A 57671-nucleotide genomic window follows, 5' to 3' on the forward strand; every position below is an offset into this window, starting at 1 on the left:
CGCCTTCGAGCAGGCGGGCGACCATGGTGGCGAGCATTTCGACGTGGCCGATTTCTTCGGTCGCGGTGTCCATGATCAGGTCTTTGTACTTGCCTTCGATGCGGCAGTTCCAGCCTTGGAACAGGTACTGCATGGTGACGGTCATTTCGCCGTAGGCGCCGCCGATGAGTTCCTGGAGCTTGTGGGCGTACACGGGGTCGGGCTTTTCGGGCTTGGCTTCGAACTGAAGCAGCTTCGTGTGACGGAACACATCGTCTCCCTTCCGAGCCCGCGGAGTTCCCCCGATCGGCCGCGCCAACCGGCGAATCGCGGGGTTTGACGGGTTCCGGACGGGTTATTCGAACGGGTGATCGTCGTGGAGGAGGTGGTCGCCAGTGCTCGCTCGGCACAATGCCGTGTGGCTGGTACCCCGGTACGGCGCACCGGCGAAAGCTTCGGTCGTCGGCGTGCTCGACCGCGCGACGTACCCGCAGCTGCGCGACCGGCTGCTCGAGTTCGCCGCGGACGCCGAGGACGGCGTGCTGATCGACGTCGAGCGCCTGGACCTGCGCGACCGGACGTTGATCAGGGTGTTCGCCCTGGTGGCGCTGCGCGTCGGCGAATGGCCGGCGATCCCGTTCGCCCTGGTGACGGGCCGCCCGGAACAGCGGGCCGCGCTCGCCGGCTGCGGCGTGCCGGTGTACCCGGACGCCGCCACCGCGGAGGCGGCGCTGATCAGCCCGGCCCGGCGCCGGGCCGGCCGGCTGCTCGACCGCTCGCCGCGCACGTCGGCGCGCGCTCGCGGGTTCGTCCGCGGGGTCTGCGCGGAGTGGATGGTGCCGGAGCTGGCCGAGGACGCCGAGCTGATCGCGACCGAGCTGGTCGAGAACACGTTGCGCCACACCGATTCGGCGCCCCGGCTGCGGCTCGAGCTGCGCCGGCGGACGCTGTCGGTGGAGGTCTCGGACGAGAGCCGGCGGCCGGCGGTGCTGCGGGAAGGGCTGGACCTGGCGGCCGCGGGGCTGGGCCTGCGGATGATCACCAAGGTCGCGAAGCGGTGGGGGAGCAGTCGGTCGCGTTCCGGCGGGAAGACGGTGTGGGCGCTGCTGGCCCGCTGAAGCCGGAACGGCGGCTGCCGGGGGCGAACACCCCCGGCAGCGGCCGTCACCCGAGACGCGTCAGGAGCCCGGGCCGGAGTAGATCTCCGCGGCCGGCGGCTCGGAGACGGTGGTCGGCTTGTTCCAGTCGCTGAACTCCATGGCGCCGTTCTTCGGGTCCGACATGCGCAGCAGGTAGTGCGGTGCCGTCGCCGCGACCGTGGCCGTCCCGTCCGAGCTGGTGAAGGTCAGCGCCGGCGCGCCCGCGAGGGTCGTCTGCTCGCCCGGCTTGAACGTCGTCTTCTCCAGCTCGCCCAGCGTGCCCTGGGTGAACGACTTGTAGTCGAGGAACGTCTTGAACGCCGCGCCGATGCCCTGGCCGATCTTGGCCGTCGAGGACACCCACTTGCCGGTGAGCTGCTTGGCCGCCGCGGCGGGGGCACCGGCCTGCTTCACCAGGGACTCGGTGAACTTGAAGTAGTACTTGTCGCCGATCCGCAGCACCGGGATCTCGAGACCGTCCTTCACGACCGTGCCGCTCGCGCTGTCCGGGTTGAGCTGCAGGTCCAGGTTGAGCGCGCTGCCTTCCTGGGTCATCGTGCCCTTGACGTGCACGGCGGACGCCTGCTTGGCGGCGTCGGAGATCGCCGTGCCCACTTCGGCGGCGTCGAGGGCCGGGGCCGCCGGAGCCGAGGAGGCCGGGGACGTCGTCGCGGCGGCCGCGGCCGGGACGGGCGTGTCCTGGGTGCCGGAGCAGCCGGCGAGGGCGAGGGATCCGGCCGCGACGAGCGCGACCAGGCGGAGGCGAGACATGCAGAGTCCGTTCGTGAAGGCCGGGGCGTCCCCGGACACGAACGGGCTATCGTCCGAACGGGTGTTCCGTTACCGCCGGTGTGACGGAGGTCATCGGGCCGTGCCGCGAGGCCGGAAGTCGCGCTCGGTCTCGACCTCGCCCTCCGGCGTGTGGACGAAGTGCCCGACCCGGCGCTTCCGCGCGATCTGCCGCCCCGCCAGCACCGCGTCGACGCGGCGGGGGGAGGTGTTGGACGCCCGGCGGCCGCCTTCGACGCGGTTCTTCCACAGCCCGTCTTCGTAGTAGGTGTGTACGTCACCCTCCGCCACGACGCCGCCTCCCATCGTGAGACCTGGAAGGTGGCGGATGCCCGGGGACGTAGCGGACAAACGTCAACCGGCGGTCAAGCCAGTCCGAGTACGCCGATGGCGTTGTCCTTGAGGATCAGCGGACGCACCTCGTCCTTGATCTCCAGTTCGGCGAAGTCGGCGAGCCAGCGGTCCGGGGTGATCACCGGGAAGTCCGAACCGAACAGGACTTTCCGCTTCAGCAACGTGTTCGCCGCGCGCACCAGCTGCGGCGGGAAGTACTTCGGCGACCAGCCCGACAGGTCGATGAACACGTTCGCCTTGTGCGTCGCGACCGAGATCGCTTCGTCCTGCCACGGCACCGACGGGTGCGCCAGGATCACCGTGAGGTCCGGGAAGTCGGCGGCGACGTCGTCGAGCAGCATCGGGTTCGAGTAGCGCAGCTTGATGCCGTGCCCGCCCGGCAGGCCGGCGCCGATGCCGGTCTGCCCGGTGTGGAACAGCGCCGGGACGCCCAGCTCCGCGATCGCTTCGTAGAGCGGGTAGTACCGGACGTCGTTGGGCTCGAACGCCTGCAGGCTCGGGTGGAACTTGAACCCGCGCACGCCGTGCTCGCCCACCAGCCGCCGCGCGCGCAGCACGGCCGCCTTGCCGGCGTGCGGGTCGACCGAGCCGAACGGGATCAGCACGTCGGCGTGCTCGGCCGCGGCGTCGGCGATCTCCTCGCTCGACAGCGCCGGGTGCCCGGTCGCCGCGGGCGCGTCGACGGTGAACACGACGGCGGCCATCTTCCGGGCGCGGTAGTGCTCGGCGATCGAGGCCACCGTCGGCGTGCGGTCCTGGCCGGCGCGGAAGTACTTCTCGGACGCGTCGAGCAGTTCCTGGTCGAGGGCGAAACAGCCGTGACCGTCCTGCTCGACGTGCGTGTGGACGTCGATGGCGGTCAGGGAGGAAAGATCCACGAAGAGCTCCAGGTCAGGGCAGGTCGGGCTGCGCGGCCTTGGCGGCCAGCAGGCGGTCGAGGACGGCGTCGCGGGCGGCGACGAGCCGGTCGTGGTCGGTGCCGGCCAGTTCCGCGTCGACTCCGGCGACGAGGGTCTCGGCGAGTTCCGGGGTCAGGTGGACGCGGCCGAGGTCACGCCACCACTCTTCGGTGGGCGGGCCGAGGTGGCGCAGGACGTGCGCGAGCCCGCCCGCGCCGCCGGAGAGGTGCTGGTTGACGAACGGGCCGAGCACGGCCCAGCGCAGGCCGGGCCCGTAGGCGATGGCGGCGTCGATGTCGGCGACGGTCGCGACCCCGCGTTCGACGAGGGAGTACGCCTCCTGCCACAGCGCGGCCTGCAGCCGGTTCGCGACGTGGCCGGGCACCTCCCGGGCGAGCCGGATCGGCCGCTTCCCGACCGAGGTGTAGAACGCCATGGCCCGGTCGACGACCTCGGGCGCGGTCTCGCGGCCCGGTACCACCTCGACGAGCGGGATCAGGTGCGGCGGGTTGAACGGGTGCCCGACGACCACGCGCTCGGGGTGCTTCGGGCAGCCCCGCGCGATGACGCTGGGCAGCAGCCCGGACGAGCTGCTCGCCAGGATCACGTCCGGCCGCGCGGCTTCGTCGAGGACCGCGAACACCGCGTGCTTGACGTCCTCGCGCTCCGGCCCGTTCTCCTGGACGAAATCGGCTTCCGCCGCGGCGGCGCCGGCGTCGCCGACGAACCGGAGCCGGTCCGTCGGCGTGCCCTCGAGCGCACTCCGCAGCCGCTCCTCGGCGCCGGGCGCCGGATCGGTGGCGACGACGTCGAAACCGTGGTCCAGGAAGAGGGCGGCCCAGCTCGCGCCGATCACGCCGGTGCCGACGACCGCGACGGTGCTCATGCCGGCGCCCCGAAGTGGTCCAGCGCGGTCGGATTGGCCAGCACGTCCCGGCCGACGACCTCGTCGATCGCGGCGCCGAGCAGGAGTTTCTTCACCGGCAGCTCCAGTTTCTTCCCGGTGCGGTTGCGGGGGATCGACGGCACGGCGGTGATCGCGTCCGGCACGTGCCGCGGGGAGAGCGCGCTGCGCAACGCCGAGGTGATCCGGCCGCGCAGGGCGTCGTCGAGTTCGGCGCCGGACCGCAGCGCCACGAACAGCCGGAGGTCGCCGTTGCCGCCCGCGGGATCTTCCAGGTGCACGACCAGGGAGTCGTCGATCTCCGGGAGTTCCTCCACGACGGCGTAGAACTCGGCGGTGCCCAGCCGGACGCCGCCGCGGTTGAGGGTGGCGTCCGAGCGGCCGGCGATGACACAGCTGCCCTCGGGGGTGAACCGGATCCAGTCGCCGTGCCGCCAGATCCCGGGGTAGGTCGAGAAGTACGTCTCGCGGTAGCGCTCGCCGGAGTCGTCACCCCAGAACCTGACCGGCATCGACGGCATCGGCGCGGTGATCACCAGCTCGCCCAGTTCCCCGACCACCGCGGCGCCGTGCTCGTCGAACGCCTGCGCGTCGACCCCGAGGCAGGGGCCGGAGATCTCGCCCGCGCGGACCGGCTGCAGCGGGCTGCCCTGGACGATCCCGCTGCAGACGTCGGTGCCGCCGCTGCCGACGTTGAGCAGGACGCCCGGGAACTTCTCGTGCACCCAGTGGAAGCCTTCGGCGGGCAGCGGGCTGCCGGCCGCGCCGAGCTGCCGCAGCGCGGACAGGTCGTGCTCGGCGGCCGGGTCGAGGCCCGCTTTCCGGCACGCCATCAGGAATCCCGGGCTCGCGCCCATCAGCGTCGCCCGGGTTTCCGCCGCCAGCCGCCACTGCCAGGCCAGGTCCGGGTGCAGCGGATTGCCGTCGACCAGCACGATCGACGCACCGGTGAGCAGCCCCGACACCAGCGCGTTCCACATCATCCAGGCGGTGGTGGAGAACCACAGGATCCGGTCGCCCGGGCGCAGGTCCCAGCTGAGGCCGTGGTTCTTGAGGTGCTCCAGCAGGATGCCGCCGTGGCCGTGCACGATCGCCTTCGGCTTGCCGGTGGTGCCGGAGGAGAACAGTACGCACAGCGGGTGCGCGAAGCCGACCGGCTCGAATCCGGGGGAACTTCCGGTCAGCAGGTCGGCCCAGGCGAGCGTGCCGGGCAGGTCGTGCTCGCCGTAGGGCACGTGCACGACGTGCTCGGCGGTCGGCAGGCCCGCGCGGATTTCGGCGACCTCGGCGCGGCGGTCGACATTCTTGGCGCCGTAGCGGTAGCCGGACACCGTCAGCAGCACCCGCGGCTCGATCTGGCCGAACCGGTCGACCACCGACCGGGCGCCGAACTCGGGGGCGCAGGAGGCCCAGACCGCGCCCAGGCTCGCGACGGCGAGGTAGGCGACCACGGCTTCCGGGATGTTCGGCAGGTACGCGGCGACGCGGTCGCCGCGGCCCACCCCGAGCCGGGCCAGCCCCGCGCGGGCGCGCGCGACCTGGTCGCGCAGCTGGTCCCAGGAGAGCTCGGTGCGGTCCCGCGTCTGCGAGTAGGCGATGATCGCGGCCGCGTCGCCGGGCCCGTGGCCGAGGGCGTGCTCGGCGTAGTTCAGGGTCGCGCCGGGGAACCACTCCGTGCCGGGCATGGTCCGGTCGGGCACCACCGCGGTGGCTGGCGAGGGGAAGCGGACGCCGAAGAAGTCCTTGATCGAGGACCAGAAGCCGTCGAGGTCGGTCACCGACCACCGGTGCAGGGCCGCGTAGTCGTCGAAGAAGTGCCCGCGGGCCTCCAGCCAGCGCAGGTACCGGCCGATCTCGGTGGTCTCGCGGACGTCGGGGGCGACCGGGCGCAGGATCATCGGCCCACCTTCCCGGCGCGCTTGTCGAGGAACGCCTGCATGCGCTCCTTCGCCTCGGCGCTGCCACCGGCGATCGCGGCCATCAGCGCCTCCATCAGGTAGCCCTCGGCCGGGTTCGCCTCGGCGATGCGGGGGAGGGCCTGCAGCACGGCGAAGTTCGTGATCGGCGAGTTGTCCGCGATCTTGCGGGCCAGGCCGAGCGCGTGCTCCAGGCCGTTTTCGACGCGGTAGTGCGACAACCCGGCGGCGTGGCCTTCGTCGGCGTCGAGCACGCGGCCGGTGAGCATCATGTCGGCCATCCGGTGCGCCCCGATCAGCCGCGGCACCCGCACCGACGCCCCGCCGCCGACGAACAGCCCGCGTTGCCCTTCCGGCAGCGCGTAGAACGCCGAGGGCTCGGCGACGCGGATGTGCGCGGCGGCCGCCAGTTCCAGCCCGCCGCCGACGACCGCGCCCTTGAGCACGGCGATCACCGGGACCCGCCCGCGTTCGAGCCGCTCGAAGGCGCGGTGCCACATCATCGAGTGCTCCAGGCCCTCGAACGCGTCCCGCTCGGTGAGCTCGGACAGGTCCAGCCCGGCGGAGAAGTGGTCGCCGACGGCGTCGAGCACGACCGCCTTGATCCCCGGCGGCGGGGAACCGAAGAACGTCTCGAGGCCGAGCACGGTCGTGTCGTCGAGGGCGTTGCGCTTCTCGGGACGCGCCAGCCACAGCACGGCGATGTCGTCTCGCAGTTCCAGGCGCAGCGAAGGGGGCAGGAGGGGGGTGGTCATGCGGTTCCGTTCGTGAAGGTTTCGGCGGCCAGCGTGCGCAGTTCGACGCGGCGGATCTTGCCGGTGGCGTTGCGGGGGAGCGTGTCGGTGAACTGCACGTGCTTGGGGACCTTGTAGCGCGCCAGGTGCTGTTCGAGGTGGGCGCGGAACCGCGGCTCGTCCAGTTCGGCGCCGGGCCGGAGCACGACGAAGGCCGCGCCGGCCTCGCCCCAGCGCTCGTCGGGCACCCCGACCACGGCGCAGGCGTCGACCGCGTCGAGCCGGACGGCGACCGCTTCGATCTCGGCCGGGTACACGTTTTCCCCGCCGGAGATGATCATGTCCTTGACCCGGTCGACGACGTGCGCCCAGCCGTCGTCGTCGACGCGGACGACGTCCCCGGTGCGGAACCAGCCGCCCTCGACGAAGCTCGCCTTCGACTCCTCGGGCCGGTGCCAGTAGCCGCCGAAGACGTGCGGGCCGCGCACGAGCAGCTCGGCCGGGTTCCCGTCGAGCGGCTGCGGCGTGAGGTCGGGGCCGAGGGCGGCCACGTCGGTGAAGAAGTGCGGCACGCCGGCGGCGACCGGGTGGTCGAGCGTGCCTTCGTGGGTGGCCATCGAGACGCCCGGCGCGGCTTCGGTCATCCCGTAGCCCTGCAGGAGTTTGACGCCGCGGTCGAGCCACGCGCGGGCGACGCGCTCGGCCACCGGCGACCCGCCGTAGAGCACGCAGGTCAGCGAGCTCAGGTCGGTGCGGTCCCAGTCCTCGTGCCGGCACATCATCTCCAGCATCGTGGGGACCGCGGAGAAACTCGTGATCCCGGCTTCGCCGATCCGGGCGAGGATGGTGCCCGGATCGAACCTGGCCACCGGCTCCACACTGCCACCTTTGAACAGCGTCGGCAGCGTGATCTGGCCGAGCCCGACGCAGTGGAACAGCGGCGCGATGCACAGCGCCTTGTCGGTGCCCAGGACGTCGAGGTGCGCGAGCTGGTTGACGGTGTTCCAGGTGAGGTTGCCGTGGGTGAGGACCGCCGCCTTCGGCCGTCCGGTGGTGCCGGAGGTGTAGAGCAGCAGGCACGGGTCTTCGAGCCGCACCTCGGTGTCCGGCGCCGGGCCGGCCTCGGCGATCTCCGCCTCGAAGTCCCCTTCGGTCGCGATGACCGCGCCGTCCGGGAGCCCGCCGGCCGCCGCCACGAGGCTGGCGGTGTCCGGGCTGTGCACGAGGACCGAGGCGCCGCTGTCGTCGAGCATGTACCGGATCTCGGCCGGGGCGAGCCGGTAGTTGAGCGGGACGAAGATCGCGCCGCAGCGGGCGGTGGCGAACAGCGTCTCGAACACCGTGATGGCGTTGACGCCGAGGTAGGCCACGCGGTCGCCCGGCCGCACGCCGCGCCGGATCAAAGCGCCGGAGAGGCGGTGCACCCTCTCGGCGAGCCCGGCGTAGGTCAGCGACCGGCCGGCCTCCACCAGCGCGGTGCGGTCCGGGTTGATCCGCGCCCGCCGTGCGGGCCAGCTGCCCAGGCCGAAATCGGGGCGGTTCACGGCTGCCTCCTTCACCACCGCAGGACCGGCTTGATCGTCGTGCCCGCGAGCATGTCGTCCACTGCCCGTTGAATCTGCCCGAACTCGTAGTGCGTGACCAGCTTTCCGAGCGGGAACCGGCCGGCGGCGACGAGCTCGGCCAGGGTCGGCACCAGTGCCTGGGTGTCCGCGTCGCCCATGGTGAGGCCGACGTGCCGTCCGGGGAGCAGGAAGTTGACGTCCACCGGGACCTGGGTGCCGAACGCGGGCGCACCGACGACGACCGCCGTGCCGCGGGGAGCCAGGGTGCCGATGGCCGTTCCGAGGAGGCCCGCGTTGCCGGTGGTCTCGACGACGCCGTCGACGCCGCGGCCGCCGGTCAGCTCGCCGACCGTCTCGGCGAGGTCCTCGCCGCTGGTGTCGATCGTGTCGGTGGCGCCGAGCTCGCGGGCGAGCTCCAGGCGGCCGGGGACGCGGTCGACGGCGATGATCCGGGTCGCCGGCGTCAGGTGGGCGGCCATGACCGCCGAGAGGCCGACCGCGCCCGCGCCGGTGACCAGCAGCGTGGCGCCCGGGCGCGGGGCGAGGACGTTCCACACCGCGCCGGCGCCGGTCATGATGCCGCAGCCGAGCGGCGCCAGGAGGTCCAGCGGCGCGTCGGCGGCGACCTTGACGACGCTGCGCTCGTCGGCGACGGCGTGCCCGGCGAAGCTGGACTGGCCGAAGGAGTGCCCGCCGATCGGGGTGCCGTCGCGGCAGTTCGGGCAGCCGCCGCAGGAGGTGTAGCTGAGCAGGACGCGGTCGCCGGGCTGCACGCGCGTGACCGTGGCGCCGGTTTCCTCGGCGATCCCGGCACCTTCGTGGCCGAGCACGCCGGGCAGCGGGAACGGCAGCGCGCCCGCGGCGACGCCGAGGTCGGTGTGGCAGACGCCGGTGGCGACGATCCGGACCCGGACCTCGTCCGGGCGGAGGGCGTCGAGGGATTCGGGACCGTATTCGCGGCCGAAAGCGGTGACGCCCACGGTCAGTACGGGACCGAAGATCTCCTCCCGGATCACGCGGGAGCCGGCCCGAGCGGCACCGGGCGAAGGTCGAGCAGTACGTCGGGCAGGCCCGCGCCGGCGGCGGCCGGTCGGACATCGAAGGCGGGCTCTTCCAGCCGCCGGTGGTCGCCGACTTCCCGCCGTGTTCCCGCCGAGTTCCAGGGTGACCGGCTTGAGGTGCGCCCCGGCCACGCTCGCCGCGTGCCGGCCGACCGCGGTGGAGCCGGTGACCACGTTGAGCACGCCCTCGGGCACGCCCGCTTCGGCGAGCAGCTCGGCCATCAGCAGTGCGCTGAGCGAGGTGTCCTCGGCCGGCTTGTGCACCCCGGTGTTCCCGGCGGCCGGCGCGGGCGCGATCTTGGCGGTGGAGAGGATCAGCGGGAAGTTGAACGACGTGATCGCGGCGACCACGCCGAGCGGTTCGCGGCGGGGGTAGGCGTGCGATGGGATCGGGATCTGCCGGGTCGCGCCGTCCACGCCTTGCGCGAGGGCCGAGTAGTACTCGTACTGCTCGGCGACGGTCTCGACGTCGACCGCCCGGCACAGCGAGATCGGCTTGCCGACATCGGCGCTTTCGAGAGCGGCGATTTCGTCGGCGCGGGCCCGCACCAGGTCCGCGACCCGGTGCAGCACCCGGGCCCGCTCCCGGCCCGGCGTCGCGGCCCAGCCCCCGAACGCCTGCCGGGCCGCGGCCACCGCGGTGTCGACGTCGGCGGCCGTCGCGCGGGCGAGGGTCGTGAGGGTCTTGCCGGTGGCCGGGGCCACGGCGTCGAAGCGGTCCGCGGTCTCCGCCCACCGGCCGCCGATGAACAGCCGGCCCGAGGCGACGTCCGGGCGGGTGCCCGGCCGCTCCTCCACTGCGGTCATCGTCCGGCTCCTCACTGAGTGGCCCGTATATCAGGAACCCTGAGATCGAAGTCAGGATGCGGCGCGGAGGCCGTCCGTGTCAAGGGGCGGGGTGCCGGGCCGGCCGGGGCGTGATTTCCCGACGTCCGTGGTCCGCATCCGGTGTGGACGGACGGGTTTTCGGCGAGCCGGCTGTAGTCACGCGCTGATTCACCCGGATGGGTGGTTTGAGTTGCGCGCGTGCGGGTCGCGTGCGGAGGTGCCGGGTTCGGCCGTTGGCGGGGTTGCGCCGTTCGGATCAAGGACTACGCTGCGAAGTGCGGTTCAGCAACAGCTTCCGTCCCCCGATTTGCCCGCGACCGATCGGGTCGGCGAGACCCGTCCGGCACGTCATCTGCGAATGAGGCGTGGAATGTTAGTCGTCCAGCCCCCAGCGACGGCGATCCCCGTAGCGCCGTCGAAGCGCGAACAGTTCGACATCCAGGTCATCCGCCCGTACTTCGGCGCGGTCATGGTCCGCATCCGCGGTGCCCTCGACGCCGACAGCGCACCCCAGGTGCGCTCGGCACTGAGCACGTGGGCGCACCGCCGGTTCCCGGTTCTGGTGCTGGACCTGTCCGAGGTCGACTTCCTCGACGGAGCGGGCCTCGCGGCCCTGGGCGGCATCCAGGCGCGGGTGGCCCGCGAGAACGCGACCCTGCGCGTCGTCACCGGCGACAACCGGGTGGTGCGCCGGGCGTTGTCGGCCAGCGGGCTCGACCACGCCCTCAACGTCAGCCGGCTGCCGTCCGGGTGGGAACGCGCGACGGAGATTCACAGCCAGAGCTGATCGGCCCGCGGGTGTCCCGCGACGACCAGGTCACCCGCACCCTGAACCTGGTGGTCAGCAACGCCCAGGGGCGCTTTCGGCGCCGCACGGGCAGACAACGCTGCCCCTCCGCGGAACTAAGGCCGGTCGAGCGGGTCGAGCTCGGCGAACGGCCGCCGCACGAGGACCTCCGGGCCCGACGTGTCCACGTCCTCCCAGGCCACGTACCGGCTGTGGCGGTGCAGCCAGCGGATCAGCGCCACCAGCGGGGCCGGCCCGCGCTGGTCGTGGCGCTGGTACCCGAACAGCCGGATGCGCGTGCGCCCGACGATCACCCCGCGCACCACCAGCTCCGGCACGCCGTCCGCGCGCGGCGCCGCCTCCGCGCGGATCTCGCGGATCGCTCCGAGGTCGCGGCCGGTCGCGTCGCGGGCCGGGCGGCCGATCAGTTCACCGGCTCGCACGGCCCGCTCCCGGGATCCGGCCGATGACGCGGCGGCGCAGCCAGTCCTCCGACGGGCTGTCCGTGGCGTGGGCGATCGCCGTCGTCACGACGATCGTCGGCTCGATGCGGCGGACGGCGTTCAGCGGGATGCGCTGGGGTGCCTGGGCGCGGAAGCCGCGGCCGATGCGGTGCAGCAGCTTGCCGATCGGGCCGCCCACGCGGTCGGCCAAGGCCTCCGGGCCGACCAGCAGCGCGTCGACCACGTACGTCCCGCCTTCGGCGCGCAGCTCGAGGTCGTCCACCTTGCCGACCACCGTGCCGTCCTCGCCGACGATCTGCCGGTCGAGCAGCGCGTCGCCGAGGTCGATGGGGCCGAGGTCGGGGTTCACTGGCCTACTCCGGTGAAGATCATCAGCGGGATTGCCACCAGCGCCGCGACGGCGATGACGGCGAGCATGACGACGCCGACGGTGTTGCTGAAGTGGCCGTTGGCGTGCTTGCCGAGGTACTCGCGGTCGTTGGCGACGATGAGCACCGGCAGGTAGGTCAGCGGCAGCGCCACCGCCGAGAAGATCAGCGAGATCTCGGTCAGGCCGACCGGATCGAGCCCCGTCTGCACCACCAGCACCGCGACCAGCAGGCCGGCGCCGACGGTCAGGTGGAACCGGGCGGCGTTGCGCGGCGCCCGGCGCTTGCCCCAGTCCCAGCCGAAGTACTGCGCCAGCATGTACCCCGACGACAGCCCGGTCTCCAGTGCCGCGCCGAAGGTGGCGGCGAAGATGCCGATCAGCACGATCACCAGGCCCGCCGTCCCGAGCGCGAGCGTCACCGGCAGCACGATCTGGCTGACCTGGCCGACGTCGACCCCGGCCGGGAACAGCACGATCGCGGAGCACGCCATCACGGCGATGGCCAGCAGGCCGCCGAGGGGGAACCCGAGCAGCACGTTGGCGCGCTGCACCGACAGGTCCTTGACCGTCCAGCCCTCTTCGACCCCGCCGGAAGAGAAGAAGAACACCTCGTACGGCGTCATCGCCGACGCGAACAGCGCCACCGCGTGGTAGGCGTAGGTCGGCAGCGCCTGGTCGGGCGGCGGCGCGAGCCCGGCGACCTGCGCGCCGAGCGAAGACCAGTCCGGGTGCAGGAAGAACACCGCGACGGCGAACACGCCGATCGCCAGCCCGCCGAGGCCGAACCCGGTCTCCATCCGCTCGAAGCCGACCCGCCAGACCACCAGCCAGACGAGCACGCCGATCGGCAGCACCCAGACCAGCCGGTCGACCCCGGAGGCCAGTTCGATGACGAGCGCGACGCCGCCGATCTCCGCGCACACCGTCAGCAGCGTGATGAGGAACGAGCCGGCGAGGTTGAGCAGCGCCATCCGCGGGCCGAGGCGTTCGCGGATCAGGTCGAACACCGGGCGCCCCGACACCGCCACGATCCGCCCGGACATGTCGGCGTAGACGCAGATCCCGAGCACGCCCAGGGCGGTCACCCAGACCATCGCCATCCCGTAGCGGGCGCCGACGACGCCGCTTTCGACGAGGTCGCCGATGTCGACGAAACCGCCGACCGCGGTGAGGATGCCGAGGGTGACGGCGAGGAACTTCTTGCTCACGAGGTGACGCCCCAGCGGGCGAGTTCGCCGATGAGGCCCTGCAGTTCGGCGTCGATCCGGTCCAGCCCTTCGTCGGTGCCGTCGCCGAGGCCGTCGTCGAGCCGGTGGGCCACCGCGACGGCGCGGTCGGTGATCGACGCCAGTGCCGCGCGCGCCCGGTCGTCGGTCAGCTTGCCGACGTCCTGGCCCGCCGCGCCGAGTTCGTCGGCGGCGTCGCGGACGGTGACCGACAGGCTGGGCACGGGCGGCACCCGGTCGCGGTCGGCGGTCACCACGAGCCGCAGGAGTTCGAGCTGGCCGCGGATCTCCCGCCCGGCGTGCACGGTCTCGGCCTGCGGGTCGGTAGCGCAGGCCGCCGTCAGTGCCGCGATCGCGACGACGACTGTCGCGCAGAGCCGGGTTCGCCGCAGCGCAATCACGCGGAGGGGGTACCCGCTCGCGGCGCGGGCAAACGCCGGGATGCTCCACCGTGGACAGACGAGTGGTCGGACCAGGGCACGGGCGGGAATTCGGGGCCATGCCGAGCGAACTGTCGTCTCCGGCCGCGGACGGACCGGACGAAAACGACCTTTCGGCCGGCGTGGCCGGTGACGGCGCTCAGCGCGGTGGCGCAGGGCGGCCTGCTCTGGATCTTCGTGGCCTGCGTGCTGGCGTGGCAGCCGGGTCGGCGCCGTCGGGCGGCGGGCCGCGGTGGTCGAACAACCGAAGTCGTCGGCCTTCCCGTCCACGCACGCGACGACGGCGGCCGCGTTCACGGTCGCCGTCTCGCTGACCGCGCCCGCGACGGGAGCCGCGATCGCACCGCTGGCCGCCGCGGTGTGTTACAGCAGGCTTCGCACGCGGGCGCACTGGCCGACCGACGTGGACGGCGGCGTCGCGATCGGCGCCGTCGTGGGCGGCCTCGTGCACCGCCGGCTCAGGCGCGGAAGTACGCCCGGAAGGTGGTGCCGTCGTCGCCGGTGTGCAGGCGGACGAGGTCGGCGAGGTGGTTGACGAGCAGCAGCCCGCGTCCGCGCGGCTGGTACGGGCTCGCGGGGTGGCGCCCGGCCAGGGGATCGGTGAGCCGGCCGTGGTCGTGCACCTGGCAGACGAACTCGCCGTCGCCGCCCCAGAACCGGACGGTGCCGGAGCCGCTGCCGTGCTCGACGCTGTTCGACAGCAGTTCGGTGACGACGACCTCGACGTCGGCCACCTGGTCGTCGCTCAGCCCGCAGGCGGCCGCGCGGACGTGGGCCAGCGCGCGGGCGGCCGCGAGGTCGGTGGTGTCCGCGAGTTCGACGGCCCCGTCCGGCACGGGCAGCGGCCGGTCGTACCGGGCGATCAGTTCGAGCGGGTCGTAGGCGGGGCTGGGGCGGCGCCCGGCGCGGTCGAGCAGGACCGGGTGCGTGACCTCGGCGTCGGCGAGGACGTCCGGGGCGAGCGCGTCGGCGTCGTAGGGACAGAGGATGGTCGCGTCCCGGCCGGCGAAGGCGAGGTTGATGAGGGCTTCGTGCTGGGCGCAGGCGGGGTACTCGGCGGCGGAGCGCGCCGCCCAGATCGGTTCGCCGATGATCCGCACCGGCCGGCCGGGGTGGCGGTCGGCGAAGGCGCGCAGCACGCCGGGGATGATCCGCCCGGGGTTGCGCCCGGCCTCGGTCATGTCCAGCAGCAGGACGCGCCCGGCATCGGCGCCGAGTTCGCGGGTGAGCAGCGCGAGGTTGTCCCCGGGGACGGCGACCGCCACCGGCTCGCCTGCCTCGAGGCCGCCCCGGACGAACGGCACGGTGCCGGCCAGGTATTCGGCCGGCCCGCGGTAGAACAACGCGGGGTGCCCGAACGTGCCGGTGCCCGTCTCCGCGGTTGCGCTCAAGCCGCCTCTCCTTCCGCCGGGACGTCACCAGTATGCGTGAAACCCTCACCGGGTCGGGCGAACCCCGGTCACCGGGCGGCCGCTCGCGCCGGCAGGAGCCGGCTGCTGCTCACGTCGTCTCCGCTTCGAAGGTCGCGCCGAGCTCGGCGAACTGTTTCGCGGCGGCCGCAAGAAGGGCGGCGTCGCCGTCGCGGCGGGCTCGGGCGCGGGCCAGGGCCGCTGCCGTCCAGCGGTTGCGGGCCGCGTGGTGCTCGGCGCGGGCGAGGTGGTGTGGCGCGTCCGGGGTGTCGAGGAGCACGGCCAGTTCCGCGGCCACGCCGGCCGCGTAGCCGTTGAAGCGGCCGGGAGTGAATTCGGCGCCGGCTTCGGCGAGTCGTTCCGCCCGGCCGGTGCCCGTGTGCAGGGCGACCCTGGCGCGGACGAACGCGTCCAGCGGGGCCAGGTTGGCCGAATCCGCCGGCGTGGCGACGCCCGCGACGTCCGCCGCGCGGGTGCGCCAGCGGGCCATCGACGGCTCGTCGCCGGACAGGCCGGCCGCCAGCGCCGCCGCGAGCAGCGGAACACCCAGGGTCGCGTTGCGCGGGAGCCGGGTGCGCCACAGCTCTTCGGCGGCCTCGCTCGCTTCGGCGAACCGGCCGGTCAGGGCGAGGGTGGTGACCAGGCCGCTGGTGCCCCAGTACGGGTGGCCGGCCAGCGCCGAGTCGCCGGCCGCGCGCCTGCTCGAGGCCAGCGCGTCGGACAGCGCGCCGGTGGCGACGGCGTAGGTGATCGCGGCCCGGAACGCGTCCAGGACCTCGACTGCGGCGTGCGGGTCGGTGCGGTCCAGTGCCGTGACGAGGGCGAGGCGTTCCTGGGTCGTGCGGTACGCCTGATCCGGACGGCCGGCCAGTGCCTGTGCGGTGCACCGGGCGTCCAGGGCCGCGCTGAGCAGCAGCGGGTCGCCGGCCGCCGCCGCCACGGCCCGCTCGGCCGCCTCGGGGTCGACCGACTGCGGGCCGCTCCCGGACCGCCAGGCGCGCGCCACGGCGACGTCGGCCGCCGGTGCTCCGGCCGCGCCGGCGAGCATCCGGTCCAGTTCGGCGTCGGGGACGGGGTCGGTGACGAAGCCGGCACCGCGGAACCGCTCGGCCAGGACGACGGCACCGGCCAGGCAGGCGGCCCGCGTGCCGGGATCGCCCTCGGCACGCTCGGCGGCGACGAGCAGCAGGTCGAAGTGGTCGCGCGCGTGGGTGAGCAGGTGGGTGCAGCTGCCGGCCCGCGCCAGGTGGGCGGCCGCGGCCGCGGGGGAGGGGGCCCGGTCCGCGGCCGCGCGCCAGTGGGCCACCGCTTCGGCGAGGAAGCCGCGCGCGTAGGCCAGGCGGGCGAGATCCGCGGCCAGGTCGTGGTCCGGGGTCGCGTGAACGCCCGCGAGGCCGCCGGGCCTGTGGTGGCCAGGCTGGTGGTGGCTCGGCTGGTCCGGGGTCGCGAGGTGGCTGGGCTGGTGGTGGCCGGGCTGGTGCGGGGTTGCGAGGTGGCCAGGCTGGTGGTGGCTCGGCTGGTCCGGGGTCGCGAGGTGGCCAGGCTGGTGGTGGCCGGGCTGGTGCGGGGTCGCGAGGTGGCCAGGCTGGTGGTGGCTCGGCTGGTCCGGGGTCGCGAGGTGGCTGGGCCGGTGGTGGCCGGGCTGGTCCAGGCTCGCGAGGCCGCCGGGCGTCGATATGCCCTCCGCGACGCAGGCGCGCAGGTCGTCGGCTATCCGGTCGAACTCGTCGCGCCAGTCGCCGCCGAGGCGGGCGACCAGTTCTCGGGCTCGGCGGGCAGCCCAGGCGTGGTAGCGAACCTCGACCTCCGGCGCCTCCTCCGAAGCCGCCAGCCGTTCGCGGGCGAAGCGGGCGACTCCGTCGAAGAGCGTCCAGGCGCTCGCCTCCCCATGAGCCGTGACCAACGACTTGTCCACCAACCGCCCGAGCAGGTCGGACACCGCGCCGACCGACAGCTCCGGCGACAGGGCCGCCGCGTCGTCCAGTGCGAAGGCGTTGCGGAACCGCGAAATCCGGGCCAGGACCGTGCGTTCCTCCGCACTCAGCAGCCGGTGGCTCCACTCGAGCACCGACCGCAATGACCGGTGCCGCTCCGGGCCGCGGCCGGTCGCCAGCACGCGCAGCGGGTCGTCGGCCAGGCCCGTGCGCAAGGCGTCGACACCCAGCGACGCCACCCGGGCGGCGGCCAGCTCGATGTTCAGCGGTGAGCCGCCCAGCTCGCGGCAGAGCGCGGCGATCGCGGCCGGATCGGCGTCGAACGCGGGATCGACCGCCTTCGCCCGCTCGGTGAAGAGCTCCGCCGCGGCGGGCAGCGGGCCGAGCTGCAGCACCGTCTCGCCGGGCACGCCCAGGCGTTCCCGGCTGGTCGTGAGCACGCTCAACCTCGGGTTCGCCGACGTCAAGGCCGTGATCACCTCGGCGACGTCGTCGGCCACGTGCTCGCAGTTGTCCAGCACCAGCAGGGCCCGGCCGGCCAGCCGCGCGGCGACCGCGTCGGCCAGCGGCTGTTGCGGGTGGGGGAGCACGCCGAGCCCGGCCGCGACCGACTCGAGCACCGAACCCACCCGGCTGGGGACGAGGTTGACGAACGTCGCCCCGTCCGGGAACTGCGGTGACGCCGCTTCCGTCGCGGCCACCGCCAGCCGGGTCTTGCCCATGCCGCCCGGGCCGAGCACCGTCGTCACCCGGCTTTCGGCCACCAGGCGCACCACGGCGTCGCGCTCGGCCACCCGGCCGACGAAGCTCGTCGGCGGCCGCGGCGTTCCCACGACCAGGCCCACCGGGCCGGCCGGCCCGGGAGCCCGTGCGGCCAGTTCCCGGCGGTCACGGGCGTCCAGCTTCCGCAGGAGCGCCGACACGTGGCTCTCGACGGTCCGCACCGACACGTAGAGCCGGTCGGCGATCTCCGCGTTGGTCAGCCGGTCCGCGACGGCCAGCAGGACCTCGCGCTCGCGCGGCGAGATCGTCGGCGCGGTGGGCATGGCCCCGAGTATGCCGCACCGTTGTGGAGCTCCGTGGTGGATCTCCGTGGTGGGTTCCGTGGTCACCACGGATGCCCCCGCACCCGGTCCGGCCCGAAGATCACCACAGAACGAAAACCGACCCGGGAGGAACCCACCATGGTGGTCATCGCGAAGGAAGACGACCTGCGCATCGGCAGCGGGCGGACCGCCCGGTTCGAAGGCGAGGCGTACGGCTCCGGCGTCTCCTTCTTCCACGTCCACAACACCGAAGGCCAGGGACCCGGCGCCCACGTCCACCCGTACTCCGAAACCTGGGTGGTGCTCGCCGGGCGCGCGCTGTTCCGCACCGCCGACGGCGAAGGCCTGGCCGACCAGGGCGACGTCGTAGTGGTCGGCGCCGGTACCGCGCACGCGTTCCGGGCCGTCGGTCCCGAGCCACTGCGGATGATGTGCATCCACGCCTCCCCGCGCATCGAGCAGGACTTCCTCGACGACGACGCGGCCGCGGAAGCCGGCGTCACCTTCTGAAACCCCGAAAGGACTCCGTCATGAACCTCACCCTTACCCGCCCGGCCGTCTCCGCGCGCCTGACCTGCCTCGCCCTCGCCGCGCCCCTGTGGACCACGGTGGCGCTGGCCCAGGCCGCCACCCGGGACGGCTTCGACCTGACCCGGCACCCGCTCAGCGCGCTCGGCACCGGCGGGCTCGGCTGGGTGCAGATCACGAACTTCGTCGTCGCCGGCGTGCTCGTCCTGATCGGCGCTCCCGGCCTCGGTGGTGCGGTCGCGTGGCTGCTGGGCGGCTACGGCGCCGGGATGATCGCGGCCGGGCTCCTCGTCCCGGACCCGGGGGACGGCTTCCCGGCCGGCACGCCCGCCGGTCCGCCCTCGGTGCTGTCGTGGCACGGCGCCGGGCACCTGGCGGCCGGCAGCATCGCCTTCCTCGCCCTCATGGTGGCCTGTTTCGTGCTCGGCCGCAGGTTCGCCCGCGCCGGGAACCGCCGGGACGCCGTGCTGTCCGCCGTCGCGGGGACGGCCCTGCTGCTGGGCAACCTGTGGGCGATGACCGGCGGCCGGGCCGGCACCCTGACCCTCGCCGTCGGGGTGATCACCGCGATGCTGTGGATTTCTGCCGTGGCCGCCCGGTCTCGGTGACCGCTGCGGCCGGGGCGCGCAGGAAGCGTTTCGCCGGTTCCGCTCCGGCGCCGTGCGGTACCACGCTGCCCGGCACGCAGGTGACCGTGATCGTCAGGCCACACCTGGCGCACGGCCCGGGCGACACTTCCGCACCTGCTCGCCTTCGCGCCCGGCGTGGGTAGCCGGGGCTTCCAGCGTCGCGAATGAGTCATCCCGGACGCCGGAGGTCCCCATGGCTCACTCGCGCCCGGCCGGAAACCCGGGCCGCCGCCGCGGGAGCCGGGGTCAGCCGCCGATGCGGGCGCCGACCGCGGCCAGTGCCGTGGTCACCGGCTGGAAGAACGTCACGCCGCCCGTGCGGCAGTCGCCGCTGCCGCCCGAGGTGATGCCGATGGCGCTGCCGTCGGTGGAGAACAGGGAACCGCCGCTGTCGCCGGGCTCCGCGCACACCGTCGTCTGGATCAGGCCGGTGACGCGGCCCTCGGGGTAGTTGACCGTGGCGTCGAGGGCCGTCACGCGGCCGCTGTGCAGGCCCGTCGTGCTGCCCATCCGGGACACCTGCTGGTTGATCGCGGCCGCGGCCGCACGGGCGATCGCCACCGTCCGGCCGCCGCCGGTGTCGACGACGCTGGGGGCGTTCGTGGCGGCGTTGTCGTAGGTCAGCAGCGCGAAGTCGCCGTTGCCCGGGAACGTCGACTGCTTGAGCGTGGCCACCGGCCGCCCGCCCTGGGTGAGCGACCACCGCCGGCCGGCGGCGGCGCAGTGGCCGGCCGTGAGGATGCCGGGACCGCTGTTCGTCGTCACGTTGAAGCCGAGCGAGCAGCGCGCCCCGCCGGCGAAGATCGCGTCGCCGCCTTCGGCGAACAGGCTGAGGACCCCGGGCGTCCGTTCGACGCGGACCGCCTTGCCGCGGGTCGCCGCCAGCAGGCTGTCCCACTTGGCGCCCTGGACCGTGCTGTCGGCGGTGACGACCGTTTCGCCGGTCCGCTCGTCGACCGCCCAGGCCGTGCCGGTGATGGCGGACGCCGAAGCCATCGCCGACGCGTCGCCGCCCGCGGCGTTCGCCTGGGGGAGCGCGATGGCCGCGGTGCCGGCGGCCAGGACGGCGGCGGCCGCGGCCAGGATCTTGCCTCGGCTGATCTTCCTGTGTCGGGAGCGCATGGCGGATGACCTCCGTAGCCGTTGATCCACTTCCTGTAGTGGTTCACGGCCCCGCCGGGCGTCCGGTTCACCCGGCCAGGTCGACCGGACCTTCGCCGGCCCGGCGAGCGGCCGGGCCGGCGAAGTGCGTCCGCTATGGCGCCGTCAGGTCGAACCGCTGGAGGGTGACCGAGCCGCCGAGCGCCTGGGTGGCGTGGTTGAAGACGGCGAACCGGTAACCCATGAAGAACTGCCAGGTGTTGTTCAAGGTGAACGCCGTGCCCAGCGGCGTGAAGTTCACCCCGTCGGTGCTGTAGGAGAACCGGGCCTGGCGGCCGGTGCCGGGACGGATGTCGGCGTTGGCGCGCAACCAGATCTTGCTGCCCGAGAGGGCGGCGCTCGCCACCTCCGTCCCGGTGCCGGTGGTGTTCCAGTTGCCGTCCATGGTCAGGCCGTTGACCATCACCACCCGGTTGCGGCCGCCGTCGCGTTTGACGCCGATCCACGCCGAGGAGTCGCGCAGCATCGCCAGCCCGGTCCGGTCGCCGTCGCGCATCGACGTCAGATCGAGCGTGGCGGTGCCAGTGGAGGTGGGCCCCTGGATCCGCCGGGTCACGGTGTTGCGGGCGGAGTACAGGTCGTTCGTCACCGTCGCCGTCGACAGCTTGAGGCCGTTGCTCACCGAGAACTTCGTGGTGTCGGGGTTGTGGTTCCATTCCCACTGCGGGCTCAGCCCCGGGCCGGGGAAGGTGTCGGTGCCGGTCATCGGCTCGACCTGCCGCGGCGGCGGTGGCAGGTTCGGCTTCGGGTAGGTCGTGCCCCACCGGCCGTTGACCGTCTGGAGCTTCGGCCAGCCGTCGGCCGTCCAGGTGACCGGGGCGAGCGCGGGGACGCGGCCGCCGGGGTAGGCGTCGACGAAGGCCAGGTAGTACCAGTCGCCGTTCTGCGTCTGCACCAGGCCGCCCTGGTGCGGGACTCCGCCGCCGGAGATCGGGCCCGGCAGGTCCAGCAGCACCTGCTGGATGGTGTACGGCCCCCAGGGGCTGCTCGCCTTGAGGATGTACTGGCCGTTGGCCGGGCGGGTCACGAAGATGTAGTAGCTGCCGTTGCGCTTGTAGAACCGGGAGCCTTCGAGCGTGCCGATGTTCGACGGCGTCTGGAAGACCTGCTGCGAGCGGACTTCGGTCTTCCCGTCCTTGGAGAGCTGGGCGACGCTGAGGGTGGTGTTGCCGTAGGCGACGTACATCGTGTCGTCGTCGTCCACGAGCATGCCCGCGTCGTAGTAGCACTTGTCGATCGTGGTGTGCTTCGACCACTGCCCGTCCACCGCGGTGGCGGTGTAGATGTAGGTCTTGGCGAAGTCGATGCAGCCGCCCCAGTAGTACGTGTCGTTGCTGGCGCGGTGGTTGAAGAACGACGCCCAGATGCCGCGGACGTACCCGCGCCCGCCGCTCATGTCGTACTTCGCGCCGAAGTCCAGCTTGGGCACGGAGTGACCGGCGAACTCCCAGTTCACCAGGTCGTAGGACCGCAGGATCGGCGCGCCGGGGGAGTAGTGCATCGTCGAGGCGGAGTAGTAGTAGGCGTTGCCGACGCGGATGATGTCGACGTCGGCGAAGTCCTGCCACAGCACCGGGTTCGTGAAGGTGGTGGGCTGGTTCGGGGTGGTCGTGGTGGTGGGGGTCGTCGGGGTGGTGGGCGTGGTCGGCGTCGTCGGCGTGGACGGGGCCGTGGGCTCGACCCCGCCGGTGCAGAGGGTGCCGTTGAGCCGGAACTCCGACGGGGTCGCGTTGGCCGAGGTGAACGAGCCGTTGAAGCCGAACTCCGCCTTGCCGCCGGTGGGGATGGCCGCGTTGTAGGAGACGTTCTTCGCGCTGACGGTGGCCCCGGACTGGGTGATCGTCGCGTTCCAGTGCTGGCCGACCTGCTGACCGGAGGTGAACAACCAGGTCAGCGTCCACCCGTCGACCGCGTCACCGAGGTTGGTGATCGACACGGACGCGCCGAAGCCGCCCTGCCATTCGGACGTCTTCGTGTAGGTGACCGAGCACCCGGCCGCGGCGTGCGCGGCCGGGGTGGCCACCAGGACCGCGCCGGCGAGGCCGGTCGCGGCGAGCAGGGCCGAGACGGCCGCCCGGGATCGTCGGCGTGACACCACGTCTGTCCTTTCAGCATCAGCAGGGGAGTTCATCGGGGTGAGCAGCCCGGCCTGGCGCCGGCGACGACCGCGGTCGCCGCCGCCAGGGCCGAGCGGGTGTGGACATCGGTTCCCTTCGCGGTGGGGGATCAGGCGGTGAACTGCCACCAGTTGACGTTGAAGAGGTAGCCGCTGCCGCCGGTGAAACGCAGGACCAGGTCCTGCGTGCCGGTGACGCCGCTGACCGGGCAGGACACCGACGTCCACGTCTGCCAGCCGCCGGTGGCGGGCACCGTGCAGCGGCCCACCACCGTGCCGGTGGCACTGCCCAGCCGGACCTCGATCGTGCCGCCGGAGCCCGCCGAGGCGACCCGGGCGGTGAACGTCTTGGCGCCCGCACCGAAGGCGACGTTGCGGACCTTGACGTTGTCGCCGTTCTCGATCCAGCCGATGTTCATGCCGCCTTCGGACGCCGGCTCGGTCTCGATCCCCGCTTCCCGGTTGATGGTTTCCGCTTCCTGCCGGGTGTAGGGGTCGAGCGTGTCGGCCGGCGGCGGCCCGTTCGTGGTCATGGTGATGGTGGGGATGCTGCCGTCGGCGTTGTAGGCGAACTTCTCCACCGAGACCGAGCGGGTGTAGCCGCCCCCGCCCGGCAGAGCGCCGTTGTGGTAGAAGAAGTACGAGCTGCCCTTGTAGTCGATGATCCCCGGGTGGTTGGTGAAACTGCTGCCCTGCGTGGGCATCACCGTGCCGCGGTATGTCCACGGGCCGGTCGGGCCGGGCGCGGTGGAGTAGGCGATGAACTCCGAGCAGCACTTGGCCGCGAACACGTTGTAGTACGTGCCGTTGCGCTTGTAGACCCAGGGGCCTTCTTCGTACAGCGTCGGGCGGTTGCCGCCGTTCGGGCGGGTGCCGAACCCGGCCGTGGTGAGCGGGATCTGGTTGATCCCGCCCGAGTACGACGTCATGTCGGTGTTGAGCCGCACGTACGACAGGTTCGGGTTGCCCCAGTACAGGTACGCCTGGCCGTTGTCGTCGATGAAGACGGTCGGGTCGATCTCGCCGTTTTCGACGAGCGGGCGGCCGATGGCGTCGCGGAACGGCCCGGTGGGGCTGTCCGCGACGCCGACGCCGATGGCCATCCGGCCGGTCGCCCGGTTGACCACCGGGACGTACCAGTAGAACTTGCCGTTGCGTTCGACGGCTTGCCCGGCCCACGCGTCCTGCTTGGCCCAGCTGAACGTCGCGAGGCTCATCGGCGAGCCGTGGTCGGTCCAGTTGACCATGTCCGCCGACGACCAGACCCGCCAGTCCTTCATGGTGAAGTAGGTCGAGCCGTCCTCGTCGTGCCCGGTGTAGAGGTAGACGCGGCCGTTGTGCACCAGCGGGGCCGGGTCGGCGGTGTAGATGTGCTGCACGATCGGGTTGTCGGCGTGCGCGGTGCCGGGCAGGAGCGCCATCGCGCACAGGGCCGCGGTCATCCAGGCGAGTACGCGCTTTCGGTGGTGCACGATGGTCTCCGTTCGTCGCGGGGGATCAGCTCGCGGAGCAGGTGGTGGTGATGCCTTCGGCGCTGCCGGTGCCCTGGAAGCCGAACTCGGTCGACTGCCCGGCCGCGACACTGCCGTTGTAGGAGACGTTGGCCCAGGTGACACTGCCGCTCGTGCCGGTGTTGGTGGCGCTCCAGCCGTTGGTCACGGCCGCGCCGCCGGGCAGGTTCGTCGTCACCCGCCAGCCGGTGAGCCCGGAGCCGCCCGCGGTGACCTTGACCGTGGCCACGAAGCCGCCGTTCCAGGAGTTCAGCGACACCGAGGCGGTGCAGCCGCCCGGGTTCGGCGTGGTCGGCGTCGTGGGCGTGGTCGGGGTCGTCGGCGTGGTGGGGGTGGTCGGCGTCGTCGGGGTGGTGGGCGTGGTCGGGGTGGCCGCGTTCAGCGCGTCGAGGACGCTGTTGTAGGCGGCCTTCTTGTTGCCGTTGCCGTCGAACAGCAGCGGGTTCTCCCCGGTGCGCCAGGAGTCGGTGTCGCGGATGCCCCAGGTCGTGATGCCGGCGCAGCGGGCGACGGCCATGCAGGCGCGGGTGACCGCGGCGTAGGCGTTGGCCTGGTTCGAACCGGAGATGTCGAGCTCGGTGATCTGGACCTCGACACCGAGGTCGGCGAACCGCTGCAGGTTGGCCTGGTAGTCACCGGGCGGGTTGCCGGAGAGGTGGGACTGGAAGCCGACGCAGTCGATCGGGACGCCGCGGGCCTTGAAGTCCTTCACCATGTTGTAGATGCCGGTGCTCTTGGCGTTGACGCCGTCGGTGTTGTAGTCGTTGTAGCAGAGCTTCGCGCCCGGGTCGGCGGCCCGCGCGGCGCGGAAGGCCGCTTCGATCCAGTCGTTGCCGGTGCGCTGCAGGTTCGAGTCGCGGCGCCCGCCGCTACCGCCGTCGGCGAACGCCTCGTTGACGACGTCCCAGGCGTAGATCTTGCCCTTGTAGTGGGTGGCGACCTGGGTGACGTGGTTCATCATGGCCGAGCGCAGGTCGGAGCCTTCCATGCGCTGCGCCCAGCCCGGTTCCTGCTGGTACCACAGCAGCGCGTGCCCGCGCATCCGCTTGCCGTTGCCGGTCGCCTGGTTGAGGATCCGGTCGCCGTTGCCGTAGCTGAACTGCCCGCGGTTGGGCTCGGTGGCGTCCCACTTCATCTCGTTCTCGGCGGTGACCATGTTGAACTCGCGGTTCAGGATGTTCACGTAGGTCGAGTCGCCGAGCTTGCCGGCCGCGACGGCGGCGCCGAAGTACCGGCCGGACTGGGCCGCCGCCGCGCCGAGCGTGGAGGCCGCGCCGTCGGCGGCGTTGGCGAGCACCAGCGAGACCCCGAGCGACGTCGCCAGGAACGCCGAAGCCAGCGCGGCTCGGGAGAATGACCGCGATGTCATCTTCATCTTTCACACCTTCATTCGTGGGCTGCGGGAGTTCGGGTCACGGGCTGGTGCACGTGGCCGGGCCGAGGCTCGCGGTGCCGGGACCGGACACGAGGAACCCGAAGGTCGTCGAGGCACCGGCGCCGAGCGCGCCGTTGTAGGAGACGTTCTGCACGGTCATCGCACCGGTGCCGGTCGCGGTGCCGCCCCAGATCTGGGTGATGCTCTGACCGGCGGGCAGGGCGAACTTCGCGGTCCAGCCCGTGAAGGCCGCGGTGCCGGTGTTGGCGACGGTCACTTCGCCCTGGAAGCCGCCGTTCCAGCTGCCCACGACCCGCGGGGTCGCGGTGCACGCGCCGTCGCCGGTCGGGGGCGGCGGGTCGTCCCCGCCGATGCTGCCCGGGATCGCTTTGAGCGCGTTGTACCAGGTGGTGGCCATCTTGCTGTAGCCGGCCGCGTTGGGGTGGATGCCGTCGGGCAGGTCCGCGATGGCGACCGAGGGGTACATGTCGACCAGGTGCACGCGCTTGCCGGCGGCGGCCTTGGCCCGCATGTCCGGGGCGATCGCCGCGTTGAAGGTGCGGACGGTCTGATCGGCGAACCGGATCGGGATGATGGTGGCGACGAAGACGTCGGCGTTCGGGACCAGGTTCGTGATCCGGTCGACCAGGGCCGACAGCCGCCGCGGCGCGCCGGCCGGATCGCTGCCGTACATGTCGTTGGTGCCGATGTGCAGCAGGATCGTGCGCGGCCGGTAGGTGTTGAGCCAGCCGGTGACGTTCGCGTCGACCTGCGCGATGGTCCAGCCCGGGTGGCCCTCGTGGTTGCGGTCGGGCATGCTCGACGGCCCGTCGGCCAGCGAGCCGACGAAGTCGATCAAGCGCCCGTCGGCCCGCAGTTTCGCGCCGAGGTCGAGGCGGTAGCCGCCGATCGAGCCGCCCTGGGTGATCGAATCCCCGAGCGGCATGATCGGCACCGTGGCGGCCGCCGCGGTGCCGGGAACGACGATCAACGCGGCACAGGCCGCCAGCACGCCGGCGAAGAAGTGGGCGAGTTTCATCGGTGATCCTTCGTGGCCGCGGATCGCGGTAATTGACATTTCGGCTGGTTTCCGAAACTTTCCGTGCCGCCGGGTTCCGGAATTCCCCGGCGGGCGTTAGCGCTAACAGTCGGCGGGCGAAATCCCGGGGTGGCCGGGCGCCTCCGGGTGCCCGGCCACCGGTTCGCCTAGTTCACGCTCGCGGAGAACGAGTTGACCGCGAGGCCGACACCGCCGCTCCACGGCTCGAACCCGGCCTGGATGCTGGTGAGGTACCAGGACCGGTCGACGCGGGTGCGGTTGTCGACGTCGTTGACGAAGTCCAGCACGTTGAACGACCAGCCCGAGAGGGTGGACTGGGCCACGTAGGACACCACGTCGTTGCCGCCGTTGTTGCCCTGCCACACTTCCCAGCCGCGCCCGCCGATGCTGGTGGTGCCGACCCGGCCGCCGACCGGCTGGACCCCGCCGGTGCGGTTGAACCAGATCATGATCTCCATCTGGTTGACCCCGTTGGTCTTCGGCGTCGGGTCGAGCCAGATGTCGTAGGAGGCGTCGAAGACGCCGCCGGCGTAGGTGTAGGAGATCGACGACGGCACGCTGCCGATCCGGCTGAGCTGCCGGGGCAGGGGCGAGCCGGGGGAGCAGTTCGCGTAGTGGCACCCGAGGTAGACCGCCGGGTAGGACAGCGGCGCGCCGCCGCTGGTGGATCCCTGCTGGGTCTGGATCCGGAACCCGCTGCCGGTGACGTTGATGCACTGCTGCGCGCTGCTGCCCCACCGGTTGTTCATCACGACGTACCGGCCGCCGATGGTGGTCGTGCCGTACTGGTCGCAGATCAGGGTGTCCGCGTGCGCGGCCGGGGCGACGGCGACGGGTGCCGCCACGCTCGCCGCGGCGAGCAGAGCCGCGGACAGGGCGTTCCTCAGTTTCATGATCTCCTCCACGTCGTCGTGGCGTTTTCTGGGAGCGCTCTCAGCGTAATCGCCTTTGATATAACCACAGCGGGCGGCCGGAGCAAAGAGGATGGCCGTGATCGATTGACCGAATGCGTTTTCCGGGCCCACGGGCACCGGAAAACGGGCCGGTCAGCCGCCCGCCCGCAGCGTCCATTTCTGGTTCGCCTGCCCGTGGCAGGACCACAGGATCAGCTTGGTCCCGGCCGTGGTGCCCTGTCCGGTCGCGTCGAGGCACCGGCCGGACTGCACCCCGGTGATCGTGCCGTCGGCGTTGACGTTCCACTGCTGGTTGGCCTGACCGGAGCAGGTCCAGATGATCACCGGGGTCCCGTCGGCGGTGCCCTGCCCGGACGCGTCCAGGCACTTGTTCCCCGCGGTCGTCAGCTGCTTGCCGGTGGGCGTCCACGGCGCTCCGGCGCAGTCGGCCAGCTGCACCGGGGTGCCGTCCGCGGTGCTCGGGACGTCCGCGCACCGGCCCGACTGCGTGCCGACGAGCTGCTTCGCCGAGGATTGCCCGGGGGTGCCGATGCTGCCCGGGACCGCCTGCAGGGCCGCGTACCAGACCGCGGCCATCTTGTCGTAGCCGGTGGCCGTCGGGTGGACGCCGTCGATCAGGTCGGCGGCGGTCAGCGCGGCGTGCATGTCCACCAGGTGCACGTGCTTGCCGGCGTTCTGCTTGCTCTGCACCATTCCGGGGATCGTGGCGTTGAACGTGCGGGCCGCCGCCTCCTGCCCGCTGTTGGCGATCGGGATGATCGTCGCGACGAAGACCTCGGCGTCCGGCACCGCCCCCGTGATGTGGTCGACCAGGGCGGACAGGCGGCCCGGTGCGCCCGAGACGTTGTAGTTCTGCAGGATGTCGTTGGTGCCGATGTGCAGCAGGACCGTGTGCGGGCTGCTGGTGCGCAGCCAGCCGGTGATGTTCGCGTCGATCTGGTCGATGCGCCAGCCCGGGTGGCCTTCGTGGTCGTGGTCGCCGAGGGACGCCGGCCCGTTGAACTGCGAGCCGACGAAGTCCACCTGGTACCCGCCCGCGGTGACCCGCTGCCAGAGCCCGATCCGGTACCCGCCCGGCACTTGGGTGCCCTCGGTGATGGAGTCGCCCAGGGGCATGACCCGGACCCCGCCGTTCGATTCGGCGGCGGCGGTGCCCGGCAGCAGGGTGCCGGCCAGGACCGCCACCGCCGCGGCGAGCCACCTGAGCCGTGTTCGCATCTCGTCTCCTCGCTGCTCGGCCGTCACACGCCGGTGATGGTCCACTGGTTGTTCGTGCTGCTGTTGGGCGTCCAGAGGCCCACGCTCGAGCCGGCGGCCGTGCTGCCCATGCCGTCGAGCGCGGTGCCGGTGGCGCGGTTGACGATCTGGTACCGGCCGTTGCCCAGGCCGGTCAGCTTCCACTGCTGGCTGGTGGCGCCGGTCCACGCCGTCTGCGCGCAGGTGGCGCCGTTGGCGGTGTTGCCGCGGCTGTCGGCGACCATCCCGTTGGTGCGGTTGACGATCCGGACGTACCCGCCGCCCGCGTCGGTCAGCTGCCACTGCAGGTTCGTGCTGCCGTCCCAGTTCCACTGCTTGAGCGGGGACCCGGCGGCGACGGTGCCGCCGCTGTCCAGCACGAGACCGGTGGTGACGTTGGCGATCCGGGCCCAGCCGGTCGGCAGGGGACCGGAGCCGGGGGTGGGGATCTGGCCGGAGAAGGTCAGTTTCACCACGTACGCCGGCGCGTCGAACGGCGGGTTGGCCGAGGGCAGCTGGACGCGCAACGCGGAAGCGTCCTGGACGGGGGCGGGCAGGGTGGTGGCGGCCCCGGCGTCCGGACCCAGCAGCTGGGCCGACACGAGGTTGCTCAGGTTGATCCGGCTCGAACTCAGCGTCGTGATCGGGAAGGTGCTCCCGGGCCAGCCCAGCACGGTCGCGTACAGCACCGTGTTGTCCTTGCTGCGGGTGAACCGGACGTCGGTCCGGGTTCCCTCCACCGGCGTGGTGAACGAGCCGCCGCCCATCTTCGTCGGCCCCTCGCCGTAGACCGCCCACGCGCGGGTGCCGTAGACGGATTCGCCGAAGCGCTTGAGGTAGTTGCCGATGCCGAGCAGGATCGTGCGCTGCCCGGACGGGATGGTGCCGTCGGCCATCGGGGCGATGTTCAGCAGCATGGTGCCGTTCTTGCTGACCCGGTCCAGCAGCGAGTGCAGGATGGCCTTCATCGAGTAGTAGCCGATGCCGCTGGTGTAGCACCAGCTGGAGCTGGAGATGCTGTCGTCGGTCATCCAGTAGGGGCTCAGCAGGTCGCCGGGCCCGCCGCGTTCGAAGTCGAAGACCTCCCCGCGGTTGTTGAACCCGTCCTTGTAGGTGGCGACGACGTCCTTGTTCCAGGCCACCGCCTGGTTGTAGTACCGCGACAGGAAGTTCAGCCGCTGCGCCTCGGCGACCTGGGTCAGGTTGAAGTCCTGGTACACGAGGTCGGGCTGGTAGCCGTCGACGACCTCCCGGAGCTTGTCGAACCAGAGCTGGTTCTCCGCCTGCGTGCCGTTCTGGCCGAAGAGGCGGCGCAGCGAGTCGGTGGACTGGGCCGGCACGTGGTCGTAGTAGCCGGTGAAGTGGTACGCGTGGTGCAGCGCGGTCAGCAGCTTCAGGCCCTTCGCGCGGATGGCGTCCGCGTGCAGCCGCAGCAGGTCGAGCTTGGGCCCGGTCTTGACCGAGTTCCACTCGTTGGCGCTGCTGTTCCACATCGAGTAGCCGTCGTGGTGCTCGGCGACCGGGCCGGCGAACTTCGCGCCGGCGTCGGCGAAGAGCTGGGCCCACTCGGCCGGGTCGAAGCTGCCGCCCGCCGACTTGAGCTTCGGCGCGAACTGGACCCAGTTGCCGGCCTTGTCGCGGGCGCCGTTGATGAAGTTCTGGTACGGCCACGCCGACGGGTCGCCGAACACCTGCTTGTGGTGGTTGTTCTCGTTGGACCCGCCGATGTACATGTTGCGCGGGTACCACTCGTTGCCGAACGCCGGGACGCTGAAGACGCCCCAGTGGTAGTAGATGCCGAACTTGGCGTCCTGGAACCACTCCGGCGCGGGCGGGTGCTGGTCGACCGACGACCAGCTCGGCGTGTAGCTGCTCGGGCCTTCGGTGGCCCACCCGGCGGGGACGCGGACCACACCGGCGGCCGCGGCGGCCCCGGCCACCACGATCAGCCGGCGCCGCGACAGCTCGAACGAGGACATGAGGCGACCTTTCAGCTCAGGGACCACTTCTGGTTGTTCGCGCCGGTGCAGCCGGCCAGCTGGACCGGCGTGCCGTTCGCGGTCCCGGCGCCGGTGACGTCGAGGCAGAGTCCGGATTGGACCCCGGTGACCGTCCCGTTCGCGTTGAACGTCCACTGCTGGTTGTTCTGCCCGTTGCAGTTCCAGATGATGACCTTGGTGCCGGGCGTGGTGCCCTTGCCGGAGGCGTCGAGGCAGCGGAGGTTGCCGCCGCTGTAGACGTTCAGCTCGCCGGCGCCGGTGCGCGTCCACGTCTGGTTCGTGCCGCCGTTGCAGTCCCAGATCTGGACCGCGGTGCCGGGCGTGGTGGAGACGCCGTTGACGTCCAGGCACTTGTTCGCGCCGACCGCGTGCACGGCGCCGGTGTTCGTGCTGCCGCCGTTGCCGTACCCGGCCGCGATCACGCTGGCCTGCACCGCGTTCTCGGTGGCGTCGGTCGGGAAACCGCTGGTCACGGCCCCTTCGAAGAATTCGCCGACGCCGGAGACGCTGTTGTCGCCACCGGTGCCCAGCAGGATCGACGGCTCCAGCTTCATCGGCGAGTAGCCGCGCGGCAGGCCGCCCGAGTACGGCGTGGTGAGGCTGCCGCTGGTCGCGTCGCCGTACTTCAGGGTGAAGTTCGTGGTGCCGTTGTTCTTCAGCCACGCGCTGACGAACGGGTGGTGCACCCCGGGGTTGTTCGGATCCTTGTTGGAGCCGGACCCGGTGTGGTACATGCCGTTCTCCAGGTCGGCCTCGACCCACGGGCCGGTGCCGGTGCAGCCGTTGAACCAGCAGGCGGTGCCCCAGTAGATGGCGTTCATGGTGGCGTTGCCGGTGTCGTTGTGGGAGACCTCGCCGCTGCCGTAGTCGAAGCAGCACCACTGGTTGACGTAGTTCGACGAGGTGATCATGTAGATCCCCTCCGGCTGGGCCCCGACCGGCGCGCCCTTGGCGTTGTCGATCCGGTAGCCGACACCCTGGGTGACCTTGATCCCGAACACCGGGTGCCCGCCGACGGTGACCGGCAGGGCCATCGCGTCCGCGCCGATGTCCGACCCGTTCGGGCCGGGGCCCTTCCAGAACCCGCCCCACGAGATCGGCAGGTCGTTGTGGTTGGCGGTCTGGTCGTAGATCTTCGTGACCGTGCATCGGGTGCCGGCGCAGAACGACACCTGCGGGGCCGAGTCCGCGACCCCGCCCGCCGTCAGCAGGCCGACGTCGAGGAACCGCTGGTCCGACGCCCGCTGGATTTGGTACAGCGGGCCGTTGTACGCCCCGAACAGGGCGCGGGTGGTGCTGTGCGCCGTGACGCACGGGGTGCCGCCGGCGGCGTAGAGGTCGCACGCTTCCTGCGTGGCGGCGTGGGCCGCGGCGCCCGTCGCGGCCACCGCGCCGGTCGCCAGGACGGCGGCCGCCACCGCGGCCTGGAGGGTTCTGAGCAGCTTGCGGGAGACCATGGCCGAACTCCTCTGTTCGTCAGCCGAGAGTCCACTTCTGGTTGGTCGCGCCGGTGCAGGTGGCCAGCTGGATCAGCGTGCCGTTCGCGGTCGAGGACCCGGTCACGTCGAGGCACAGCCCGGACTGCACACCGGTGATGCTGCCGTTCGCGTTGACCTGCCACCGCTGGTTGCCCTGGCCGTTGCAGTTCCAGATGACGATCTTGGTGCCGGGGCTGGTTCCCTGGCCGCTGGCGTCGAGGCACCGCGTGCCGGTGTAGACGGTCAGCTCACCGGTGCCGCTGCGGGTCCAGGCCTGGTTGGTACCGCCGTTGCAGTCCCAGAGCTGGACCGCGGTGCCGGGCGTGGTGGAGACGCCGCTGACGTCCAGGCACTTGCCGAGCGCGCGGACCGGGCTCGCGGCCGGCGTGGTGCCGTCGCCGGTGCCGGCGGCGGCGATCACCTGCTGGGCGCCCGACGGCCAGTTCGTGCCGCTGACCTGGACGTTCCCGGTCAGGACGTTGTTGTGCGGCGAACCGGTGGCCACCTGGGTCGCGCCGCCGTTGTACCAGTTCCCGCTGAAGGTGCTGTCGTTGGTGTTGTTGCTGCCGTTGGCGTTGGTGAAGGCCCAGACGCCGGAGTCCTGGATCACGTTGGCCGAGACGCTCACGTACCGGGAGCCTTCGTCGAGGTACAGGCCGACCGTGCGGTTGTTGTCGTAGATGTAGTTGTGGTCGATCGAGCTGCCCGGGTTGGCGGAGAGGTTGTAGATGCTGCCGCCGTCGTGCATCAGCTTCTTCGTGCCGTGCACCCGGTTGTAGCTGACGACGGTGTCCCGCAGCGTGGTCGGCGTCGAGTACACGGGCTGGTAGTCGTACAGGCCGCGGTTGCGGTAGTCCTGGCTGCCGCCCTGGTCGTTGGCACCCCAGCCCCAGCCGACGTCGATGCCGTCGTAGGTCAGGTTCGAGACGTCGTTGTGCGTGATCACGGTGTGCGCCGCGTAGGTCGAGAGGATGCCGGCCATCTCGCGGTAGTCCAGAGCGACCCGGCTCACCGTGTTGTACGAGATGGTGACGTCCTTGTTCAGCATCGCCGGGTTCGACGGGTGGTGGGCGTCGGGACGCACGCCGCCGACGATCACGCCGCCGCCGGAGTTCTCGGTGAAGGTGTTGTGGTCCACGGTGATCGACGACGCGCCCAGGCCGACGCCGGTGGCGTGCGCGTTCGCGTCGTTGCCGATGCCGAGGGCCACCTGGCCGAGGTGGGTGAAGGTGTTGCCGCTGAAGGTGATCCCGGTGGCGGCGGAGACCTGGACCGCGGCCGGCGCCTGGGCCCAGCTGTTGCGGGCGCCTTCGAACTGGCGGCAGCCCGACTGGCAGGAGGTCAGGAAGTCGGCCGGCATCGACGCGGCGGCCGGGAGGAACGTGCCGGTCTGCTGGTTCGCGTACCCGACCGACGTGCTGGGCGTGAGCCAGGTGGTGTGCTCGAAGTTCAGGCCCTTGAAGGCGAGGCCGCGCACCGGGTTGTCGTAGCTGCCGCCGATCTGCAGCAGCGACTGCAGCCGCGGGAGCTCGACGTCGTGGCTGCCGGGGACCCAGCCGCCGGGTGCCTTGTAGTAGAGCTTCCCGGCCGACGGGTCGAGGTACCACTGGCCGGTGTTCTTCAGGAACGAGTAGGAGTTCTCGAGGAACAGCTGGCCGCCGCCGAACGGCTTCGCGAGGGTGTCGTAGCCCCAGTTGTTGTTGTTCCACGCGGGCTGCTGCATGACGATCGACGTCCCGCTGATCCGGTCGACGGGGGAGTACCGGTCGGTGAAGGAGTTCTGGCTCTCCACCTCGATCCGGTTCTGCTGCGGCAGCGTCGCCAGGTAGTTCAGCGCCGGGTTGGTGATGGTCATCCCGCTCGTGGTGAACTGCACGTCGTTGCGGGAGATGGTGATCCCGGCGCGCGGGGCCAGGGCGCCGTCGACGAACAGCTGCCGGGAATCGGCGCCCTGCGGCACGGACGCCACCCAGATGTTCTGGCCGGCGTCCTGCACCGACCAGCCGGTGACCTGCGTGCCGCCGGAGAGGACCGGCTTCTGGCCGGCGGCGGCCTGCCAGGTGACGGTGTGGCCGTTCTGCGCCGAGTCGGCGCTGGTGAACCGCAGCGGCGCGGAGAGCCGGTAGGTGCCGCCGGCGAGCTGCACCACGACGTCGTTGCCGGCCGCCGCCTGGGTGCGCGCCAGCTCCTGGGCCTTCGCCGGGGTGGCCACCGGCTGAGCGGGCGTGCCGGGATTCGTGTCGTTGCCGTCCGGGGCGACGGCGATGGTGACGGTCGCCGCGTGGGCGGACGGGGTGGCGAGCGCGGTCACCACGAGGGCGGTGAGGAGCGCGGCGGCGGTGCGCGACGGCATGACGGGCCTCTCCGGGACGGGGCTGGGCCCAACCGTCCACTGTGTACTCGAACCAGTGTCCGGCGGGCCTGGCCCGGGGCCGGCCGGCCCCCGGTCGACGGCGAACCGGGCAGGATGTGTACGACTCATCCGACACTGCGGAGGTCCGCCGGTTTTCGAAAGTTTCGAGGGTGCTCGGCGGGTTTTCCGTTGTGGTGTCGGTGATCCATGAGAACAGCGCGCCTGCCTGGCGTCAAGCAAGGATCAGGCCCATTGCTCCGTCCCGGTGCCGGTGATGTAATTTTCAGGCCGCCCTGACAAAGATTGACCGGGTGGCGGGTGAGCGAGGTAAGGTGCTGTCCGGAGTTGCTGAGTCATACTCATTGCGTGACCCGTGACGAGGAAGTAGCACCGCCTGTCCCGTACCGCCCCGGCTACGAAGTGGTGGCGGAGCAGATCCTGCGGCTGATCGCCGAACTGGAACTGCGGCCCGGTGACCGGATGCCGACCGAGAACGAGCTGGCGGCGCGGATGGGAACGAGCCGGACCATGGTGCGGGAGGCCGTCAAGATCCTCTCGGCCATCGGCCGGGTGCGAGCGCACAAAGGACGTGGGCTGTATGTCTCCGACGACGAGGGCATGCTCGGCGGGTCCCGCTGGGGCGCGTTCTTCCTGCCCGCCGATCTCGACCACGTCTACATGCTCTTCGAATTCCGCCGGATCCAGGAGACCGCGGCCAGCCGCCTGGCCGCGGCCAACGCCACCCCCGCCGAGCTGCGCTCGATCGAGGCCGCCGCCGAGACCTGCCGGCACGGCCACCTGACCGGGCAGTACTCGCTGTTCGACCGGGGCGACGACGACTTCCACGCCGGGATCGCCGCCGCGTCGCACAACCAGTTCCTCGTCGCGGCCGTGGGCGAGGCCCGCCGCCTGCAACGCCAGTCGAACATCATCGGGATGTCCGGCGCGATCGGCGGGCACGCGGCGGGCGCGGTCGACGAGCACGCCGCGATCTTCCGGGCGATCCGGGACGGCGATCCGGACGCGGCGGCCCACGCCGCCGGCGTCCACCTGGACAACACCCTGGAGGACTACCGCCGGGAGATCCAGCGCCGGCTCTTCGGCCGGTGACCGCACCCGTCGGACATTCCATTGTGGACCTTACTGCTCCCGGGATCTTCCCAGGCCCGGGAGGACGACGACGTCCGTAGACAGAGGGAGCCGTGTGATGCTGAAGAGAGCCCTGTTCGCCTCCGCCGTGATCGGAGCCGTGCTCGCGCTGGGAGTGAGCGGAACCGCGCAGGCCGCCCCGGCCGCCGCGGCCCCGGCCACCGCGGCCGCCGGCACCGCGGGCTGCGGGAAAGCACCCGGGCTGGCGAGCGGCAACCACACGATCTCCAGCGGCGGCCAGAACCGCAGCTACATCCTGCGGGTGCCGGCCAACTACGACAACAACCACTCCTACCGGCTGTTCGTGGGCCTGCACTGGCGGGGCGGCACGATGAACGACGTCGACTCGGGCGGCACCGACGGCTACAACTGGTCCTACTACGGGCTGCGCCGGCTGGCCGACAGCTCCGGCAACAACACGATTTTCGTGGCACCGCAGGGAAACGGCAACGGCTGGGCCAACCCGGGCGGCCAGGACGTCACCTTCATCGACGATCTGCTGCGGCAGGTCGAGGCCGCGTTGTGCGTCGACACCACGCAGGTCTTCGCCGGCGGCTTCAGCTACGGCGGCGCCATGAGCTACGCCCTCGCCTGCGCCCGGCCCACCGTGTTCCGCGCGGTCGCCGTGTACTCCGGGGCGAACCTCAGCGGCTGCAGCGGCGGTACCCAGCCGGTCGCCTACATCGGGATGCACGGCATCGCCGACAACGTCCTGCCCATCGCCTCCGGGCGCTCGCTGCGCGACCAGTTCGTGCGCAACAACGGCTGCACCCCGCAGAACCCGCCGGAGCCCGCCGCCGGCAGCCGGACCCACATCGTCACCGCCTACTCCGGTTGCCGGGCCGGGTACCCGGTCGTCTGGGGCGCCTTCGACGGCGGGCACGACCCGGGTCCGAAGGACGGCGGCGGCAGCGGCTGGCAGACGTGGACCTCGGGCGAGGTGTGGAAGTTCATCACGCAGTTCGGCACCAGCACCCCGCCGACGCCGCCGGTCCAGACCGGCGTGAACTACAAGCTGACGGCCCAGCACAGCAGCAAGCTCGTCGGGATCACCGGCGCCTCGACGGCGGCCGGCGCGCTCATCGAGCAGGAGTCGGCCAACGGCGGGCTCAGCCAGCAGTTCGACTTCGTCGACTCCGGTGACGGCTACTACCGGGTCCGGGCCCGCCACAGCGGGCTGGTGCTCCAGGCGGCGAACGCCAACAGCGGCGCGGACATCAGCCAGCAGGCCGACACCAACGCCACCGCGCAGCAGTGGCGGGTCGTCGACCAGGGCAGCGGCGCGGTGAGCCTGGTCAACCGGCTGAGTGGCCTGGCGCTGGACGTCTGGGGCGTGTCGACCGCCGACGGCGCCCGGATCTCCCAGTGGACGTTCACCGGGAACCCCAACCAGCGGTTCCAGCTCCAGCGTGCCTGAGCCCGTGACCGTCGCCGAACCGTCCGGGTTCCGGCCCACGCTGGCCGATGTCGCGCGGGCGGCCGGGGTGTCCATCGCCACGGCCTCCCGCGTGCTCAACGGCTTCCCGCGGGTGAGCCCGGAACGCCGCAAGCAGGTGGAGTCCGCGATGCTGGCGCTGGGCTACGCCCGGCAGCGGGCGGCGAAGGCGAGCAGCGCGCGGCACACCGGCTCGATCGCCCTGGTGGTGTGCGAGGAAGTGCCGCGGCTGTTCACCGACCCGTACTTCCCGCGGATCGCCGCGGGGGTCGGCCGGGAGCTGACCGCGGTGGGGGTGCAGCTGGTGCTGCTCACCGTGCCGGCGACCGACGACTACCAGTCGCCGGTGGTCCGGTACCTCGACGGCGGGCACGTCGACGGCGCGCTCGTCGTCGGCATGCACGGCCGCCGTCCGCTCGACCTGGACTGGCTCGGCATCCCGGTGGTGTTCGGCGGGAGGCCGGTCCAGGCCGCGGGCCGGGCGGGCCGGCTGCCGTACGTGGACGCCGACAACCAGGGCGGCGCCCGGCTGGCGACCCAGCGGCTGCTCGACGGCGGCCGCCAGACGGTGGCGACCGTGACCGGGCCGCAGGACATGACCGCGGGCGTGGACCGGCTGCTCGGCTACCGGCAGGCGATGATGCGGGCCGGCCGGTACGACGAGACGCTGGTGGTGTGCGGCGACTTCGGCCAGGCGTCCGGCGAGTACGCGACGTCCCGGCTGCTCACCCGCCGTCCCGACGTCGACGGCATCTTCGCGGCCTCGGACATGATGGCGGTCGGGGCGCTGCGCGCGCTTCGCCGCGCGGGCCGGCGGGTGCCCGACGACGTCGCCCTCGTCGGGTTCGACGACCTGCCGATCAGCAGCTGGACCGACCCGCCGCTCACCACCGTGCGCCAGCCGGTGGAGGAGATGGGCGCCCGGATGACCGCCGAGCTGCTGGCGATGATCGACGGCGCGGCCCCGCGCCGGTGCACCGTGCTCGACACCGAGCTGGTGCCGCGGAAGTCGGCCTGAGTCGATGTCCATTCGGGACTGAGGAGGAATCGTGCGCGTGTTCGTGGTGGTGGCCGCGATGCTGCTGACGGCGCTGTCCGTCGCCGCACCGGCTTCGGCGGCGGCGGCGCCCCTGGTGGGCGCGGCGTCGGGACGGTGCCTGAACGTCCGGGGCGGCAGTGACGCGCCCGGGACGGTGCTGGAGATCCAGGACTGCGGCGGCCAGGCCGGGCAGGCGTACGAGTTCACCGCGGCGGGGGAGCTGCGGACGTTGAACGGCACGCGCTGCGTCGACGCTTCCGGCAACGGGACGTCCCCCGGCACGGCGGCCATCATCTGGTCGTGCCACGGCGGGGCGAACCAGCAGTGGCGGCAGAACGCCGACGGGACGATCAGCGGTGTCCAATCAGGACTGTGCCTGGACGTGACCGGCGCGGGCACGGCCAACGGCACGGCGGTCGTCCTGTGGACCTGCCACGGCCAGGCGAATCAGCGCTGGAGCGGCGGAACGACGCCGCCGACCCCGTCGGGTACGGCGCCCTGTGACATCTACGCGTCCGGGGGCACGCCGTGCATCGCGGCGCATAGCACGGTCCGGGCGCTCTACGGCACCTACGCGGGCAACCTGTACCAGGTCCGGCGTTCGTCGGACAACACGACCAGGAACATCGCCGTCCGGGCGGCGGGCGGCACCGCCGACGCGAGCGTCCAGGACTCCTTCTGCTCCGGGACGACGTGTGTGATCACGGTGGCCTACGACCAGTCCGGGCGCGGAAACGACCTGTGGTACCAGGGCTCGACCGTGGTCCCGGGCTCGAGCCAGAGCAGCCCGGCGAAGGCGACGTCGGAGTCGCTCACGGTCGGCGGCGCGAAGGCGTACTCGCTGTACATCAACCCGGGCAACAGTTATTGGCGGGACGGGCACGCGACGGGGGTGCCGACCGGCAGCGCGCCCGAGGGCATGTACATGGTGACCAGCGGAACGCACGTCAACAGCGGCTGCTGCTTCGACTACGGCAACAGCGAAACGACCCGGAAGGCCGACGCGGCCGGCGCGATGGACGCGATCAACTTCGGGACGCAGTGCTGGTTCGGCGGGTGCCAGGGTTCGGGCCCGTGGGTGCAGGCCGACCTCGAGTGGGGCCTGTACCCGGGTGGTAGCCAGCAGTGGAACCCGAACCAGCGGGCGCTGCCGAGCAAGTTCGTGACGGCGATGCTGAAGAACAACGGCACGTCCCGCTTCGCGCTCAAGGGCAGCAACGCCCAGTCGGGCAACCTCACGACCATGTGGGACGGAGGCCTCCCGGGCGGCTACAGCCCGATGAAGAAGCAGGGCGCGATCATCCTGGGCAGCGGAGGGGACTGCTGCAAGCCCGGCGGCGGGGCCAACCTGAGCGCGGGCACGTTCTACGAGGGAGCAATGGTCGCGGGGTATCCGACGGACGCAACGGAGAACGCGGTGCAGGCAAACGTGGTCGCCGCCGGCTACCGCTGAGCCGCTGGGGCGGACGGAAGGGGCTTCCCCCGCGGGCGACGCGGGGGAAGCCCCTTTTGGTGCGGGTGGGATTCGGCGTTGGCCGGCTGTGTTCTGCGCTCGCTTGCCGGGTGGGCGCTGGGTCGGTGCGGGTGGGCCGTGCCTTGGGTTCGCGGGCCGGGGTCGGCGCTCGCCGGTGGGTTTGGTGCCCGCCGCCGCGTCCTGCGCGCGCCTGTCCACTGTGTGCTCGCCCGCCGCCTCGTACGTTGGCCGGCCGACCCGCGCGCTCGTCGGCCGCACCCTGTGCTCGCCGACCGGAGTCGATGCCCGCCGGCTGCACCCTCCACGCCGGGCGGCCGCCGCGGCCCGCCGCCTCGTGCGTTGGCCGGCCGAGCCGCCCGCCCGCCCGCCGGCCGCACCCTGCGCTCATGAGGCGGGCGCCGCTGCCCGCAGCCGAACGCCCCTTGCCTCGAGCGCCCGCCGCGCCCCGCAGTCCGGCCGACGGCGAGCGCGCGGTCCGAGCGCCGAACCGGTTCGCCTCCATTCGGCCGATTGTCGGTGAATTGCCCGCAGCGTAGCGTCCCTGGTGGTCGAACCGGTTCGATGACCGTCGGCCTCTCCCGCACGTCCACCGCCAAAGGAGTCGACTGTGGACCTCTCGCGTCAGCGGCCGCGCGTCCGCCGTGGCTTGGCCGCCCTGTTCGTCACCGGCGCTCTGACCGGTGCCTCCGCCGTGGCCCTCCCCGCACCGGCGCACGCCGCGGACGAGTCGGTCTCCGTCGACTTCTCCGCCGTCGGCGCGGCACCCACCTACCGGGCTTCCGGCTGGATCTACGGCATGACCGAGAACGCGTCGGCGCCGCCCGACCACTTCTTCCGGGACGTGCGCTTCCAGGCGATGCGGGCCGGCGGCGCCCAGCTCGACAGCCCGGGCGGGTGGGTGTCGGGCAAGTACGACCGGCGGTGGAACGCCACCCGCGCCCAGCTCCTGCGCACCCGCTCGCTCGGCGGCCAGTTCGTCCTGCTGGTGCACGACCTCTGGGGCGCCGACGGCTACCCGATCTCCCGGTTCCCCGGCGACAACGGCGACTGGTCCGACTACGACGCCTTCCTCACCCGCCTGATCAACGACGTGCGCGCGACCGGCGCCCCGGTCGAGTGGGACCTCTGGAACGAACCCAACATCACGCTGTTCTGGAACCGCCCGCAGAGCCAGTACTTCGCCATGTGGCAGCGCGCGTACCAGCGCATCCGGGCGGCGTTCCCGGCGCACGCCATCGTCGGGCCCAGCCTCGCCGGGGTTCCGTCCACCTCGGCAAGCTGGTGGACGCAGTACCTCGACTTCGTGCGCGGCTCGAGCACGGTGCCCGACATCGTCAGCTGGCACTCCCTGCCGGGGGATCCGGTGGCGAACGTCGCCGCCGCCGACGCGTCACTCGGCTCGCGGGGCATCCCGCACCCCCGGCCCTACCAGATCAACGAATACGGGGCTTCCAACGAGCAGAACCCCGGTGACGGCGCCTGGTACATCGCCCGGCTCGAGCGGGCCGGCGCCGACGGGCTGCGCGCCAACTGGGCCGGCGGCGGGAACCTGCACAACGACCTCGCGAACCTGCTCGTCCGCAACTCCGCGGGCCGGTACCTGCCCAAGGGCGAATGGTGGGCCTACCGCTTCTACGGCTCGCAGACCGGCCAAATCGTGGCCTCGAAGCCGAGCCAGGCCTACGACCCGTTCGCCACGAAGGCGGCCGGGGTGGCGAAGGTCCTCGTCGGCGGCGGTGGCACGACCGGGAACGTCTCGGTCGCCCTGCAGCGCCTGGACACCACCTCCGGCATCGTCCAGAACAACCAGGTGCGGGTCGTCGTCCAGCAGATCCCGTCCAACGGCGGCGCCGCGGTGCAGAGCCCGGTGACCATCCGGGATTCCGTGGCCACGGTTTCCGGCAGCACCGTGACCGTCGGCATTTCGCACACGACCGTCGACGACGCCCTCAGCATCACCCTGCTGCCGCCGACGGACGGCAGCTTCCAGACCGTCGCCGTCGCCCAGCACTCCCAGCAGTGCCTGGACAACACCGACCTCGGCACCGCGGACGGCAACCGGCAGCAGCAGGACTTCTGCGAAGGCGGCGACCAGCAGCAGTGGACCTTCCGCCCGGTTTCCGGGGTGGCGGGCACCTACACCGTCGTCAACCGGCAGAGCGGCAAGTGCCTCGAGGTCGCCGGAGCCTCGGCCGACGACGGTGCCGCCGTCCAGCAGCGGACCTGCACCGACGGCGCCACCAACCAGCAGTTCTCGCCGCGCCGGGTCACCTACGGCGGCAACGACGCCCACGACTACCAGCTCGTCGCCCGGCACAGCGGCAAGTGCGTCGACGTCAGCGGGGTGTCCACGGCCGCCCGCGGCGCGGTGATCCAGTGGACGTGCAAGCCGGTCACCCAGAACAGCCCGCTCAACCAGACCTGGCGGCTGTGGGGCCGGGGACCGGCCTGACACTTCAGGCCCCGGGCCGGTTGCCGGTGGGGATCGTGATGGGCGTGCTCGTCGGCGACGTGCCCTTGTTGAGGAACAGCATGGCGAGCGCGCGGATGAACTGGTCGAAGAGGAAGAACCCGGCCGGGGCGATGGGCAGCAGGCCCTCCCGGAAGGCGATGTACGCGGGCCACCCGGTGCGGATCAGGGTGGCCGCCGCGTAGTCGCGCGGCAGGCCGAGCCAGTCGCCGACCTCGTTGCTGAGCACGTACCGCACGAACTCGTTCAGGAAGCCGCGGGTGACGCCGAGGTCGATCTGGGCGGTCAGCCCGAGCAGGTCCGCGGCGAGCTCCTTGCCTTCGGGCGTCGGAGCGAGCAACGGGGTCAGCACCTGGGCCGACTGCGCGTCCGCCGCGGCCCAGGTCTGCGGGATGAACTCGTCCCGCACCCCGAGCAGGTGGATGGCGACCTGCCACTGGTGCAGGAAGGCGTCCTCGTCCGCGGCCGACATCGGGACGTGCCACTCGCGCAGCTTCCGGTGCACGAAGGTGCCGAGGCTGTGGAAGGTGACCAGGATGTCGCCGTTGCTGATCGGGACCCGCTCGTCGGCGACGGCCCGCCAGTGCGCCGACTGCGGCAGCAGGTGGCGCACCGCGGCGTGCACCAGGCGCGTCTTGTTGGCCGTGACGACGAACTGGCCCGAGGGCTCGAACGCGCCGGCTTCGCTCAGGTCGTAGCCGAAGGTGAACGTCTTCGCCGCGCGGTCCTGCATGTCGGCGCCACCCGCGGACCAGTAGACCGACCGGGCCTCCCGCGGGATGACCGTGCTCATGATGCCGCTGCCCAGGCCGTAGAGCATGAAGAGATAGGTGTCCTTGCGCCGGTTGAAGTCGGCGGCGCGGCGCAGCTTGGCGGGGTCGGCCCAGGAAGGCAGCCGGTTGACCAGCTGGAGCCAGGCCGCGAGGTCGGCGGGCAGGCCGGCGGGCAGCGGGTCGTCGTTGTCCACCCACGACCGCAGCGCGGTGTTGACCGCGGGCACCCGGCCGCCGTCGACGAGCCCCGCCATCAGGGTGTCGACCTCGTCGTCCCACACCCACCAGGGATCGGCGCCCGCCGTGGTCGAGCCCCAGGCCGGGACGGCGCTCGCCGCGCTCGCCAGACCCAGCGCGACACCGAGGGAGAGAACGTTCCTCCTGCTGAGATTGCTCATTCACTTACCTAGCTTCCTTGATAGGTAATGGGCTCTTCGAGAGGAGATTCCTGATTAACATAGAAGGTGACTCGCGGGTCGGCAAGACCCGGCCGGCCTGTGGTTGACTGGCACGTATGGCCCGACTTCCGCAGACCCCAGCCCGGTGACCGCCGAGCCGGCCGCGGCCGTCCGGCCCCGCAACCGCAGGCAGCTCATCGTCGAGGCGGGCGCCGCGGTGTTCAGCGAGCGCGGCTACCACGCGGCGTCGATGGAGGAGATCGCGGCGCGCGTGGGCATCACCGCGGCGGCGCTGTACCGGCACTTCCCGAACAAGTACGCGCTGTTCGCCGAGTGCGCGAACGTGATGGCGGACCGGCTCGTGGAGGCCCTCGCCGACGTGCCCCCGGACGCGTCGTCGGCGGAGATCTTCGCCGCCGTCACCCGGGTCACCGTCGCCCACCGGGAGACCGGCGGCGTGTACCGCTGGGAGGCCCGGTACCTCGAGCGCGACGACCGCCGGCTGCTCGCGGCCAAGTTCGCGCACGTCGTCGAGCGCGTCGCGGCGGCCGTGCGGCGCGAGCACCCGTGGCCGGGCGAGCACCTGCGGGCCGTGGGGGCGCTGGGGGCCATCGGGTCGGTCACGACGCACCACAACGCGATCGGCCGGCGCCGGGTGGGGGAGCTGCTGCAGGCGGCCGCCCTGCGCGTGGCCGCCACCGACCCCGCCGCGACGCCCGCGCCGGCGGTGGAGATCCCCGCCCCGCCGGTGCCCCGGACACGGCGTTCGGAGATCCTCGCGGCCGCCGTCCCGCTGTTCGAACGCGACGGGTTCGCCACCGTGACCAACGGCCGGATCGCCGAAGCGGTCGGGCTGGTGCCCTCGGCGCTCTACCGCTACTTCCCGGGCAAGGCCGACATCCTGGCGGCGGCGTGCCTGCAGGCCGCGGCCCTCCTGGCCCAGGCGGTCGAGCACAACCTGCGCGGGGTGACGGGCCCGCACGAGGCCCTGAACGCCCTGACGGCGACGTACGTGGCGTACAGCTTCGAGCACAGCGCCCTCAACAGCGTGGCCAACGCGGAAATCGCCGGCTTGCCGGACGCGCTGCGCCGGCCCCTGGTCGCGGCGCAGCGCGAGCACATCGCGGTGTGGGAGCAGCAGCTGTGCGCGGCCCGCCCGGACCTCGACCCGCGTCAGGCCCGGGTGCTGGTGCACGCCGGGTTCGGCGTGGTGGTCGAAACCGGCCGCCGGCTGCGGTGGGCGGACCGCCCGGAGCACCGGGCCGCGGTGGCCGCGTTGCTGGTGCGCGCGCTCGGCCGGTGACGCCTCAGGCCTTGGTCTCGCACCGCACCTGCGGCGCGGCCTCGGTCCCGGACGCCACGCAGTCGACGACCCGGCCGGGCCCGGGCACGGGGTAGCCGAAGAAGATCGGCCCGTCGCCGTCCGCGCCGGCCGAGAACTTGACGACCGTGTGCTGCCGGTTCCCGTTGCCGTGCAACGTCTTCGAGTAGTACGTCGTGTGCGGTCCGATGGCGGTGCTGATGCCGTCGCCGTCGTCGTCCAGTTCGTGCACGTTGAGCACGTAGTCCCCGGTGGTGTACTTGCCTTCGTCTTCGTGCCCGGCGTCGGCGGGCGTGGCGCCGGTGATTTCGGGCGAGACGGGATCCGCGGCGGTGGCGATGACGGTGGCTCCGACCCCGACCACCGCCACCCCGGCCACGGCCGCGGCCGCGGCGACGACGATGCGCTTGGCGGTGAACTTCATGGGTCCCCTCCTCCCCGCCTGGTGATCAAGCTAGGGGAGGGAACGCGCTGGTCACCTCGTCCGAAGGGGCGGTTCGGGGGTGGGTGCCTCGTCCTTTCGGCCGATGTTCGGCGTGGAGCACCTCAGGGCACGCCGCCGGTACTTCGAGTTCGCCGACCGGATCGGCGAAGCCGCGGTGCTCGGGCGGCTCTCGAGGGGGGCCACAGGTTCGTCCCGGCGCGCCCGGGCGGCCTGAGTCGCGTCACGACCGCGCTCGCCGCCAGACCGCCAGCGCCGTCGCGGCCAGAGCGCCTCCCGCGGCGGCGACCACGCCGTGGTGCCGGCTCGCCCACAGCTGCGCGCTCCTCGGCGTCGCCTGGCCGTCGAACTGGCCGTGCGCACCGAAATCCCGCCTGCGATCGGCCGGCGACCACAGGTTCTCCGGCTGGTCCGGCGGCTTCTTCGCGCCCGTCTGCTGGGACCGGTAGCCGGTCCGGGCGAGGTACCGGTCGAGGACACCCGGCGCGACGGCGTTCGCGATCAGCGTGCCGACCGTGCTCCCGCCGACCCAGTACTCCCGGCGGCGCGGGTGGTCGGCGGCGTGCAGCACCGCGCGGGCGGCGACCTCCGGCTGGTAGATCGGCGGCACCGGCTGGGCCTGGTGCGGCAGCTTGGACCGGACCCACGAGAACTGCGGCGTGTTGACCGCCGGCAGCTGCACCATCGTCGTGCGGACGTGGCTGCCGTCGTGCAGGAGCTCGCAGCGCAGGGCTTCGTTGAAACCCTGGATCGCGTGCTTCGCGCCGCAATACGCGCTCTGCAAAGGGATCCCGCGGTACGCGAGCGCCGAGCCGACCTGCACGATCGTGCCGCGGTCGCGCGGCTTCATCCGGTGCAGGGCGGCCATCGTGCCGTGGACGTAGCCGAGGTAACTCACTTCGGTGACGCGGCGGAATTCGTCCGGTCCAATCTCGCCGAACGGCGCGAACACCGACGTGAAGGCCACGTTGACCCACACATCGATCGGCCCCAGCTCCCGCTCGGCCCGCGTGGCCGCGGCATCGACCCGGCCGAAGTCGGCGACGTCGGTGGGGATCGCCATGGCCGTCCCGCCGGCCTTGGCGACGTCTTCCGCGGCGGCTTCGAGCCCCTGCTCACCGCGGGCCAGCAGGGCGACCCGGGCGTGGCGGGCGCCGAACGCCCGCGCGACCGCGCGGCCGATCCCGCCGCTGGCTCCGGTCACGACGACGACCTGGTTCATGATGTCCTCCGTTTCCCGGTACGAGCCCAGACGGCCGCGCCGGCCGCACTGGCGAGAGCCGCAGCCCGCCACCGCGGGGCGACGACGGCCAAGCCGAGCATGCTCACCCCGTGCGCGACATCGACCGCCCAGCCTCGGCGGGCGACGAGCCCGCCGGGCCGCCGCAGGACGGCCGCGGCCTGGGCGAGGTGCCGGATGCCCAGCGCCAGTGCGACTTTCCGCGGGACCGGCAGGGAGCGTGACAGCACCACGAGCCCGCCGCCCCACACAGCGCGGGCCACCGCGACCCGGCGCGTCACCGGCCCACCGCGATTCCGGTCGCGGCGGCGCCGAGCCGCTGCCACCAGCCTTTGCGTCCACCGCCGTGCCCAGCCACCGCGCCCTCGCGGGTCATCGGGCCCACCGCGATTCCGGTCGCCGCGGCCACCGCCGGCCGCTTCCGCCGCGGGGCTGCGCCGGTCGCGCCGCCCGCGACCCCGGGCGCCCGTGGATCCCGCCGGCTTCGGCGGGCACGACGACGATCGTGGTGGCGTCCCAGGCCGGGGTGCCGTCGGCCTCGGGCGCGGGGGTCGGCACCCGGTAGGCCCGGGCGCCGACCCGCTCGATCGTGGTCACCGGTTCTTCCCGGGCAGGAACTCCTGGAGCTTCGTCTTGACGCCCTGGGCGACCAGGTGCAGCGCGTCGGGGTCGCCCTTGAGGACGGCCTGGGCGGCCGACTTCACCTGCTCGAAGGTGGCGTGCGGCGGGATCGGCGGGACGTCCGGGTCGCAGCGGACGTCCAGCACGGCCGGCTTGCCGGCGCTGAGCGCGGTGTCCCAGGCCGAGGCGAGCTGGTCCGGCTTGTCGACCGTGACGGCCGTGAGCCCGAGGGACAGGGCGAAGCCGGCGTAGTCGACGTCCGGCAGGGTCTGGGACTCCTCGAACTTCGGGGCGCCGCCCATCGCGCGCAGCTCCCAGGTGACCTGGTTGAGGTCGTTGTTGTGGAACACGCAGATCACGCAGCGCGGGTCGCTCCAGAGGTGCTGGTAGCGCGCGATGGTGATCAGCTCGGCGAGGCCGTTCATCTGCATGGCGCCGTCGCCGACGAGGGCGATCACCGGCCGGTCGGGGTGGGCGAACTTGGCCCCGATGGCGTACGGCACGCCGGGGCCCATCGTCGCCAGTGTCCCGGACAGCGAGCCGCGGATGTCGCCGCGGATGCGCAGGTTGCGGGCGTACCAGTTGGTGGACGAGCCGGAGTCCGCGGTGACGATGGCGTTCTCGGGGATCCGCTTCGACAGCTCGGAGACGATGGCCATCGGGTTGACCGGGTCGGCGTCGACGGCGGCTTCCTTCTCGACCGTGTCCCACCAGGAGGCGACGTTCTTCTCGATCGTCTCGCGCCACGAGCGGTCCGGCTTGCTCGCCAGCTTCGGCAGCAGCGCGCGCAGCGTGGCCGCGCTGTCGCCGACGAGGTTGACCTCGGTCGGGTAGCGCATCCCGATGAGCCGGCCGTCGAGGTCGATCTGCACCGCGCGCGCCTGCCCGAAGTCCGGCAGGAACTGGCTGTACGGGAAGTTCGAGCCGACGATCAGCAGCGTGTCGCAGTCCCGCATCATCTCGTAGCTCGGCCGGGTGCCGAGCAGCCCGATCGAGCCGGTCACCCACGGCAGGTCGTCGGGGAGGACGTCCTTGCCCAGCAACGCCTTCGCGACGCCGGCGCCGGTGACCTCGGCGACCTGGCGGACCTCTTCGGCCGCGCCGCGCGCGCCCTGCCCGACCAGGATGGCGACCTTCTCCCCGGCGTTCAGCACCTCGGCGGCGGCGTCGATGTCCGGCTCCGCGGGCACCGGCCGCGACCACGCCGTGCTCGGCGGGCTGGAGGGCACCTGCTTGAACGCGTGCTGCGGCGGAGAGTACGCCTCCTCCTGCAGGTCCGCGGGGATGATCAGGGCGGTCGGGCAGCGGGACGACTGGGCCGTCCGGATCGCCCGGTCGAGGGCGTTCGGCAGCTGCTCGGCCACGTTGACCTCGACGAGGTATTCGCTCGCGACGTCCTTGTAGAGCGCCTGCAGGTCGACCTCCTGCTGGTAGGACCCGCCCATCGCGCTGCGCGCGGTCTGCCCGACGATCGCGACCACCGGGACGTGGTCGAGCTTGGCGTCGTAGAGGCCGTTGAGCAGGTGGATCGCGCCCGGGCCCGAGGTGGCCATGCAGACGCCGACCTTCCCGCTGAACTTCGCGTAGCCGACGGCCGCGAAGGCCGCCATCTCCTCGTGCCGGGCCTGCACGAACCGGGGCTGGTCGTCCGCCTTGCCGAACGAGGCGACGAGCCCGTTGATGCCGTCGCCCGGATAGGCGAAGACCTGGTCCACGCCCCACTCACGCAGGCGCTGGAGCAGGTAGTCACCGACTGTCTGGCTCATGAGTACTCCCTTTGGCGTGCGGTGCCGCTTCGGCGAGCGCCTCGGCCGGGCACCACCCGTCGCAGCTCGGCGACGGCCTCGCCGGCGCGGACGCCTTCTTTCGTGCTCGCCGTCGGCGCTCACGAATCGCTGTACCCGCTTTCGCCGTCTATCATACTTGCGTGACGCAAACGTGGGTGGAGCAGGACGGGACCGACGCGGCCTTGGCGGCGCTGCGGGCGATGGTGCTGATCGCCGACTCGACCGTCGAGCGGAACACCGAACAGCTGACGCTGACCCAGTTCCGCGTGCTGCGGGTGGTGGTCGACCGGACCCCGGTCACCCTGGGCCGGGTGGCGCGCGAACTGGCCATGAACCCGTCTTCGATCACCCGGGCGTGTGACCGGCTGGTCGCGCTGAACCTACTGGAAAAGGCCCCCAACCCGTTGAACCGGCGCGAGACGCTGCTCGCCCCGGCCGGGCCGGGACGCCACCTGGTCGACCGCGTCGACCGCGACCGCCGCCGGGTGCTGGCGGACGTCCTGCACCGGCTCGGCCCGCCGGCGCGCGCGGCCGCGATCGCCGCGTTCGAGAGGTTTGCCCGAGCGGTCGAAGCGGACGAATCGGATTCGCGTTCATTATTGCGTCGCGCAAATTAAATATGCTTGGACGGTGTTTGTCCGTGGTGTTCGCGGGTACCCCGGCGGCCACCAGGTCGTGATCGGAGGTTCTTGCGGTGGGAAAGCGTGACGGGATCACCGAGCCCTGGGGGACCAGAACGCCGTACGGGCCGGGGGAGCCGTGGCCGGTGCGGGTGGACAGCCACCTCGCCGACGGGTTGCGGCCGGCGGACGTCGACCGCTGGGTCCGCAGCGCCGCGGTGCTGCACTCCAACGGCGACGGCCTCGACATCGCGGTGAAGGACGGCCGGATCGCCGGCGTCCGCGGCCGCGCGGACGACCGCGTCAACCACGGCCGCCTCGACCCGAAAGACCTCTTCGGCTGGCAGGCGAACTCGTCGCCGGACCGGCTGACGACGCCGCTGGTGCGCAGGAACGGCGAGCTCGTCGAAGCATCCTGGGACGAAGCGATGGACCTGGTCGTCTCGCGCAGCAAGGAACTCCTGGACGACCGGGGCCCGGGCGCGCTCGGCTTCTACACAAGCGGCCAGCTGTTCGCCGAGGAGTACTACACGCTCGCCGCGATCGCCCGCGGCGGCCTCGGCACCAACCACCTCGACGGCAACACCCGGCTCTGCACGGCGACCGCGGCCGCGGCGCTGAAGGAGTCCTTCGGCTGCGACGGCCAGCCGGCGTCCTACGCGGACGTCGACCACGCCGACGTGATCGCCCTCTTCGGGCACAACATGGCCGAAACGCAGGCCGTCCTGTGGTCGCGCGTGCTCGACCGGCTCGCCGGGCCGAACCCGCCCGCGGTGCTGTGCGTCGACCCGCGCGACACCCCGGTCGCCCGGGCCGCGACGCTGCACCTGGCGCCGCTGCCCGGGACCAACGTCGCACTGATGAACGGGCTGCTGCACGAGATCATCGAGCACGGCTGGGTCGATCGGGAGTACGTCGACCGTTGCACGGTCGGCTACGACGACCTCGCGGCGATGGTCGCGGGCTACCCGCCCGAGCGCGCCGCCGAGATCAGCGGTGTCGACGCCGGGCAGATCCGCGAAGCCGCCCGGCTGCTCGGCTCGGCGGAGCGGCTGCTGTGCACGGTGCTACAGGGGTTCTACCAATCGCACCAGGCGTCCGCGGCCGCCGTGCAGGTCAACAACCTCGTGCTGCTGCGCGGCATGCTGGGCAAGCCCGGCGCCGGGGTGCTGCAGATGAACGGCCAGCCCACCGCCGAGAACACCCGCGAATGCGGCGCCGACGGTGACCTGACCGGGTTCCGCAACTGGGCCAACGACGCGCACGTGGCCGAGCTGGCGACGCTGTGGAACGTCGACACCGGCAAGATCCCGCACTACGGACCGCCGACGCACCTCATGCAGATGCTGCGCTACGCCGAAACCGGCACCCTGCGGTTCCTGTGGGTTTCGGCCACCAACCCGGCGGTGTCGCTGCCGGAGCTGCACCGCATCCGGTCCATTCTGGACTCTTCGCGGCTGTTCCTGGTCGTGCAGGACGCGTTCCGCACCGAGACCACGGAGTTCGCCGACGTCGTGCTGCCCGCGGCGATCTGGGGCGAGAAGACCGGCACGTTCACCAACGCCGACCGCACGGTGCACCTGTCGGAGAAGGCGGTCGAGCCACCCGGGCAGGCGCGTCCCGACCTGGACATCTTCCTCGACTACGCGCGGCGGATGGACTTCCGGGGCAACGACGGCGAGCCGTTCCCGCAGTGGCACGACGCCGAAACGGCGTTCGAGGCGTGGAAGCGCGCGTCCGCGGGACGGCCGTGTGACTACAGCGGCTTGAGCTACGCGAAGCTGCGTTCGGTCAGCGGCATCCAGTGGCCGTGCACTTCGGACAGTCCTGAGGGGACTGAACGGCTCTATGCCGGCGGAAAGTTCTTCGCCCAGCCTGATTACTGCGAGAGCTACGGCCGCGACCTCGTCACCGGGGCGCCGATGGAGCCCGCCGAGTACCGGGCGATGAACCCGGACGGGAAGGCCATGTTCAAGGCCGCCGAGTACGTCCCGCCGCACGAAACGCCGGACGAGGACCACCCGTTCTTCCTGGTCAACGGCCGGACGATCGTCCACTTCCACACCCGCACGAAGACCGGCCGGGCCCCGGAGCTGCGCGCGGCGGCGCCGGAGGTGTGGCTCGAGGTGTCCGCGCGGGACGCCGAAGCCGCCGGGCTGGCCGAAGGCGACCTCGCCGAGGTTTCGACACCCCGAGGGGCGGTCCGCGCCCGGGTCCGGGTCGGCGGCATCCGCGACGGCGTGCTGTTCCTGCCGTTCCACTACGGCTACTGGGACGTCGAGCACCCGGCGGGCAAGGACGGTGACCGCGCGGCCAACGAGCTGACCTTCATCGACTGGGACCCGGTGTCCAAGCAGCCGCTGTTCAAGACGGCCGCGGCCGCACTGCGCAAGGTGTCCGCCGTCGCGGCCCCGCGGCCGGAGCCGGTGCCCGCGGCGGTGGACGAGGAGGTCATCGGATGAAGCTCGGACTGGTGCTGCGCGAACTGCACCGCGCGGAGACGCACCTGGCCAAGGACCTGCTGAAGACGTCGGACCGGCACCACGCGGAACACGAGGTCCACCACGTCGCCCGCGACCTGGCGGCCTGGTCGGCGGCGCACGTCCGCGCCATCGCCCGCGCCGGCCGCGCGTACGACCTGGACCTGGGGGAGGACGTCCCCGGCCCGGGCCCGCTGCAGCCGCTGCGGACGGCACTGGCCGAGCTGGGCGGCCGTCGTCCGGAGCCGGGCTTGCTCCTGCTGGCCGACCTGCGCCGCCTCCACCGCCGCGCGGCGGGCGTGTCGCTGGATTGGGAGCTGCTCGCCCAGAGCGCCCAGGCGGCGAAGGACGCCGAGCTGCTGGAGCTGGCCACCCGGTGCCACCCGCAGACACTGCGGCAGCTGAAGTGGACGAACGCGATGCTGAAGGTGCTCTCGCCGCAGATCCTGACCAGCTAGATCAGCCGCTCGCCGGGCGGGGCTCTTCGAGGAAGACGGCGACGACCTGTACCTGCGCCGGCCCCGCGGCCCGGAGCTCCACGGGGATGCGGCCGTGGGCGCTGTGGGAGGCGCGGCGGCTGGTGCACGAGCAGGGTGGCGGAAGCCGGGCCAAGGCGGGTGACGCGCTGACCCGTCACCCCGCCTTGGCCCGGCGTTCCCGCAGGAACGCCAGCGGGTTGTCACCCAGGCTTTCGATGGCGCGCCGGCGGATGACCGTGCTGACCGCCGTCATCCCGACGCCCCAGACCGCGACCACGACGACCACCGCGGGCGCCGGCAGGATCCGGGTGAGCTGGGCGAGGTTCACCGTCACCACGAGGGCCGCGATCCGCCCCGCCCGCTGGTACCAGCGGCCGGGCTCGGCGGAGAACACGCGGGTGCCGGCGATGTAGACCGTCAGGCCCGAGGTGAGCAGCCAGGCCGCCGCGGCCGGCGGGGACTCGTGCAGCGACAGGTTCAGCCCCGCCGCGACGAGCAGCAGCGCGAAGGCCGGGGTCAGGTGGCCGCCCGCGTACAGCGAATAGGCGAGCATGGGATTGCCGCCGGAGAGGCCGAGCATCTTCTCGGACAGCTCCGCGGCCGAGGTGAAGTACAGCCACCACAACGCGCCGGCGAGCACCAGACCGCCGACCATGGCGGCCCAGTAGGCGAAGTCGTCGGCGGGGCGTTCGAGCGCGGCGGTGCCGACGGTGATCACCAGCTCGCCGAGCAGCAGGATCATGAACAGCCCGAAGCGTTCGGCGAGGTGGGCGGAGTCGACGGCCAGGTTCGGGTCGCGGGGCCCGTCGAACATCGCCTGCCGCCGCTGCCGGGCGGTCGTCCGCTCCCCGCGGTGCCGGCGCCGCCCGCCCAGGAGCAGGAAGCCGGCCTCCTGGATCAGCGCGAACGCCCACAGCCCCCAGCCGTTGGGCACCACCGCCGAGGCCGCGAACAGGACCGCGGACACCGCGTAGCCCGTGCTGATCCGGCGCTGGTCGAGCCCGGGCCGGACCGGCCATCGGTGGGCGGCCGCGAGGATCACGCGGACGCCGGCCATCGCCGCCACGAAGATCGCGGGGTGCCCGTCGAAGACGTGGTGCACCTGGGTGGCGGCGATCGCGCACGGGATGGTCCCGGCGAGCACGAACAGCCGGTCGGCCGCGCGGCTGTCGTCCCCGCGGCGGTTGTAGAGCACGGCGAAGCCGATCCAGGTCCACCACAGCGTGGCGAACAGCCCCAGCGCGCCGGCGATGCGCGCCCAGTGCGGGTCGGCCACGATGCTGTGCGCCACCTGGCCCACCGCGAACACGAAGACCAGGTCGAAGTACAGCTCCACCCAGCCGACCCGCTTGCCGTGCGCGGTGGCGGCGCCGGCCCCCTCGTCCACATCGGTCACGGCGGGGATTCTGCCGCACCCCGCGGCCGCGGCTCCCGGCCGGGCGCGGCGGGAATTAATAACACACCATTCCGGCAGAGATCGAATTGATCGCGGCGACTGCTGTGGGTAATTCTGCCGTCAGCGGGAAAGTGCACGTTGTTTACTGATCGGTAGGCCTCGGAGCTGCGCGAATGTGCTTGAACGGTGTGCAAGCAGCGACCGTCGGAACACGATCCGTGAGCCGCGGAAACAATTCGAGCGCCGCGTTCCGAAACGCCGCTTCGAGGGTTGACAAGGGCGTCGGCCGTGATGTCTTCTGCTGGTCGGCCTGATCAACGCCACCTCCTCCCTGGGGTTCTCCGTCCTGTCCGAGTTCGACATCAGCCGTGCCGCGGCTGGGAATCGAGCGGTTCCGCCATGCACGAAAGCAGAGCCACGCCCCGCCTTCCGGCGGACGCCGCGTGGTGGCCGGCGCACTGGAGCGTCCGCACCAAGATCAGCGTCGTGCTGCTGCTGCCGGTCCTGGTCGCGGTGGCGCTCGCGGAAATCCGGATCCAGGGCGAACTCGACCGGGCCACCGAGCTCACCGCGGCCCGCGACCGGCTGCCCGTGCTGCGCGACACGATCGACCTGACGGCGTCGCTGGGCGAGGAGATGGTCGCCGCGGTCGCGGTCCCGGCCGGCGCGCCGGACTCGCTGACCGCGAACGTCGACGCGAAGGTGGCGGCGGTCCAGCGCGACGCCGGCTACGCGCCGCTGCCCGGGGACACCGGCCGCGCGCTGAACACCGCGCTGGGCAAGCTCGCCGGGATCCGCGCGGCCGGCGCCGGTGGGGGCGACGTCCGCACGAAAGCCGCCGGCTACAACGACATCATCGCCACCCTCGGCGACCTGGTGCCCGCGATCGTCCCCGCCGACGCCGCCAGCGCGGAGACCACCCGGCTGCTGGTGCACCTGCGCGGCGAGCTGGCCACCGAAGAGACCTACCGGCGGGCCGCGCAGAACAGCCCGGACGACGCTTCGCTGCGCCCGGCCGTCATCCAGACCGCCGCCGAGCAGGAAGTCCTCGCCGAACAGGCGGAGCACCAGCTGACCGGCGACCGGCTGGCCAAGTTCACCGCGGCCACCGACGCCGCCGACGGCAGGCTCGACGCCCTGCAGGAGCCCGGCGACCGCCCGCTCGCGGCGCTGCTGCCCTCGATCACCGCCGAGGCCGCCACGGTGACCGGCGTGCTCAACGACGTCGCGGCGCAGCTGGCGACGAACGTGTCCGAGGCCGCCGACGACGCCCGCGCGGACTCGCTGCGCGACACGGCCCTGGTGCTCGGGGCGCTGCTCGGCGCGCTCGCGATCGCGCTGCTGGTGGTGCGGTCGCTGGTCACGCCGGTACGGCGGCTGCGCGCGGCGGCCCTGCGCGCGGCGAACGACCAGCTCCCGGAGACCGTCCGGCAGATCCGCGAGGGCCACGAAGTCGACTGGCGCGCGGTGCCCGATTCCGGCGTCCGGACCGACGAGGAGATCGGGCAGCTGGCCCGGGCGTTCGACGACATGCACCGCCAGGCGGTCCGCCTCGCCGTCGAGCAGGCCGAGCTGCGCCAGCAGGTCAGCGAGATGTTCATGACGCTGTCGCGGCGGAGCCAGTCGCTGGTGGAGCAGCAGCTGTCGATCATCGAAGACCTCGAGGCCGGGGAGCAGAACCCCCGGCGGCTCGACGAGCTGTTCCGGATCGACCACATCGCGACCCGCCTGCGCCGCAACGGCGAGAACCTGCACGTCCTGGCGGGCGGCCGCCCGGTCCGCCACGGCCGCGAACCGGTGCCGACCCGCGACCTCCTGCGCGCGGCGACGTCGGAGGTCAAGGACTACCGCAGGGTGGCGCTGGGCAACGCGCCGCGCAGCTCGGTCCAGCCCGAGGCGGCGGCGGACGTGGTGCACATCCTGGCGGAGCTGCTGGAGAACGCGACGCGCTTCTCGCCGCCGGAGCACAAGGTGGCGCTGACGGCCGACCGCGGCGCCGACGGCGGCCTGCTCATCGAGGTGGTCGACCAGGGCCTGGGCATGACCCCGGAGGAGCTGGCCACGGTGAACGACCGCCTGGCGGCGGCCGGCACGGTCGGCCCGGAGACGACCCGCCGCATGGGGCTGTTCGTGGTGGGCCGGCTGGCGGCCCTGCACGGGGTGACGGTGCGGCTGAGGTCGACCGGAACGGCGGCCCGCCACGCCGGGGTGACGGCGAGCGTCCACGTCCCGGGCGCGCTGGTGATCGCGGACCTGGCCCGCCCGATCGGCGCGGGCCGCCTGGTCCCGGCGGGCCGCAACGGCCACCCGCGCCCGCCGGTGGTCCCGGCCCAGGCTTCGACGCCGATCTTCGAGCAGGTGGTGACGAGCTGGTTCACCGAGCCACCGGCCAAGCCGGTGGCCCGCCGAAACGGGAAGCCCGGGCCGGTGGAGTGGCCGGCCGTGGGGTCGGCGGCCGAGCTGCCCGCGGCTTCGGCGGTGGAGGGGGAGCTTGGGTCTCCGGTCGCGCGCCGGGCATCGGCGGCGGAGCTGTCTGCGGCTTCGGCGGTGGAGGGGGATCTTGGGTCTCCGGTGGCGCGCCGGGCATCGGCGGCTGAGCTGCCTGTGGTTTCTGCGGCGGACCGGGATCTCGAGTCTCCGGTCGCGCGCCGGGCATCGGCGGCGGAGATGCCCGCGGCTTCGGCGGTGGAGGGGGAGCTCGAGTCGGCCGCCGCGTACCGGGCATCGGTGGCCGAGCCGGCGGAGGTCTCCGCGGTTCCGGTAGAGCGGGTCGCCGGGGTCGAGCGGGCGAGCGAGAGTTCCGGAGCTCACCGGGTAGTGCCGGCGGAACGCGCCTCGGATACGCCGCCCGCCACCGACTCCGGCACCCGTCCCGAGCTCACCCCCGTGGGTGATTGGGACACGCCCGCCGACCGCACCCGGCAAGCCGCCGAGACCGCCCTCCAGCCCCCGGCCGCGCAGAACCTCACCGGGGCCGGGTTGCCCACCCGGCGGCCCGGCGCGCAGCTCGCCCCCGGTGCCGTCGTTCCCCGCGTCCGCGACCAGACCGGCGGCTCCTTCCGCGACGCCGCCGCCGTGCGCAGCAGTCTGTCGCGGCACTACCAGGGCATGCGCGCCGCCCGGATGGAGACCGCCGCGCGTGCCGAACGATCCGGAAAGGACGAAGAGGATCCGCGATGACGGAACTGCACCCCCGGCGCTCCGCCACCGAGCCGGCGGCCCGGTCCCTCAGCGGGACGCTCCCCGCGCCGCCCGCCCGGTCCGCGACGCTGAACTGGCTGGTCAACGGGTTCGTCCAGGACGTCACCGGGGTCGCGCACGCCGTGCTCGTCTCCGCCGACGGGCTGCTCGTGGCCGCCGACGAAGACCTGCCACGGGAACGCGGCGACCAGCTCTCGGCCATCGCGGCCGGCCTGTCCAGCCTCTCCCTCGGCACCGCCGAACTGTTCACCGCCGGGCGGGTGGTGCAGTCGGTCATCGAAATGGAGCAGGGGTTCCTGTTGCTGATGAGCGTGGGCGACGGCTCGAACCTCGTCGTGCTCGCCTCGACCGGCTGCGACATCGGGCTGGTCGGCTACGAGATGACGATGCTGGTCGAGCGGGTGGGGCAGAAGGTCGACGTGCCCGCGCGCGAGATACCGGTGGCCCAGGACCACCGGTGATCGACGACCCGCACGGGGACGAGCCTCGCCGCAGCCCGGCGCTGGCCCGCCCCTACGCGTGGACCGAAGGCCGGACCGCGCCGACGGTCGAAATCGCCGTCGAAGCACTGGTCGAGACCACCGCCGACGGCCGGGCCGAAGCCGGCTACCAGACGTCGAGCGCGCTGGCGGAAGTCCTCGAGCTGTGCGTGCGGCCGCGGTCGCTGATGGAGATAGCCGCACTGCTGGCGCTGCCGCTCGGGGTGGTCCGCGTGCTCGTGTCGGACCTGATGCAGGACTACCTGGTGATCGTCCGCGACACGTTGTCGGACAACGCCACCTGGGACGAGCGCCACGACCTGATGGAACGCGTGCTGCACGGGCTGCGCGACCTGTAGAGAGGACTTCGCCATGGAGCACTTCGCGCTCGGGCACTGGCTGCTCGTGCTCGCCTACCTGACGTCGGTGGTCGGCTGCGCGCTCGGCCTCGCTTGCGCGGTCCAGGCCCGCCACGCCGCCGATCCCCGGCACCGCCTGCGGTGGCTGGTGCTGGCGGCGATCTCGATCGGCGGCGTCGGCATCTGGCTGATGCACTTCGTCGCCATGCTCGGCTTCAGCACCCCCGGCATGCCGGTCCGCTACGACATCTTCCGTACGGTCCTGTCGGCGATCCTGTCGGTGACGGCGGTGTTCGCGGGCCT

50 protein-coding genes (1 of these 50 running past the window's edge) are annotated in these 57671 nt (G+C 72.3%); 18 read left to right on the forward strand and 32 right to left on the reverse strand.

The features are described 5' to 3' along the window. A partial coding sequence (locus H5965_RS35400; RefSeq protein WP_310975246.1) for a manganese catalase family protein occupies nt 1-250 on the reverse strand: 250 nt, incomplete at its 3' end. Nucleotides 251-374: 124 nt separating this feature from the next. Here H5965_RS35400 and H5965_RS35405 point away from each other — a divergent pair. Continuing rightward, nucleotides 375-1097 carry an ATP-binding protein gene (locus H5965_RS35405; RefSeq protein WP_310975248.1) on the forward strand — a complete coding sequence of 241 codons (723 nt, stop codon included), beginning with the start codon at nt 375-377 and terminating at the stop codon, nt 1095-1097. 60 nt (nt 1098-1157) lie between these two features. Here H5965_RS35405 and H5965_RS35410 read toward each other — a convergent pair whose 3' ends face one another. From H5965_RS35410 to H5965_RS35445, 8 genes are all read right to left on the reverse strand, one after another. Continuing rightward, complete coding sequence (locus H5965_RS35410; RefSeq protein WP_310975250.1) at nt 1158-1889, reverse strand: hypothetical protein; 732 nt, start codon at nt 1887-1889, stop codon at nt 1158-1160. 90 nt (nt 1890-1979) lie between these two features. Further along, a complete protein-coding gene (locus H5965_RS35415; RefSeq protein ID WP_310975751.1) occupies nt 1980-2198 on the reverse strand; it encodes a DUF2188 domain-containing protein in 219 nt (72 codons plus the stop codon). Nucleotides 2199-2272: 74 nt separating this feature from the next. Continuing rightward, nucleotides 2273-3139, reverse strand: coding sequence for a 4-hydroxyphenyl-beta-ketoacyl-CoA hydrolase (gene couO, locus H5965_RS35420; protein WP_310975251.1), 867 nt, complete (start codon nt 3137-3139; stop codon nt 2273-2275). Nucleotides 3140-3152: 13 nt separating this feature from the next. After that, complete coding sequence (locus H5965_RS35425; RefSeq protein WP_310975253.1) at nt 3153-4046, reverse strand: 3-hydroxyacyl-CoA dehydrogenase NAD-binding domain-containing protein; 894 nt, start codon at nt 4044-4046, stop codon at nt 3153-3155. Beyond that, nucleotides 4043-5962: an acetoacetate--CoA ligase gene (locus tag H5965_RS35430; protein WP_310975255.1), complete on the reverse strand. Its 1920-nt coding sequence runs from the start codon at nt 5960-5962 to the stop codon at nt 4043-4045. Before H5965_RS35430 ends, H5965_RS35425 begins: the two co-directional genes overlap by 4 nt. Further along, a complete protein-coding gene (locus H5965_RS35435) occupies nt 5959-6735 on the reverse strand; it encodes a crotonase/enoyl-CoA hydratase family protein (RefSeq protein ID WP_310975257.1) in 777 nt (258 codons plus the stop codon). Before H5965_RS35435 ends, H5965_RS35430 begins: the two co-directional genes overlap by 4 nt. Then, on the reverse strand, nt 6732-8258 hold the full coding sequence (locus tag H5965_RS35440; protein ID WP_310975259.1) for a long-chain fatty acid--CoA ligase: 1527 nt from the start codon (nt 8256-8258) through the stop codon (nt 6732-6734). Before H5965_RS35440 ends, H5965_RS35435 begins: the two co-directional genes overlap by 4 nt. An 11-nt stretch (nt 8259-8269) precedes the next feature. After that, on the reverse strand, nt 8270-10147 hold the full coding sequence (locus H5965_RS35445) for an aldehyde dehydrogenase family protein (RefSeq protein ID WP_310975260.1): 1878 nt from the start codon (nt 10145-10147) through the stop codon (nt 8270-8272). A 391-nt stretch (nt 10148-10538) separates the two neighbouring features. Between H5965_RS35445 and H5965_RS35450 the strand changes: the two genes are divergently transcribed. Next, nucleotides 10539-10955 (forward strand): STAS domain-containing protein, encoded by a 417-nt coding sequence (locus tag H5965_RS35450; protein ID WP_310975262.1) that lies wholly within the window; start codon nt 10539-10541, stop codon nt 10953-10955. A 116-nt stretch (nt 10956-11071) separates the two neighbouring features. On the opposite strand, the gene H5965_RS35455 is transcribed toward H5965_RS35450, so the two are convergent. Genes H5965_RS35455 through H5965_RS35470 form a run of 4 tightly spaced genes read right to left on the reverse strand, consistent with a single transcriptional unit; the run spans nt 11072 to nt 13416 of the window. Continuing rightward, nucleotides 11072-11398 (reverse strand): hypothetical protein, encoded by a 327-nt coding sequence (locus H5965_RS35455; RefSeq protein WP_310975264.1) that lies wholly within the window; start codon nt 11396-11398, stop codon nt 11072-11074. Further along, the gene (locus H5965_RS35460) at nt 11385-11768 is read right to left on the reverse strand and encodes a hypothetical protein (protein WP_310975265.1); all 384 of its coding nucleotides are present in this window, start codon (nt 11766-11768) and stop codon (nt 11385-11387) included. Before H5965_RS35460 ends, H5965_RS35455 begins: the two co-directional genes overlap by 14 nt. Continuing rightward, nucleotides 11765-12997, reverse strand: a complete 1233-nt coding sequence (locus tag H5965_RS35465) for a divalent metal cation transporter (RefSeq protein ID WP_310975267.1) — start codon at nt 12995-12997, stop codon at nt 11765-11767. The genes H5965_RS35460 and H5965_RS35465 overlap by 4 nt, the downstream gene beginning before the upstream one ends. Continuing rightward, nucleotides 12994-13416 carry a hypothetical protein gene (locus H5965_RS35470; RefSeq protein WP_310975268.1) on the reverse strand — a complete coding sequence of 141 codons (423 nt, stop codon included), beginning with the start codon at nt 13414-13416 and terminating at the stop codon, nt 12994-12996. The genes H5965_RS35465 and H5965_RS35470 overlap by 4 nt, the downstream gene beginning before the upstream one ends. Nucleotides 13417-13687: 271 nt before the next feature. Here H5965_RS35470 and H5965_RS35475 point away from each other — a divergent pair, with 271 nt between their 5' ends. Next, nucleotides 13688-13990 (forward strand): phosphatase PAP2 family protein, encoded by a 303-nt coding sequence (locus tag H5965_RS35475; RefSeq protein WP_310975269.1) that lies wholly within the window; start codon nt 13688-13690, stop codon nt 13988-13990. On the opposite strand, the gene H5965_RS35480 is transcribed toward H5965_RS35475, so the two are convergent. Together H5965_RS35480 and H5965_RS35485 are read right to left on the reverse strand one after the other, a co-directional pair. Continuing rightward, nucleotides 13914-14846 (reverse strand): sensor histidine kinase, encoded by a 933-nt coding sequence (locus tag H5965_RS35480; protein ID WP_310975271.1) that lies wholly within the window; start codon nt 14844-14846, stop codon nt 13914-13916. The two genes, H5965_RS35475 and H5965_RS35480, sit on opposite strands and share 77 nt — an antisense overlap. A gap of 109 nt (nt 14847-14955) precedes the next feature. Beyond that, entirely contained in the window at nt 14956-17844 is a 2889-nt protein-coding gene (locus H5965_RS35485; RefSeq protein WP_310975273.1) for a LuxR C-terminal-related transcriptional regulator, read from the reverse strand. 138 nt (nt 17845-17982) lie between these two features. Between H5965_RS35485 and H5965_RS35490 the strand changes: the two genes are divergently transcribed. Next, nucleotides 17983-18354: a cupin domain-containing protein gene (locus H5965_RS35490; RefSeq protein WP_310975275.1), complete on the forward strand. Its 372-nt coding sequence runs from the start codon at nt 17983-17985 to the stop codon at nt 18352-18354. A gap of 20 nt (nt 18355-18374) precedes the next feature. Then, nucleotides 18375-18980, forward strand: coding sequence for a DUF998 domain-containing protein (locus H5965_RS35495; RefSeq protein ID WP_310975276.1), 606 nt, complete (start codon nt 18375-18377; stop codon nt 18978-18980). A gap of 267 nt (nt 18981-19247) precedes the next feature. On the opposite strand, the gene H5965_RS35500 is transcribed toward H5965_RS35495, so the two are convergent. From H5965_RS35500 to H5965_RS35545, 10 genes are all read right to left on the reverse strand, one after another. Further along, nucleotides 19248-20123: a S1 family peptidase gene (locus H5965_RS35500; protein WP_310975278.1), complete on the reverse strand. Its 876-nt coding sequence runs from the start codon at nt 20121-20123 to the stop codon at nt 19248-19250. Nucleotides 20124-20256: 133 nt separating this feature from the next. After that, complete coding sequence (locus tag H5965_RS35505) at nt 20257-22260, reverse strand: family 43 glycosylhydrolase (RefSeq protein WP_310975279.1); 2004 nt, start codon at nt 22258-22260, stop codon at nt 20257-20259. A gap of 128 nt (nt 22261-22388) precedes the next feature. Continuing rightward, nucleotides 22389-23720, reverse strand: coding sequence for a glycoside hydrolase family 43 protein (locus H5965_RS35510; RefSeq protein WP_310975752.1), 1332 nt, complete (start codon nt 23718-23720; stop codon nt 22389-22391). 55 nt (nt 23721-23775) lie between these two features. Continuing rightward, a complete protein-coding gene (locus H5965_RS35515) occupies nt 23776-25164 on the reverse strand; it encodes an endo-1,4-beta-xylanase (protein ID WP_310975281.1) in 1389 nt (462 codons plus the stop codon). Between the two features lie 37 nt (nt 25165-25201). Beyond that, nucleotides 25202-26203: a cellulose binding domain-containing protein gene (locus H5965_RS35520; protein ID WP_310975282.1), complete on the reverse strand. Its 1002-nt coding sequence runs from the start codon at nt 26201-26203 to the stop codon at nt 25202-25204. 167 nt (nt 26204-26370) lie between these two features. Next, nucleotides 26371-27117, reverse strand: coding sequence for a GH12 family glycosyl hydrolase domain-containing protein (locus H5965_RS35525; RefSeq protein WP_310975283.1), 747 nt, complete (start codon nt 27115-27117; stop codon nt 26371-26373). A gap of 153 nt (nt 27118-27270) precedes the next feature. Further along, entirely contained in the window at nt 27271-28356 is a 1086-nt protein-coding gene (locus tag H5965_RS35530; RefSeq protein WP_310975284.1) for a ricin-type beta-trefoil lectin domain protein, read from the reverse strand. Nucleotides 28357-28379: 23 nt separating this feature from the next. Continuing rightward, on the reverse strand, nt 28380-30353 hold the full coding sequence (locus H5965_RS35535; protein WP_310975286.1) for an alpha-L-fucosidase: 1974 nt from the start codon (nt 30351-30353) through the stop codon (nt 28380-28382). Nucleotides 30354-30364: 11 nt separating this feature from the next. Continuing rightward, nucleotides 30365-31831 carry an arabinofuranosidase catalytic domain-containing protein gene (locus tag H5965_RS35540; RefSeq protein ID WP_310975287.1) on the reverse strand — a complete coding sequence of 489 codons (1467 nt, stop codon included), beginning with the start codon at nt 31829-31831 and terminating at the stop codon, nt 30365-30367. Nucleotides 31832-31850: 19 nt separating this feature from the next. Then, nucleotides 31851-34205: a ricin-type beta-trefoil lectin domain protein gene (locus H5965_RS35545; RefSeq protein WP_310975288.1), complete on the reverse strand. Its 2355-nt coding sequence runs from the start codon at nt 34203-34205 to the stop codon at nt 31851-31853. A gap of 366 nt (nt 34206-34571) precedes the next feature. Between H5965_RS35545 and H5965_RS35550 the strand changes: the two genes are divergently transcribed. From H5965_RS35550 to H5965_RS35570, 5 genes are all read left to right on the forward strand, one after another. Next, a complete protein-coding gene (locus H5965_RS35550) occupies nt 34572-35315 on the forward strand; it encodes an FCD domain-containing protein (protein WP_310975289.1) in 744 nt (247 codons plus the stop codon). 97 nt (nt 35316-35412) lie between these two features. Further along, nucleotides 35413-36771, forward strand: a complete 1359-nt coding sequence (locus tag H5965_RS35555; protein ID WP_396136974.1) for an RICIN domain-containing protein — start codon at nt 35413-35415, stop codon at nt 36769-36771. Nucleotides 36772-36775: 4 nt separating this feature from the next. Then, nucleotides 36776-37807, forward strand: a complete 1032-nt coding sequence (locus H5965_RS35560; protein WP_310975753.1) for a LacI family DNA-binding transcriptional regulator — start codon at nt 36776-36778, stop codon at nt 37805-37807. A gap of 31 nt (nt 37808-37838) precedes the next feature. After that, entirely contained in the window at nt 37839-39281 is a 1443-nt protein-coding gene (locus H5965_RS35565) for an arabinofuranosidase catalytic domain-containing protein (RefSeq protein ID WP_310975292.1), read from the forward strand. 628 nt (nt 39282-39909) lie between these two features. After that, on the forward strand, nt 39910-41754 hold the full coding sequence (locus H5965_RS35570) for an RICIN domain-containing protein (RefSeq protein ID WP_310975293.1): 1845 nt from the start codon (nt 39910-39912) through the stop codon (nt 41752-41754). A gap of 4 nt (nt 41755-41758) precedes the next feature. Here the strand turns inward: H5965_RS35570 and H5965_RS35575 are convergent, their stop codons facing one another. Continuing rightward, on the reverse strand, nt 41759-42943 hold the full coding sequence (locus H5965_RS35575) for an oxygenase MpaB family protein (protein ID WP_310975295.1): 1185 nt from the start codon (nt 42941-42943) through the stop codon (nt 41759-41761). Between the two features lie 145 nt (nt 42944-43088). Here H5965_RS35575 and H5965_RS35580 point away from each other — a divergent pair, with 145 nt between their 5' ends. Continuing rightward, on the forward strand, nt 43089-44246 hold the full coding sequence (locus tag H5965_RS35580) for a helix-turn-helix domain-containing protein (protein ID WP_310975296.1): 1158 nt from the start codon (nt 43089-43091) through the stop codon (nt 44244-44246). 4 nt (nt 44247-44250) lie between these two features. Here the strand turns inward: H5965_RS35580 and H5965_RS35585 are convergent, their stop codons facing one another. The 5 genes from H5965_RS35585 to H5965_RS35605 all read right to left on the reverse strand — a co-directional run bounded on the left by H5965_RS35585 (nt 44251) and on the right by H5965_RS35605 (nt 48333). After that, a complete protein-coding gene (locus H5965_RS35585) occupies nt 44251-44688 on the reverse strand; it encodes a hypothetical protein (protein ID WP_310975298.1) in 438 nt (145 codons plus the stop codon). A 241-nt stretch (nt 44689-44929) separates the two neighbouring features. Continuing rightward, on the reverse strand, nt 44930-45928 hold the full coding sequence (locus H5965_RS35590) for an SDR family oxidoreductase (RefSeq protein ID WP_310975300.1): 999 nt from the start codon (nt 45926-45928) through the stop codon (nt 44930-44932). Continuing rightward, nucleotides 45925-46227 (reverse strand): hypothetical protein, encoded by a 303-nt coding sequence (locus tag H5965_RS35595; RefSeq protein ID WP_310975302.1) that lies wholly within the window; start codon nt 46225-46227, stop codon nt 45925-45927. Before H5965_RS35595 ends, H5965_RS35590 begins: the two co-directional genes overlap by 4 nt. 91 nt (nt 46228-46318) lie before the next feature. Continuing rightward, nucleotides 46319-46543, reverse strand: a complete 225-nt coding sequence (locus H5965_RS35600; protein ID WP_310975303.1) for a hypothetical protein — start codon at nt 46541-46543, stop codon at nt 46319-46321. Then, entirely contained in the window at nt 46540-48333 is a 1794-nt protein-coding gene (locus H5965_RS35605; protein ID WP_310975305.1) for a thiamine pyrophosphate-requiring protein, read from the reverse strand. Before H5965_RS35605 ends, H5965_RS35600 begins: the two co-directional genes overlap by 4 nt. A gap of 161 nt (nt 48334-48494) precedes the next feature. Between H5965_RS35605 and H5965_RS35610 the strand changes: the two genes are divergently transcribed. The 3 genes from H5965_RS35610 (at nt 48495) to H5965_RS35620 (ending at nt 51912) form a co-directional block, all read left to right on the forward strand. Continuing rightward, a complete protein-coding gene (locus tag H5965_RS35610; protein WP_310975316.1) occupies nt 48495-48971 on the forward strand; it encodes a MarR family transcriptional regulator in 477 nt (158 codons plus the stop codon). A gap of 77 nt (nt 48972-49048) precedes the next feature. Continuing rightward, entirely contained in the window at nt 49049-51436 is a 2388-nt protein-coding gene (locus H5965_RS35615; protein ID WP_310975318.1) for a nitrate reductase, read from the forward strand. Continuing rightward, complete coding sequence (locus H5965_RS35620) at nt 51433-51912, forward strand: hypothetical protein (protein WP_310975319.1); 480 nt, start codon at nt 51433-51435, stop codon at nt 51910-51912. The genes H5965_RS35615 and H5965_RS35620 overlap by 4 nt, the downstream gene beginning before the upstream one ends. Nucleotides 51913-52087: 175 nt before the next feature. Here the strand turns inward: H5965_RS35620 and H5965_RS35625 are convergent, their stop codons facing one another. After that, nucleotides 52088-53329, reverse strand: a complete 1242-nt coding sequence (locus H5965_RS35625; RefSeq protein WP_310975321.1) for a low temperature requirement protein A — start codon at nt 53327-53329, stop codon at nt 52088-52090. A 399-nt stretch (nt 53330-53728) separates the two neighbouring features. Between H5965_RS35625 and H5965_RS35630 the strand changes: the two genes are divergently transcribed. The 4 genes in view from H5965_RS35630 to H5965_RS35645 are tightly spaced (at most 13 nt apart) and all read left to right on the forward strand, a layout consistent with a single transcriptional unit that may run on beyond the window. Continuing rightward, on the forward strand, nt 53729-56509 hold the full coding sequence (locus tag H5965_RS35630) for an ATP-binding protein (protein ID WP_310975322.1): 2781 nt from the start codon (nt 53729-53731) through the stop codon (nt 56507-56509). After that, nucleotides 56506-56991, forward strand: coding sequence for a roadblock/LC7 domain-containing protein (locus tag H5965_RS35635; protein WP_310975324.1), 486 nt, complete (start codon nt 56506-56508; stop codon nt 56989-56991). Before H5965_RS35630 ends, H5965_RS35635 begins: the two co-directional genes overlap by 4 nt. Beyond that, nucleotides 56988-57368: a DUF742 domain-containing protein gene (locus H5965_RS35640; RefSeq protein WP_310975326.1), complete on the forward strand. Its 381-nt coding sequence runs from the start codon at nt 56988-56990 to the stop codon at nt 57366-57368. The genes H5965_RS35635 and H5965_RS35640 overlap by 4 nt, the downstream gene beginning before the upstream one ends. A gap of 13 nt (nt 57369-57381) precedes the next feature. Continuing rightward, a protein-coding gene (locus H5965_RS35645; RefSeq protein ID WP_310975327.1) for an MHYT domain-containing protein crosses the window boundary here: on the forward strand, nt 57382-57671 show its 5' portion. The gene runs 553 nt beyond the window's last position; only the first 290 of its 843 coding nucleotides appear in the window; the start codon lies at nt 57382-57384; its stop codon lies beyond the right edge, outside the window.

It is taken from the genome of Amycolatopsis sp. 505 (genome assembly GCF_031625235.1).
In the GTDB taxonomy this organism is placed as follows: Bacteria; Actinomycetota; Actinomycetes; order Mycobacteriales; family Pseudonocardiaceae; genus Amycolatopsis.

Bases quoted from the DNA above. Each gene is read 5' to 3' on its own strand.
- H5965_RS35585 (WP_310975298.1), bottom strand. From the start codon at position 44,688: ATGAAGTTCACCGCCAAGCGCATCGTCGTCGCCGCGGCCGCGGCCGTG.
- H5965_RS35495 (WP_310975276.1), top strand. From the start codon at position 18,375: ATGAACCTCACCCTTACCCGCCCGGCCGTCTCCGCGCGCCTGACCTGC.
- H5965_RS35520 (WP_310975282.1), bottom strand. From the start codon at position 26,203: ATGAAACTCGCCCACTTCTTCGCCGGCGTGCTGGCGGCCTGTGCCGCG.
- H5965_RS35410 (WP_310975250.1), bottom strand. From the start codon at position 1,889: ATGTCTCGCCTCCGCCTGGTCGCGCTCGTCGCGGCCGGATCCCTCGCC.
- H5965_RS35555 (WP_396136974.1), top strand. From the start codon at position 35,413: ATGCTGAAGAGAGCCCTGTTCGCCTCCGCCGTGATCGGAGCCGTGCTC.
- H5965_RS35590 (WP_310975300.1), bottom strand. From the start codon at position 45,928: ATGAACCAGGTCGTCGTCGTGACCGGAGCCAGCGGCGGGATCGGCCGC.
- H5965_RS35605 (WP_310975305.1), bottom strand. From the start codon at position 48,333: ATGAGCCAGACAGTCGGTGACTACCTGCTCCAGCGCCTGCGTGAGTGG.
- H5965_RS35575 (WP_310975295.1), bottom strand. From the start codon at position 42,943: ATGAGCAATCTCAGCAGGAGGAACGTTCTCTCCCTCGGTGTCGCGCTG.
- H5965_RS35435 (WP_310975257.1), bottom strand. From the start codon at position 6,735: ATGACCACCCCCCTCCTGCCCCCTTCGCTGCGCCTGGAACTGCGAGAC.
- H5965_RS35490 (WP_310975275.1), top strand. From the start codon at position 17,983: ATGGTGGTCATCGCGAAGGAAGACGACCTGCGCATCGGCAGCGGGCGG.
- H5965_RS35485 (WP_310975273.1), bottom strand. From the start codon at position 17,844: ATGCCCACCGCGCCGACGATCTCGCCGCGCGAGCGCGAGGTCCTGCTG.
- H5965_RS35535 (WP_310975286.1), bottom strand. From the start codon at position 30,353: ATGTCCTCGTTCGAGCTGTCGCGGCGCCGGCTGATCGTGGTGGCCGGG.
- H5965_RS35630 (WP_310975322.1), top strand. From the start codon at position 53,729: ATGCACGAAAGCAGAGCCACGCCCCGCCTTCCGGCGGACGCCGCGTGG.
- H5965_RS35510 (WP_310975752.1), bottom strand. From the start codon at position 23,720: ATGACCGCGGCCCTGTGCGCGATGGCGCTCCTGCCCGGCACCGCGCAC.
- H5965_RS35635 (WP_310975324.1), top strand. From the start codon at position 56,506: ATGACGGAACTGCACCCCCGGCGCTCCGCCACCGAGCCGGCGGCCCGG.
- H5965_RS35425 (WP_310975253.1), bottom strand. From the start codon at position 4,046: ATGAGCACCGTCGCGGTCGTCGGCACCGGCGTGATCGGCGCGAGCTGG.
- H5965_RS35545 (WP_310975288.1), bottom strand. From the start codon at position 34,205: ATGCCGTCGCGCACCGCCGCCGCGCTCCTCACCGCCCTCGTGGTGACC.
- H5965_RS35525 (WP_310975283.1), bottom strand. From the start codon at position 27,117: ATGAAACTGAGGAACGCCCTGTCCGCGGCTCTGCTCGCCGCGGCGAGC.
- H5965_RS35620 (WP_310975319.1), top strand. From the start codon at position 51,433: ATGAAGCTCGGACTGGTGCTGCGCGAACTGCACCGCGCGGAGACGCAC.
- H5965_RS35530 (WP_310975284.1), bottom strand. From the start codon at position 28,356: ATGCGAACACGGCTCAGGTGGCTCGCCGCGGCGGTGGCGGTCCTGGCC.
- H5965_RS35515 (WP_310975281.1), bottom strand. From the start codon at position 25,164: ATGAAGATGACATCGCGGTCATTCTCCCGAGCCGCGCTGGCTTCGGCG.
- H5965_RS35450 (WP_310975262.1), top strand. From the start codon at position 10,539: ATGTTAGTCGTCCAGCCCCCAGCGACGGCGATCCCCGTAGCGCCGTCG.
- H5965_RS35500 (WP_310975278.1), bottom strand. From the start codon at position 20,123: ATGCGCTCCCGACACAGGAAGATCAGCCGAGGCAAGATCCTGGCCGCG.
- H5965_RS35445 (WP_310975260.1), bottom strand. From the start codon at position 10,147: ATGACCGCAGTGGAGGAGCGGCCGGGCACCCGCCCGGACGTCGCCTCG.
- H5965_RS35540 (WP_310975287.1), bottom strand. From the start codon at position 31,831: ATGGTCTCCCGCAAGCTGCTCAGAACCCTCCAGGCCGCGGTGGCGGCC.
- H5965_RS35430 (WP_310975255.1), bottom strand. From the start codon at position 5,962: ATGATCCTGCGCCCGGTCGCCCCCGACGTCCGCGAGACCACCGAGATC.